We start from the raw sequence: 56972 nt of genomic DNA on the forward strand, positions 1-56972 counted from the left end.
GGTGGACGTCCCGCACCCGGTGGCCGGCGAGTGGACCGCGATCCTCTACACCCCGGCCGGCAAGGCCGGTTACAGCGGCGCGGTCCAGCTGGGCACCGCCACCCAGCGCGCGGTGCCGGCCGGCGCCGTGAGCCCGAGCACCACCGACCTGAAGCCGGGCCAGACCAAGACCCTCAAGGTCCAGCTCACCACTCCGGCCACCAGCGGCGACACCAGCGAGGCCGTCCTGGTCTCCAGCTCCAACGGCAACACCACCAGCGTCCCGGTCGTGCTGCGCAGCCTCGTCCCGGTCAACCAGGGCAAGGGCACCTTCACCGGCACCATCACCGGCGGCAACGCCCGCAGCGCCTCGCCGACGCAGAGCTTCTCGTACGCCTTCGACGTCCCGAAGGGCCAGAAGGACCTGCGGGTCGGCCTGACCGTCGGCAAGGACTCGAAGCTGCTCATGCAGGGCGCGCTGATCAGCCCGAACGGCACCCCGGTCGACATCGAGGGCAACGGGCAGTTCGACGCCCAGGGCAACCTGACCGGCGCCGGCAACGGCGTCTCGGCCACCACCGTCAACCCGGCCGCCGGCCGCTGGCGGTTCGTCCTGAACGTGCTCGGCCCGGTCAGCGGCCAGGAGCTCGCCCAGGACTTCACCGGCACCGTCGCGTTCAACCAGAACCAGGCCACCGCGGCCGGTCTGCCGAACGACGCCCGCACCGCGCTGGCGGCCGGCAAGCCGGTCACCGTCCAGGTGAACTACACCAACAACACCGTCGCGACCCAGCGGATCGCGGCCGACGGCCGGCTGGACCGCCGGGTGGACCTGCCGCTGGTGCCGCAGGGCGCCTCGGCGACCGTCAGCCTGCCGCTGAGCCTCAGCTCCACGGTGCCGTCCTTCCTGGTGCCGCCGGGCACCGACCGGCTCAAGGCCGTGGCGGCGTCCTCGACGCCGGCGCAGATCGAGCTGAGCGCCACCGCCGGCTCGCCGGACCTGTTCGGCGACCTGAAGAAGGCCCAGGACGGCTCGACCGTCTCGGTCGTGACCGACAACGGCACCGCCGAGCAGCCGGTCGTCCCCGGCACCTGGGGCACTTTCGTCCAGCAGATCGGCCCGTTCGGCAACGGCGGCGCGCCGGCCGGCACCTCCACCATCACGGCCACCGCGCACACCCAGGCCTTCGACCCGGCGCTGACCTCCAGCACCGGTGACCCGTACGCCGCCTCGGTGAACGCCTCGGCCGCGGCCGCCACCCCGGTGACCGTCGCCCCCGGCGCCACCGGTTCGCTCCAGGTGACGCTGACGCCGACCGGCCCGAAGGGCAGCACCGTCAAGGGCGTGCTGTACCTGGTGTCCGGCCCGACCGGCGTGGCCACCGCCAACAACGTCCTGAACACCACCGGTTCGGTGCTCGCGGCGATCCCGTACAGCTACACCGTGAACTGACGTCACGCCAGTTCGCCCGAGGCCGAGGCCGTCCCGGACTTCCGGGGCGGCCTCGGCTGCTTCCGGTGGCCGCAAGCCGGCGGGGTTCCGGGGACGGCCTGCTGGGCAGGGTCGGGGGTGAAGCGATGTGTCCTCCGGATGGGGAGTGGTGAGTTGAACCAGGCGATCAAGCACGGCGAGACCGAGGTGAACGGCGTACGGCTGCACTTCGCGGAGCAGGGCGAGGGGCCGCTGGTCCTGCTGCTGCACGGCTTCCCGGAGAGCTGGTACTCCTGGCGGCACCAGTTCGCGCCGCTCGCCGAGGCCGGTTACCGGGTCGTCGCGCCGGACCAGCGCGGGTACGCCCGCAGCGAGCAGCCCGAGCGGGTGGACGCCTACACCCTGCTGCACCTGGTCGGCGACGTGACCGCGCTGATCGGCGCGCTCGGCGAGGAGCGGGCGGTCGTGGTCGGGCACGACTGGGGCGCGCCGGTGGCCTGGGCCACCGCGGCGCTGCGGCCGGACCTGGTGCGCGGGGTGGCCGGGCTGAGCGTGCCACCCCTGCCGGCCGGGCCCGGCCCCTTGTCAGGCGCCCGGGAGAGCTTCGGCGAGGGCTTCTACCAGATCTACTTCCAGGAGCCGGGCCGGGCGGACGCCGAGCTGGCGGCCGACGTGAAATCCAGCCTGCGTCGCATCTTCTGCGGCATCCAGCCCGACGGCGAGCCGCGTCCGTGGGTCGTCCCGGAGGGCAAGAAGCTGCTGGACACCGTGCCGGAGCCGGAGCGCCTGCCGGACTGGCTCACCGACGCGGACCTCGACGCGTTCGCCGCCGACTACGCCCGGCACGGCGAGCGCGCCTTCACCGGGGGCCTCAACTGGTACCGCAACATCGACCGGAACAACGAGCTGATGACGGCCTTCACCGGCCGGCGGATCGACGTGCCGGCGCTGTACGTGGTCGGCGAGCAGGACCTGGTGAACGCGATGATCGCGCCGGAGGCGGTCGAGTACCTGCTGAAGAACCTGACGCCCGGACTGCACCGGCACGTCCGGCTGCCGGAGACCGGGCACTGGACGCAGCAGGAGCGCCCGGCCGAGGTCACCGCGGCGCTGCTGGACTTCCTGGAGCACCTGGACAGGTAGGCCGGCGACGTGCCGGTCGCGGCCGCCCGCCGGGGGCCGCGACCGGTGGGCCCGCCGGGCGTCAGACGGGCAGCAGGCGGGCGATCAGTTCGCCGAGGCGGCGGGTGTTGCGGCAGGAGTGCATCTCCACCACACCCGCGTAGGCGAGTGCGGCGGAGTCGCCGGTCGGCCAGAGCGAGGGCTGCTCCGGGTTGAGCCAGAACACCCGGCGGGCCCGGCCGGCGATCCGGCGCAGCGCGTCCAGGTTGGGGTCGCGCCGGTTGTTCCTGGCGTCGCCGAGGACCAGCACGCAGGTGCGCGGGCCGACGGCGTCCAGGTGGCGGTCCGCGAACTCCCCGAACGCGGAGCCGTAGTCGCTGTTGCCGTGGTAGCCCGTCACCTTGGCCCCGGTGAGGATCCGGGCGGCCAGGCGCGCCGGGTCGTCGCCGCCGCGGAGCAGGCCGGTCACCTCGGCGGTGCGGTTGACGAAGGCGAACACCCGGACCTTGCTGAACTGTTCGCTCATCGCCTGCACCAGCAGCATGGTGAAGTCGGCGAAGCCCGCCACCGAGCCGGAGACGTCGCACAGCAGCACCAGCTCGGGGCGGGCCGGGCGGCGCAGCCGGTAGGCGGGGCGCAGCGGCACCCCGCCGGTGGTCAGCGAGCGGCGCAGGGTGCGGCGCAGGTCGATCTCCCCGCGGGCGGCGCGGCGGCGCCGGGCGGCCAGCCGGGTGGCCAGTTTGCGGGCCAGCGGGTGGACGGTGCGGCGCAGTTCGGCGAGCTGGTCACGGCCGGCGTGGAGGAAGTCGACCCGGTCGGCGGTGGGAGCGACGGCGCGTTCGGCGATCCGCTCGGGGCCGCGCAGCTCGGCGACCCGGCGGCGGGCCTCGCCGGCGGCCATCGCGCGGAAGTCCCGGATGCGGCGGCGGATCTCGTCGGCGAGCACCCGGTCGGAGAGGTCCTGGGCGTCCCGGCGCTCGCGCAGCGCGGCCAGGACGCGGGCGAGCAGCGTGTCGGGGGCGAGCCGGCCGAGCGCCTGCTGGGCGGACCAGCCGTCGGAGCCGGGGGAGCCGCCGACGCCGTACCGGCCGAAGGCCTCCACCACCTCGCCGGCCAGCCGGGCCTGGGCGGCGCGGTCGTCGTCGGCCAGCGCGGCGGCCAGTCGGTCGCGCAGTTGCTCGCGCAGCGGGTCGGGGCGGCCGAAGCGCGGTGGCTCGGGGTCGTCGGGGACCGGCGGCGGGTCGGCCCGGACGGCCTCCGGGGTGCCGACGCCGAGCGGGAAGAACAGGTCGAAGGCGGCGTCGAAGACCGTCCGCTGGCTCTCCGAGCGCAGCAGGGCGGCGGCCAGGCCGGCCCGCATCTGCTCGCGGTCGGCGAAGCCGAGGACGTCCAGCACGGCGGCGGCGTCCACCGTCTCGGCGGGGCCGATCCGCAGGCCGTGCCCGCGCAGGGCGCGGACCAGGCCGGTGAGACGGGCGGCGGTGTCCGTCCGGTGGGGCGTCGTCATGCGAGGGTGAGCTTCTCGGCGGCCCTGCGGACGTCGTCCTGGTGCTTGAGGATCACCCCGAGTGTGTCCCGGACGACCGTCTCGTCCAGGGTGTCGGCGCCGAGGGCGAGCAGGGTGCGGGCCCAGTCGATGGTCTCGGCGACGGAGGGCGCCTTGCGCAGCTCCATCGCGCGCAGCGCGCCGACGACCCGGACCAGCGACTCGGCCAGCGTCTCGTCCAGGCCGGGCACCTTGAGCCGGACGATCCGGCGCTCCAGCTCGGCTTCGGGGTAGTCGAGGTGGAGGAAGAGGCAGCGGCGGCGCAGCGCCTCGGAGAGTTCGCGGGTGGCGTTCGAGGTGAGCAGGACGAAGGGGCGGCGGCTCGCGGTGATGGTGCCCAGCTCGGGGACGGTGACCTGGAAGTCGCTGAGCACCTCCAGCAGCAGCGCTTCCACCTCGACGTCGGCCTTGTCCATCTCGTCGATCAGCAGCACGGTCGGCTCCTCGCCGCGGATCGCGGTGAGCAGCGGGCGGGTGAGCAGGAACTCCTCGCCGAAGATGTCGGTGCGGGCCTCCTGCCAGCCCTCGTCGCGGCCGGCGGTGATACGCAGCAGCTGCTTGGCGTGGTTCCACTCGTAGAGCGCGCGGGCCTCGTCGATGCCCTCGTAGCACTGGAGCCGGACCAGCCGGGCGCGGCCGATCTCGGCCACCGCCTTGGCGAGTTCGGTCTTGCCGACGCCGGCGGGGCCCTCGACCAGCAGCGGCTTGCCGAGCCGGTCGGCGAGGAAGACGGTGGTGGCCACGGCGGTGGAGGCCAGGTAGCCGGTGGCGGCCAGCTGCTCGGCGGCGTCCGCCACCGAGGTGAAGAAGCCCGTGCCGTTGTCGCTCATCAACCCGCCCCGTTCCGGTTCGCCGTCTCCGTGCGGCGCCACCCTACCGGCCAGTCACTTCGCTGTCGCGGGGGCGGGGCGGGGTGGGGCGGTGGTGTCGGTGCGGTACGGCGGCACAGCGGTACGGCGGCGTACGGCCCCGGCGAAGGTGCCGTACGCCGCCGTCGTCACGACGGGCCGGACGGGCCCTGGCGTCAGTTGACGAAGAGGACCGGCTGGCCGGGGGCGGTGATGTCGACGACCTGGCCGTAGGTGGCGCTGAAGTAGCCGGTCGAGAAGCACAGGCTCGGGCCGGAGGCCAGGGCGAACGGCTGGCTGGTGAAGCCGATGGTGTTGCCGGTGTTCGAGGTGGTGCCGTTGATCCCGGTGCTGTTCTGGTAGTTGCAGCTGATGCTGCCCAGGATGGTGTTGAGCACCACCGTGGTGCCCATCGCGCCGGCCGCGCCGGGGGTGAGCTGGACCGGGTTGCCGGGGGCGTCGCTGACCGTGTTGGTGTACGGCAGGTTGGTGACGGTGATGCTCTTGACGCCCGTGACACCGATGACGTTGGAGGTGCAGGAGCCGAAGGTCTGGGTGTCGAGCCGCTCGACGGCGCTGCCCGGCGCGGCCGGGTTGGCGGTGACGGTCGCCGAGAAGGAGGAGGTGGCACACTTGATGCCGCTCGTCCCGGAGGCGCTGCTGTAGAAGGTCGCGTAGGTGCCGGAGACCAGGTTGGCGGACAGTACGTCGCCGACGGCGACGGCCGGGCCGGTCGGGCTGCCGGTGGTCAGGACTGCCGATCCGGCGGCCTGGGCGGGGGCCACGGCCGCTCCGGTGAGGGCGAGCGAGGCGAGGGCGGCGGTGGCGAGGGTGCGGCTGATGCGCATGAGGGTGCCTCTCTCCGTCCGGTGGACGGGTGGGGGGAGCCCCGGCGTGCGGGTGTGGTGGTGTGCACGACGGGGGAGGTGCATGGCGTACCGGAGGCTTCGTACCGGGGGCTTCGGCTCATGCCGAGGGGCGGGCGGGCCCGGCGCCACGGGCCCGTCCGTGCGGTACGGCGGTGCGGACGTACGCGAGGTGAACGTACGGCGGTGCGGTGGTACGGCCTTGCGTACGGGCGGCGGCGTGGAACACCGCGGCACCGCGCGTTCGGTCGGGGACGTGCGGTGCCGTGGGGGCACGTCGACGGCTGCCACCGTCACGGTCCCGCCTCCGCCGTGGTCCCGTGGCCTGGGCGTTCGCCCCGGCCTGTCGGAGCCCCGGAGGTCCCGCCGGCGGGGGCCTGCTGGCCCACCGGTTGGAAACCTGTCAGTGTTGTAAACCCGGTGTTCCGTCAATGTCAATACAGGACACAGGAGTTGGTGATGGATCGGAAGTACCTCCGCGGAGCCGACGTGGTCCTGCTGCCGGGTGCCCGGACCGGCCGCGATCCGGCCCGCTCGATCAAGCCCGGCCCGCGCCGGCTGCCCGCAGGCGTGGTCGCCGCGACCCAGCGAGAGCGGCTGCTGGACGGGCTGGTGCGGACCGTCGCCGAGCGCGGCTACCAGCACGCCACGATCAGCGACATCTGTCGCGCGGCGGGCGTGACCAGGCCGGTCTTCTACGAGCTGTTCAGCGGCAAGGAGGACGCCTTCCTGGCCGCGCACCGGTACGGAACCGGCGTGGTGATCGCACGGATGGGGGCGGCCTTCGCGGCCGAATCCGACTGGTGCCGGGGCGTCCGGAAGGCGCTCGGCGTGATGCTCCAACTGCTCGCGGGAACACCGGCGTTCGCCACGATGGCGGTGATCGAGATCGAGGCGGTCGGCCCGGCCGGCCGACGCGAGCGAGCCCAACTGCTCACCAGGTTCCGGGCGTTCTTCTCCGACGTTCCCCAACTTCCCGGCGGGGTCGAGTCGAAGGAGATGGTGGATGCCGTGGTGGGCGGCGTCTACAGCACGATCTACCGGCGGATCGACTCCGGCCGGACCGAACAACTGCTGGATCTCCTGCCGACGTTGAGCATGTTCTGCCTGTCGCCGTTCCTCGGCCCGGCGGAAGCGGCCGAGCGGCTGGGGGTGAGGGACTGGCCGAAGCGGGTCGCCGATTGGTGAAGAACCTTCGTGCACCTGTATTGACCGGGCCAATACCGGGCAGTAGCTTCCCAGTTACTTACCGCGCTCCGACCTGACCCGCCCCGCTGCCGAGGGGCGGACGGACCGGTCGGGCCGGGGAACGCTGTCCGCGCCAGGACAACGTGCCAGTGCCTGCACACCCATCCACCCACAGGGAGCACACATGGCCATGTCCGAGGACGCCGCCACGGCGGCCGAGACCCCGCAGACGCCGAGCACGACGAGAAGAGGCCGGATACGGGGCAAGCGCACCGCCCTGATGGCCGTACCGGCCGTCGCGGCCGGGGGCGTCCTGATGGCGCTCACCGCCCAGGGCGTGCTCGCCGCCCAGTTCTCCATCTCCGGTATGCCGTTCACCATCACCGCCGACAAGCTGGAGGGCGAGGGCTTCGCGCAGTTCGGCGCGCTGGACTCGATGATCCCCGACAGCCCCAACGCGGGCTCCACCGGCGGCCAGGTGCTCGTCGCGGTGTCGGCGATCAAGAAGGCCGAGATCACCAACCTGTGCCAGAGCGTCGACCTCGGCGGCATCAACCTGGTGATCCACGCGGGCGACGGCGGCACCCCCGTCTCCGCAAGCAACCTCACCACCGACTCCGACCTGCTCTCCGGCGACGCGGAGTTCACCAACATCGAGATCGGCGGCGACGCCAGCACCTACACCAAGGCCGGCCCGATCGGCAAGGGCGGCCCCGGCGTGTTCGGCCAGCAGGCCGACACCGTCAAGCTGACCCACCTGAACCAGCACAACTACGCGAGCACCGCCGTCGGGTTCAAGCTGCCCAACCTGCGGCTGAGCTTCAGCTCCACGGGCTGCTGAGCATGACGGAGTCCGTACCGGAGCAGGCCGGCACCGGCGAGGCCACTGCGGCACGGGGCGAGGGGGTGGCCTCCGAGGGGACGGCGGCCGCGCCCGCCCAGGCCGTGGCGGCCCCTGCGGCCGAGCCCGCCGCACGCCCGGTCAAGCGCGACTGGCGGGGCAAGCGACCGTTCTGGGGCGGGCTGCTGGTGACGCTCGGCGGCGCCGAGATCCTGTTCACCCTGAAGGCCCCGCTGCCCGTCATCCTGCACATCGGGATGCAGGGGCTGGCCGGGTACCTGGTGCCGGCGGTGATGGTGCTGTGCGGCCTGCTGATCCTGTTCAACCCGGCGCAGCGGCTGTTCTACTCCATCCTCGCCGTGCTGGCCTCGCTGGCCAGCTGGGTCACCTCCAACCTGGGCGGCTTCCTGGTCGGGATGCTGCTCGGGGTGGTCGGCGCCTGTCTCACCTTCGGGTGGCTGCCCGACCAGCCGCTGCGCCAGGGCCGGCAGCGGCGGCTGGAACGCCGGGAGGCGCGCCGGGCGGAAGTCTGACGGCGGTGCCCCGGGTCCCGGTGGTGGGAGAGCACCGGGGCGCGGGGCCCCTGCGCCGTCGCGCGCGGGGCACCGCCGGGGCCGCAGCCGTCCACGGTGGCCGAACACCATTCCGGTCCGCACGCACCACCGCAAGGGGTCGAAGGTCCCGGGTCCGTCCGGGGCGATCGGCCCTTCTCGCGTTCGGCGCCCCGGCAGTTGACTGGGCAGGATATGGACAACAGCAGCAGCACGCAATTTGCCAACGGCACCGCCACCGCCGAGTACGACCGTCTCATCGCCCGCCACCACGCCATGCGCCTGCGCCGCCAGCTCCTCGCCCCGTCCTCCTCGGCCGGCGGCGACTTCGGGTACGGCGCGTACGGCGAGGACGGCGGCTACGACGGCGCAGCCGACCAGCACCTGATCCGGCGCGACCTGGACCTGATCTCCCCGCTCGCGGAACTGATCGACCACCTGTACGCGGTGATGTTCGGCCGCCGCCCGTTCCTGCGACCGCTCTTCCCCGCCTCGATGGAGTTCCAGCAGCTCCACCTGGAACGGATCTTCCACCACCTGATCGACCGCCTCGACCGCCCGGACGAGCTGGCGCAGACTCTCCGCCAGCTCGGTCGCGACCACCGGAAACTGGGCGTCCGGCCGGTGCACTACGAGGCGTTCGAGGAAGCCCTGTGCGCGGCGGTCCGACACCGGGCCGGCGAACGCTGGACCGAGGAGCTGGAGGGCGCCTGGGTGCGGATGCTGCGCTTCGCCGTCGGCTCGATGGTGGCCGGCGCCGACTCCGCGCTCACCGAACCCCCGTACTGGCACGCCGTGGTGACCGGCCACGAGCGCCGCCGCCCCGACCTCGCCGTGCTGCGGGTGCGCACCGGCGAGCTGTACCCGTACCAGGCCGGGCAGTACGGCACCGTCGAGCACCCGGCGCTGCCGCACACCTGGCGGCAGTACTCGATGGGCTGCGCCCCGCGGGCCGACAACGAGCTGGAGTTCCACGTCCGCCGCACCGGCGTCGGCGGGGTCAGTGCCGCCCTGGTCGAGCACACCGCCGTCGGCGACCGGCTGCGCCTCGGACCGCCGCGCGGCAGCCTGCTGCCCGACGGCGACGCCCGCGACCTGCTGCTGGTCGCGGGAGGCACCGGCCTCGCCCCGATGAAGGCGATCGTCGAGCAGCAGGCCGCCCACCGGCCGACCGGCCGCCGGGTCCACCTGTTCGTCGGCGCCCGGGACCGAGCCGACCTCTACGACTGGCAGGCGCTGGCCGAACTCGGCCTGCACAAGCCGTGGTTGACCGTCACCCCGGTCACCGTCGGCGAGCTCGCCGACACCGTCGCGACGGCCGGAGACTGGCGCGAGCACCTGGCCTGCGTCACCGGGCCGGTCGGCATGGTCGGCTCCGTCCGCACCCGGCTGGCGGCGGCCGGGCTGCCGTCGGCGCAGGTGCGGTTCGACCAGGCGCTCTTCCGGTGATGCCGGCAGGACGGCCGCCGGTTCGGCGGTCGTCCGCTCAGCGGAAGCAGTAGGAGTCGGAGGAGGCGTCGCCGCCCGCCAGGTGGGTCTGGTGGACGCGCAGGCCCCGGAAGTCGGCGCCGTGCGGGAAGAAGCGTTCGTCGATGCTCAGCCCGCCGGCGTCCGGGTCGGCGTCCAGCTTGACCATCCAGGGCTCGATGCCGTCCGGGTAGAACTGGTCGTCCCAGGCGCCGTAGAGCGAGTTGGTGAGGTAGATCCGCCGGCCGTCCCGGCTGATCTCCACCATCTGCGGCGCCCCGCTCAGCGGACGGCCGGGCTCGGCCGGGTGCGGGGTGCGGGCGGCGATCCCGCCGAGTCGCACGGAGCCGGTCGGCCGGGGGTGGAACGGGTCCGAGACGTCGTACTGGAACAGCTCGCCGGTGCCCCAGGCGGACACGTACAGCCAGCGGTCGTCCACCGACAGGTTGATGTCGGTGACCAGCGGCGGCACCGCCCCGAACGGCTGCAGCGCGGGCGGCAGGTCCTCGGCCTTGGCCGGCTCGGCGGGGATCTCGATCACCTTGCGCGCGGTGAACGCCGGCCCCTCCCGGTACCAGAGCCAGACCGAGGAGGACAGGTCCTCGACGTTGGTGACCACCCCGGCGAACCCCCACTCCGCCTGCGGGTCGTGCGCCGGGCGCAGCTCCAGCACCATCTGGTACTGGTCGCCGAGGTCCACCCGCTGGAGGTGGCGGCCGGAGTCCAGCTCCCAGAAGTGCAGCGCGTGACCGTACTTGCGCCCGAGCAGGAGGTCCGGCACCACCCCGTCCTCCACCATCCGCGGGCTGCCCCACTCGCTGGTGATGCCCACGTTGGTGCCCAGGTGCCACCAGACGTCGTAGGCGAAGTGCTGCGGGCCGCGCTCGGTCTCCCAGGCGCGCAGCACCTCGAAGGTGGTGTGGTCGAGCAGCGCCACCCCGCCCGGGCCGTCGTCGCCCTCACCGCTGCCCAGGCAGGAGAGGAAGACGCCGTCGGGGCCGCAGTGCAGGGTGTGCGGGCGCGAGTAGCCCGCCTTGGCGGCGAGCTCCTCGGCCTCGATCGTCCTGACCAGGTGCGGGCGGACCGGGTCGGGGTGGGTGTCCAGCACGTGCAGCCGCGAGGAGCGCAGCCCGGGGAGCAGCAGGTAGCGCCGCTCCGGGTCCCGGTGGCAGGCGTGGGCGAGGGCGCTGGAGCAGGCGTTCCAGCCGAAGTGGTGCAACTCGTCGCCGAGCGTGGGCAGTTCGGCGAAGTTCAGAACCTTCCCGTAGCTCGCCGAGTCCGGATCGGTGTCGACGCTCAGCAACGCGTCCGGCCGCTGCCCCGAGCGGTCGAACCCGGCCACGTACGCCAGCTTCTCCGGCGGAGCGGCGATCGCCTCGGCGGCCGAACGGTAGAGCGACGGATCGGTGTGCCCGTGTTGCATGCAAACTCCCCAACTCGCCTTGTCTGTCCGGAAAGCGTTCCACACGACCACCGGCGCACAGCAGGCGTACGAGGGGCGGACGGCTACCCTTGCGGGGTGCACAACAGCATTCGAGGCGGGGCCTTCCACGCCCCGGTCGTCCAGACGGACACCGCACACGTGTCCGTCTCCGCCCGGCCGCCGACCATCGCGGGGCTGCCACCCCTCACCTCCGCCTTCACCGGGCGCGACCAGGATCTCGCCGAACTGCGCGCCCTGTTGACGGCGGACGGGCCGCCGACGGTGACGGTCAGCGGGCTCGGCGGCATCGGCAAGACGACGCTGGCGATCGCCGTCGGCCACGCGCTCCTGAACTCCGCGCACTTCTCCGCCGCCCTCTTCGTCGACCTCCGCGGCTACGACGACGCCCCGGTGGAGGCAGGGCAGGCCCTGGACACCCTGCTCCGCGCCCTCGGCGTCCCCGCCGAACACATCCCCCCGGACCCGGAGACCCGCGCCACCCTCTACCGCGACCGGCTGGAACGGCACGGCGGTGGCGTCCTCGTCATCGCCGACAACGCCTGCGCCGCCGACCAGGTCCGCCTCCTGCAACCCCCCTCCACCGGGCACCGACTGCTGGTCACCTCCCGGGAGACCCTCCCCAGCCTCGGCGCCCGCCTCCACCGCCTCGGCGTCCTGGACGCCGAGGCGGCCGTGGTCCTCCTCGACACGGCCGTCCGCACCGCCCGCGCGGACGACGACCGCGTCACGGCGGGCGCCGAGGGCAGCCACCGGATCGCGAAGTCGTGCGGGTACCTGCCGCTCGCCCTGAAGCTCGCCGCCGCCCAACTGGTCCTCGACCAGCACCTGCGACCGGTCGAGCTCGCCGACGACCTGGTCCACGGCACGAGCCGCCTGGACCTCCTGCGCGACGGCGACACCGGGATCCGCCGCACCATCGACCGTTCCTACCGTCGTCTCACCCCCGAGCAGGCCGAGCTCTTCCGCTTCCTCCCGATCTGCGTCGGACACGACGTCTCGACCGAAGCCGGCGCGGTGCTCGTCGACCGCGGGGTCCGGGAGACCCGAGCCCTGCTCGCCCAACTGGCAGGCGCCGCACTGATCGAGCAGAGCCCCTCGGGCGGCCGGTGGTACATGCACGATCTCGTCCGGCTCTACGCCCTGGAACAACTGGGGGAGGACCTCGAACTGGGCGCACGTGGGCTGAGCCGGCTCACGGAGTACTACGTGATGACCGCGCACGCCGCCAACCGACGGGTCACGTCGAGGCCCGACCGGCCGGACGCCGGTGTCTTCGCGGAACGGACCGCCGCCCTGGCCTGGTTGGACCGTGAACGGGCGAACATGGTGGCCATGACCCTGGGGATGGCACTCGTGGGCATCCACAGAGGGGTGCTCCGCCTCTCGCCCGTCGTGATGCCCGGGTTGATCCGCAGTGGCAGCGCCGAGATGGCGATCGCCGTCTCGGAGGCGGCACTGAGGGCTGCGGGTTCCCCCGGTTCCGGTGCCGACGAATCCGACGAGGCGAGTGCCTGGAACGACTACGGGATCTCGCTCCGCCTCGCGGGGCGCGCCGAGGAATCGGTCGAAGCCCATCGACGAGCCCTCGCCGTCGCGGTCGGCCGTTCCCGCTCGTCCGGCCGGCTGGTCGCCCTGTTCAACCTGGGCGAGGTGCTGAGGACGGTCGGCCGCCCCGAGGAAGCCCTTGAGCCCCTCGAACGCGTCCGTGCGCTCTGCCAGGACCACGAGGACCGGTACTGCGAGGCCGAGGCCTGGAAGAGCACCGGAGCGGCGCTTCGGGCCCTGGGCCGGAACGACGAGGCGGCCCGGGCACTGGACCGTGCCACCCGCATCCACCTGGCCCTGGGCGCGACCCGGGCGCACGCCCAGAGCCAGGAGGATCCCGAGCCCACCCACGGGGCCGGGGAGTGGGCCGGCCGGTGACACCCCGCCTCCGAGCGCCCCGCAGCTACCGGCCGGTATGGTCAGGGGCGGAGACAGGTGGTCGCCTGCCGGGACGGGCAGGCCGAGCAGAGGACGGGTGCGGCGGCAGATGGAGTTCCGTGAAGACATCCTGGGTGCCCCCTACGAGGCGGCGGAGCTGATGCTGCGGCCCGATGCCGAAGGGGCGGTGTGCGCGACGCTCGTGCGTCGGCTGGTGCCCGGGGCGGAGCGGGCCGTGCTGTACATCCACGGGTACAACGACTACTTCTTCCAGACCAACCTCGCCGAGCACTACACCGCGCTCGGGTTCTCCTTCTACGCGCTGGACCTGCGCAAGTACGGGCGCTCCCTGCGCCCGCACCAGTCGCCGAACTTCGTCCGCGACCTCGCCGAGTACGACGAGGAGATCGACGAGGCGGTCCGGATCATCCGCGAGCTGGACGGACACCGGCAGCTGCTGCTCAACGGGCACTCGACCGGCGGACTGGTCGGGGCGCTGTGGGCGGGGCGACGGGCCGGGCGCGGGGTGGTGGACGGGCTGTTCCTGAACAGTCCGTTCCTGTCCATGCCGGCCGGGCAGGCGGTCCGTACGGTCGGCGGGCCGGCCGTGACGGCGATCGGACGGCTGGCGCCGACCCGCATCCTGCCGTCCTCGCTCAACCCGCACTACACCCACAGCCTGCACAAGGACCACAAGGGCGAGTGGGACTTCGACCTCACCCTCAAGCCCGCCGAGGGCTTCCCGCTGTACGCGGGGTGGCTGGCGGCGATCCACCAGGGCCACCGGCGGCTGCGCCACGGGCTGGGGATCGACGTGCCGGTGCTGCTGATGGCCTCGACCCGGTCCGTCTCCACCACCAAGTGGCACGACGCGCTGCACCACGCCGACGCCGTGCTGCGCGCCGACGACATCGCCGCACAGGGGCCGCGGCTGGGCCGGCACGTCACCATCGTGCGGATCAAGGGCGGCATGCACGACCTGGTGCTGTCCGGTGAGACGGCCCGCACCGAGGCGTTCGCCGAGCTGGACCACTGGCTGGCGGCCCACCTCGACGGGCGTCCGGCGGACGTGCAGCCCGTGGCCGCGCAGCCCGCCGGGGAGAGCGCGTGACCGACGAGCCGGTGCCGGTCGGGAGGCGGACCGACCTGGGCTTCGCCAAGCTCATGCCCGACCTCGACCGGGACGGCGGCTGGCTGCTCACCCTGGACGGCACCCCGCAGTCGTACGTCGACCTCGCCGACCCGACCCACCTGGAGTTCGAGTACACCCGGCGCCTCGGCCACCTCGCCGACGCCCTCGCCCCCGCCGGGCGGCCGCTGGACGTGGTGCACCTCGGCGGCGGCGCGCTCACCCTGCCCCGCTACCTGGCCGCGACCCGGCCCGGTTCGCGGCAGCGGGTGGTGGAGGTCGACGGGCCGCTGTTGGAGCTGGTCGCCGAGCAGCTGCCCTGGCAGGGCCCCGGCGCGGACATCATCGCGACCGTCGGCGACGCCCGGGCGGCCCTCGCCGGCACCCCGCCAGGCTCGCAGGACCTGGTGATCGCCGACGTCTTCCACGGCTCGCGCACCCCCGCCCACCTGACCTCGGTGGAGTTCCTGCGGCTGGCGGCGACCGCGCTGCGCCCCGGCGGCTGCTACGCGGCGAACCTGGCGGACGGCCCGCCGCTGGCCTTCGCCAAGGCGCAGGCGGCGACGGTGCGCGCGGTGTTCCCGTACGTCTGCCTGGTGGCGGAGGCGCCGGTGCTGCGCGGCCGCCGGTACGGCAACATCCTGCTGGCGGGGTCGACGGCGCCACTGCCGGTGGCCGAGCTGACCCGGCTGCTCGCGGGCGACATCTTCCCGGCCCGGCTCACCGAGGGGGAGGACCTGGCGGCACTGGTCGGCCGGACCGCCCCGGTCACCGACGCGGAGGCCACCGACTCCCCGCCCCCTCCGGACGGCGCCTTCAGCATCGGGTGAGGCCCCGTACCGGCGGGCGGCCCGCCCGCCGGTACAGGGCCTCACCCGCATGCTTCCCGGGGTGGGCGATCAGCGCCACACCCGGACGTCAGCCGACCAGCTTCCTGTACGCGGCGGCGTCGAGGAGGCCGTTGGTGGATGCGCCCGGGGCGAGCTTGATCTTGAAGAGCCAGGCCTCGTAAGCGTCGTCGTTCACGTCCTCGGGGGCGTCCGCCGCGTCCGCGTTGATGGCGACGACCTCGCCGGTGACCGGGGTGAAGATGTCGGACGCGGCCTTGACGGACTCCACGACGCCCACCGGATCCCCGGCCCTGACCTGCGAACCGACCTTGGGCAGCTCCAGGAAGACGATGTCGCCGAGGGACGACTGGGCGTGGTCGGTGAGGCCGATCGTCAGCGTGCCGTCGGCCTCCGCCCGGATCCACTCGTGCTCATCGGTGTACTTGAGGTCCGTCGGGATATTGGACATGCCGCTCTCCATCCGGGTGTTCACGCACCGTCGACCACTCGTTGCAGTCGATCACCACGGCAGTCTGCTACATCCCCTGCCCGATCAGGACATCATCCGGAAAAATCGGTACAAGCCGTCCCAAATGGTGACCGCAGTCCGGTGAGCTTGACCGATTTTCGTCCGAGCCGCGGCCCGAGCCGGATGGCGGCGCGTCGGCGGAACGGGAGGGGCGGACGGGGTGTCAGAATCGGCGGGTTCATGCCCACGACGGGAACGCGACGGGAACGCGACGGGACCACGTCCGAAGGAGCGAGCGATGAGTGGCGGCGGGGAACGGCCGGAGCTGGGGCAGGTACCGGAGACGGCGCTGTGGACGCTGTGGCACCGGGCGCTGGAGGCACGGCGGCCGGACACCGTGCTGCCGGACCCGAAGGCGGTCGAGCTGGTGGACCGGATCGACTACCCGTTCGCGGAGCGGTTCGGCACCAGCGGCACCCAGGCCCAGCTCCAGGCGCTGCGCGCGGCCTGCTTCGACCGCGAGGTGGCCGACTTCCTTGCCCGGGAGCCGCGCGGCACCGTGGTCTGCCTGGGGGAGGGCCTGGAGACCCAGTACTGGCGGGTCGACAACGGGCGGGCCCACTGGCTGAGCGTGGACCTGCCCGACGTGGTGGCGCTGCGCGAGGAGCTGTTGCCGCCCGGCTCGCGCCAGCGCTACCTGGCCGCCGACGCCACCGAACTGGGGTGGGCCGACGAGGTGGACCGCAACCGTGAGGTGCTGGTCACTGCTCAGGGCCTGTTGATGTACCTTCCGCCGGCCCGGGTGAGATCCCTGATCGCAGGCTGCGCGGAGCGGTTCCCGGGCGGCTCGCTGGTGCTGGACGCCGTGCCGCGCTGGTTCAGCCGGCTCACCCTGAAAGGGACGGTGCGTGCCCACGGCTACCAGGCGCCGCCGATGCCCTGGGCGATGGACGCGGGCGAACGGGACAAGCTCCGCACCGCCAGTCCGGCGGTGGCGGCGGTGCGGGACGTCCGGCCGACCGGCGGACGCGGGCTCGTCGGAGCCCTGCTGCCACTTGCACTGACCATCCCGCCACTGGTCACCCGCCGTCCCTCCGTCACCGTCCTGAACTTCGCCGAGCGGCCCACGCAGTCGTAGACGGTTTCCCACGGTCTCGATGGGGAGACGCCATCCCCGAGGCGACGAGCCGCACCGCCGCCGGAGGCGGGTCCGCCGGCCGATGGTTGTCCCAGCGGCGTGAAAGAGTGCGTCTCCGGGGGTGGTTGCCGGCTTCGGTGTCCGGTGGTGCCGGTGACTGTCAGGGCCGTGGGAGCTTGGGGTTGGACGGACTGGTGAGTGTGGACGGCGAGGTGTCCGCCGCTGTGCGGGCAGCGGACGGGGAGGCGTTCGGCGGGCTTGCCGAGCGGTATCGGCCGGAGTTGCGGGTGTACTGCTACCGGATGCTGGGCTCTTACGACGAGGCCGAGGACCTGGTGCAGGAGGCCTTGCTGCGGGCGTGGCGCTACCGCGGGAGCTTCCAGGGCCGCTCCACGTTCCGGGCGTGGCTGTACCGGATCGCGACGAACGTGTGCTTGGACTTCCTCGACCGGCACCCGCGGCAGCCAAGGCCGGGAGGGACCGGTCGACCGACCGAGGTGCCGTGGCTGCAGCCGTACCCGGACCGGTTGCCGGAGCCGGTGGCCGCGCGGGAGGCGGAGCCGGAGGCGGTGGCCGTCGCCAGGGAGACCATCGAGTTGGCGTTCGTGGTGGCCATCCAGCACCTGCCGCCCCGCCAGCGGGCGGTGCTGATCCTGCGGGACGTGCTCGGCTGGTCGGCGGCGGAAACCGCCACGCTGCTGGAGACGAGCGTGGCCGCGGTGAAGAGCGCACTGCAGCGGGCACGCCCGGTGCTGCGGGAGCACCTGCCGGAACGCCGCGCCGTCCAGGCCACGGCCGCACCGCTTGCCGAACGGGAGCGCGAGCTGCTGCGACGGTTCATGGCCGCCCACGAGCGGGCCGACATGGCGGCGTTCGCCGACCTGTTGAGCGAGGACGTACGGCTGTCCATGCCGCCGTTGCCGTACTCCTTCGCCGGCCGGGCGGCCGTCGTCGCGTTCGTCGAGGACGCCCTGGGATCGGGATCGCCGCTGCACCGGGGGCAGTGGCGGGGTGTGCCGGTCGTGGCGAACCGGCAGCCGGCCATGGCCGGCTACATCCGGCTGCCGGGGGAGCCGGCCTACGAGCCGCAGGTGCTCGACGTGCTGCGCGTCGAGGGCACGAGGATCACCGAGATCGTCGCGTTCGAGCCCGGAGTCTTCGGCGCGTTCGGCCTGCCGGCGATCCTGCTCTGACGGCTCCGATTCCTTTTCCGCGCCCAGGTGGTCTCACAGTGCACGACCGCGGCCGGCGCGGTCGAGGACAAGGAGTTGACCGTGCACACACTGACCTCCGAGGAACTGGCAGTCCTGCCGCAGGGAGACGTCCGCCTCCTGGGCAGCACCGTCGCGCAGGCCTTGCTGGCTTCGACCGAGCTGGCGCGCGTGGCGTACGTGGCCGCCGACGGCACACCACGGGTGTTCCCGATGCTGTTCCACTGGACAGGACACGATGTGGTGCTGTCCACGTTCTTCCCCGCCCGGAAGATCGCGGCGCTGCGGGCCAGGCCCGACGTGGCGATCACGATCGACGCCGCGGGGACCCCGCCGCGGGCACTGCTGATCCGTGGTCGTGCCCAGGTGACCGATGTCGACGGAATCGTCCCGGAGTACTTGCTGGCCATGCGCCGCTACGCCGGTGACGAACAGGGCGCGGCCCAGGTCGCGGCCGTCGACCATCCAGGCGTGCGGATGGCGCGGATCGCGGTGCGCCCCGCCTGGGTGGGAGTCCTGGACTTCCAGACCCGGTTCCCCGGCGACACCACGGCCGCCGAGTTCAACCGCCGGGGACAGGCGTGACGGCCGAGTACGTGTTCGTCCCCGGAGCAGCATCCGGCTCCTGATCCAACCGGCCGGTGACAGGGGCTCCGTGCCCGACCCTGTCACCGGCGGGTGACAGGGTCCCCGTCGTGCTCGGTGTCGATCACGACGCCGGGTGCTCGCAGGCGGTCGGCGGCGCCGCGTGCGACGATGAAGAGGATTCGGCCCGGCCGGTAGGCGGCGGGAGGAACGGACATGGAGATCAAGCCGCAGGCGGCTGTCATCCCCAAGGACACCGACCAGCTGGAACAGGGGAAGTACGGCCCGATCTTCCCGAAGACGCCCGCGTGTTACGGCTTCACGATCGTCGCGAGGGTGAAGCCGGGCCGGGCCGAGGCCTTGCGGGAGTACGGGCACGCCCTGGCCGAGGCGCTGGAGAACGATCCACATCTTCTCGCGCCGCTGAAGCTGCACTACCTGCGCTGGGTGCTCTTCGACGACGACACGCGGTTCATGTACCAGGGGATCTTCGACACCGATTTCGACAAGTACACCGAGGACGCCATCGCCCTGTTCAGCAGGGCGGGGGTGAGCACGGCTTTCGAGAACCTCGAAGGGTTTCCCGAGGACTGGAGAACCGACCCCGAGGCGTTCGTCAGGTTCGTGCGTGCGCACCACTGCCCGAGCTTCATCGAGTACGGGGAATACCCCTACGTCACGGCCGACGAGATCAAGAAGGCGCTACGGATCAAGAACGCCCTGTCGGAGATGCTCGACCAGTTGCAGTGAGTGCCCGCGGCCCGCCCTGCGCGCGAGCTGACGCGCCGATGGCCCGCTGCCGAGGGAGGCGCCATGAGTGAGGCCACCACCGCCCGCACCTACAACCAGAACCACGTTCCGCGCGCCCCCACGCCCGGGCGACGGCGGGTGAGTGTCTACGTCTCGTGGAGCTATCCGGCCGAGGCGGGAAGGAACCCGGCCGAGCTGGACAACCGGTTCTCCACGATGACCGAGGTGCGGCGGGTGACCTGGCCTGCCTACGAGGACCCGAAGTGGTCCGACCCGCTGCGGTTCCAGCAGGGCATCGCGGGATCGCTGGAGTTGTTCTTCTGGGCCTGGGTGCCGTTCCAGCAGTTCGTCGAGGAAACCACAGGACACCCCGTCCCCGTGTACCAGCGCATCGACCAGGCCGGGTTCCACACCCCGCTCGACGAGCGGGTACTGGCCGACACCGACACCCTGTTCGTCTTCGGGCTGGACCACACGGTCACCGGCCAGGAGGCGGAGCCCGGGGAGGTCGAGGCGCTGCGGGCGTTCCTCGGCCGGGAGGACGCCTGTCTGGTCCTCGGGCCCCACCACGACGTGGGCGCATCGGACGATCTGACGGTGCGGGACATCGAGTACCACCACCACGGCGATCCCCTGGTGCCCCGCCAACAGCGTTTCGCCGGATACCTCCGGGGTGTGATGCACGGACTCGGCGTGCCGGTGGAGAACCGCTACGGGCTGCGGCCCGCCGTGCGGGAGCAGAACAAGATCGCCCCGTTCTCCGCGTCCAGGGACCTGGACCCGAAGGGATGGCTGGAAGGAGTGACCAACTTCAACTTCCACCAGCACCTGCCGCACTACGCCGTGACGACGGACCAGCCGGACATCGTTCACGTCCTGGCCAGGCAGCCGATCGACACCTCCAGGCCGCATCCGTTCACCGAAGCCGGCAACCTCACGTTCAACATGTTCCTGTGGATGCCCCCGGAAGGTGAGCGGGCCGGCGACCTCCTGCTCGCCGACTCCACGATCTTCAGTTCCCTGTTCGGCGGCGACGAGAGCCTGCGCAACTTCTGGCGGAACCTCGTCACCAGGTAGCGCCGCAGGCCGTTGCAGAGCGGTGAGGAGGTGGCTCCCGTGAGCGAACCGCGAGCCGTACTGGAGCTCGACGACATCCAGCGTGGAGTGCTCAGCCCCCGGCCGACCCCGTACGCGGCGAGCTATCTGGTGTTCCGCATCGACGACCGGACGCACGGGCGGGAGCTGATGCGGCGCGCGAGCGCGACGGTGACCTCGGCCGCCGACTCGGCCGACCCCCTGGGGGAGACGTGGGTGAGCGTCGCGGTCACCTGTCACGGGCTGGAGGCCCTCGGCGTGCCGCGCTCGTCGCTGGAGACGTTCGCGTGGGAGTTCCGGCAGGGAATGGCCGCCCGCGCCGGAGCCCTGGGCGACGACGGCGAGAGCAGCCCCGAGCACTGGGAGACGCCACTGGGAACCCCGGATGTCCATGTGGTGCTCACCGCGGTCGCACCCGACCCCGAGCGGCTGGAGGCGGCCCTCGACCGGGCCCGCCCCGCCTACGACCGGCTCGCCGGGGTGACCGCGGTCTGGCGACAGGACTGCTACGCGCTGCCGACCGAGACCGAGCACTTCGGATACCGCGACGGCGTCAGCCACCCGGCCGTCGAAGGCAGCGGCATCGCCGGGTCGAACCGGCTGGAGGCGCCGCTGAGGGCCGGTGAGTTCGTACTCGGCTACCAGGACGAGATCGGCGGCACCCGGACCCCGCAGCCGGAGGCGCTGGGACGCAACGGCAGCTACGCGGTCTTCCGCAAGCTCCACCAGGACGTCGCCGCGTTCCGCCGCTACCTGCGCCGGGCCGCCGGCAGTCCCGAGGACGAGGAACTGCTGGCAGCCAAGATCATGGGCCGCTGGCGCAGCGGGGCTCCGCTGGCACTCAGCCCGCAGCACGACGACCCCGCCCTCGGCGCGGACCCCGGCCGGCGCAACACCTTCCTGTACGCACGGGAGGACCCGGCGGGGTTCATCACCCCTGGCGGTTGCCACATCCGCCGGGCCAACCCCCGCGACGCCCCGGTGGCGGGCGAGGTGCGCCTGCACCGCATGATCAGGCGCGGCGCCGTCTACGGCCCTCCGCTGCCCGCGGACGCGCTGGAGGACGACGGGACGGACCGGGGCCTGATGTTCGCGTTCATCGGAGCCCACCTGGGGCGGCAGTTCGAGTTCGTCCAGTCCCAGTGGATGAACGACGGCGTGTTCTTCGGCGCCGGCGGTGCCAAGGACCCCGTCGTCGGATCCCACGACGGCAGCGACGGCTTCACCGTTCCCCGGCGGCCGGTGCGCCGGCGCCTGCCCCCGCTGCCGCGGTTCGTCGTCACCCGTGGCGGCGAGTACTGCTTCCTGCCGGGTCTGCGCGCCCTGCGCTGGCTCGGTGATCTTCGGGACTGACCGTGTGACGAGGCACACCCCGGCGCTGCCCACCGAAGAGCGCTGCGCCTGCGGTCACGCCTCCTCCGGGACGCCGGCCCGGGATCCCGGCGTCCTGATCGGAGCGGTCAAGGCGGTGGCCGTACTGCCTTTTGCCGAATCTTGGAGAAACGCTGGTCAACCTGGAACCATGGTGCGGGGGCGTACGTCGTAACCACGGGTGATCGGCCGGGGGGACAGGCCACCCGGCACGTTAGGCTCGTTCCGGGGGAGCGGCCTGGGTGCCGCCATCGGACGAACTGCCGGGACCGGCACGCGGCTCCAGGGGGAGCGCGGCCGGTCCCGTCCTGCCACGGAGGGACTGGCCTTGCACATCGACGCCTGGATCGAGGGGATTCCACCCACGGCGGTGTATGCCGTGATCGGTCTGATCATCGGGCTGGAATCGCTGGGCATTCCCTTGCCCGGCGAGATCGCCCTGGTCACGGCGTCCCTGATGGCGGTCAAGGGCGTGGTGAGCCCGTGGGGCGTCGCGGCCTGCGCGATCGCCGGCGCGATCATCGGTGACTCGGTCGGGTACTCGATCGGGCGCAAGGGGGGCAAGCCGCTCTTCGAGAAGCTGGGACGCAAGTTCCCCAAGCACTTCGGGCCCGCGCACCTGGCCACCGCCGAGCGCTCGTTCCACAAGTGGGGCATGTGGGCGGTCTTCTTCGGCCGGTTCATCGCCCTGCTGCGCATCTTCGCCGGTCCGCTGGCCGGCGCGCTGAAGATGCCGTACTGGAAGTTCCTGATCGCCAACGTGCTGGGCGGCATCGTCTGGGCCGGCGGTACGACGATGCTGGTCTACAAGGTCGGCAAGAGCATCGAGCCCTGGCTGGCCCGGTTCTCCTGGGCGGGCCTGGGTGCGGCCCTGGTGATCGGCCTGCTCTCGGCCTGGATCATGAAGCGCCGTGCCGCCAGGACGCACGCCAAGATCGAGGCGGAGGAGGCGGCCAAGGCGGCCGCCGCCGCCAAGGAGCCGGTCACCGACTGACCGCTCGACAGACCGGTCCCCGATCGGTCGTCCGATCGGCCCCCGGCCGGTCGTCCACGGTGACCGTCGTGGTGCCCTCGGGCCCTCGGAGTAGCATCGGCCGGGTACCTGCCGATCTTGCACTCTGGAGGGCCCGATGTCTTTGCAACCGACCTGGGATGCCGTGGACGCGTACTTCTCCGAGCAGCTGGTCGGGCCCGACCCGGTGCTGGAGGCCGCCACGGCCGCCGCCGACGCGGCCGGGCTGCCGAAGATCGCGGTGGCCCCCAACCAGGGCAAGCTGCTGCACCTGCTGGCGCTGACCCAGGGCGCGAAGCGGATCCTGGAGGTCGGCACGCTCGGCGGCTACAGCGCGATATGGCTGGCCCGGGCGCTGCCCGCCGACGGCACCCTGCTCACCCTGGAGCTGGACCCCCGGCACGCCGAGGTCGCCCGGGGCAACCTGGCGGCCGCCGGGCTGGCCGGGGTCGCCGAGGTACGGGTCGGCAGGGCCGCCGACTCGCTGGCCGAGCTGGTGGAGCAGGGCGTGGAGCCCTTCGACCTGGTCTTCATCGACGCCGACAAGCCGAGCAACCCGGAGTACTTCCGCCGGGCGCTCCAGCTGACCCGGCCCGGCTCATTGATCATCGTCGACAACGTGGTGCGCGGCGGCGCGGTCGCGGACGCGGTCAGCACCGACCCGGCGGTGGTCGCCACCCGGGCGCTGCACGAGCTGATCGCGGCCGAGCCGAGGGTCACCGCGACGTCGGTGCAGACGGTCGGCAGCAAGGGCTACGACGGCTTCACCCTGGCCCGCGTCCAGGGCTGAACCACGGGACACGCCGGAACATCGCGACAGAACACCGCGAGGGCGACGGAACACACGGAAAGCGAAGGAACGGAGACATCGTGCGGATCGGACTGCTGGGAACCGGCCCCTGGGCGGAGCGGGTGCACGCACCCGTCCTGGCCGAGCACCCCGGGCTGGAGTTCACCGGCGTCTGGGGCCGCCGTCCGGAGGCGGCCGAGGCGCTGGGCGCCGCGCACGGCGTGCCCGGGTACGCGGGCCTCGACCGGCTGCTGGCCGAGGTGGATGCGGTCTCCATCGCGCTGCCCCCGACCGTGCAGGCGGGTCTCGCGGTGCGGGCCGCCGAGGCCGGCTGCCACCTGCTGCTGGACAAGCCGGTCGCGCTGACCGTGCCGGACGCCGAGGCGGTGGCCGAGGCGGTGCGCGAGCACAAGGTCGCCTCGGTGGTCTTCTTCACCGTGCGCTTCGGCGGTGCGCAGATCCCGTGGATCGAGCGGCAGGCGCAGCTCGGCGGCTGGTTCACCGGGCGCTCGGACTGGCTCGGTTCGGTGTACGCGCCCGGCAGCACCAGCCCGTACGCGGCCTCGCCGTGGCGCCTGGAGAAGGGCGCGCTGTGGGACGTCGGCCCGCACGCGCTGTCCGTGCTGCTGCCGGTGCTGGGCGATGCGACGCAGGTGACGGCGGTGGCCGGCCCGCGGGACACCGTGCACCTGGTGGTGCGGCACGCGGGCGGCGCCTCCAGCACGCTCGCCCTCAGCCTGACCGCGCCGCTCGCGGCGGGCGGGACGGGCATGGAGCTGCGCGGCGAGCACGGCGTGGTGCAGCTGCCCGAGCGCGGCGAGGGCCCGGTCGCGGCGCTGCACCGGGCGCTGGACGCCCTCCAGGCCTCGGCGGCCTCCGGCGAGCCGCATCCCTGCGGGGCGGACTTCGGGCTGCGGGTGGTCGAGATCCTGGTCGGCGCCGAGCGCTCGCTGGCGAGCGGCGGACCGGTGGAGGTCTGAGCGGATGACCCGGCGGGGCCCGGGGACCGTCCGATCGTGCGGCACCCGCTGCCGGCGGCGGAAGCCGTCCGTCAGGGCGTGCCCGGCGGCAGCGGCGGCAGGGTCGAGGACGGGCGGCGGTCGGTGGGGCGGGCCGGCGGGATGACCGGGGCGCGGAAGTCGCGCGGGCCGGTCCACAGTGCCGGGACGGCGTCGCTGCGGCGGGCCAGTTCGTACGCCAGCGCCTCGTAGTTGACCCGCCAGCCGTGGAAGTGCGCCCAGGCCTCCTCGGCCGGGCGCTCGCGCGGGAAGCCGGCCGCGGTGATCATCGCGACGGCGCCCAGGTACTCGGCGTAGGTCAGCCGGATCGGGAGGTCCGGGTCCGGGTCCGGGTCGAAGTGGATCCGCAGCGAGCGGGCGATGTCACGCATCGCGGTGAAGCCGGCCCGGATCACCAGCCGGGCCTCGGGCGGGGCAGAGCGCGGGCAGAGCGCCAGGTGCAGGGCGGCGGCGTCCATCACGGCGATCAGCCCGACCACCCAGCTGCGGTTGGGCTGGGGGGAGCGGAAGGAGAGCAGCACCGGGTAGTTGGAGTGGCTCTCGCCGATGTCGGCGGCCAGTCGCTCCCAGTCCCGGTAGAGCTGGGGGAGCGCCGTCTCGGTGTCCACCAGGGACTGGCGGGCCAACAGCTCGGGGCCCCAGGCGGGCTCGCCGGCCCGGGACTGGAGCAGCGTCACCTCGGTCTCGCGGCGCTGGTAGGCGGCGTAGAGGGTCGGCAGGTAGGAGATCTGGAGGGCGATGATCAGCGGGCCGCTGGCGGCGGCCATGAAGTCGATCGCGGAGAGCTGGAGCCGCTCGCCGCTGGCGAAGCCGAGGGTGAACAGGCTGGACCCGGCCTCGCGCACGGACACCGACCAGCTGAGGTCGGAGGTGCCGTGCAGCAGCAGGGTGTAGGCGGTCAGCATCCCGCTGAGCCACACCCCGAGCATGCCCAGCAGCACCAGCGGTGCCAGCCAGGTGAGCGCCCGGTCCTGCGCGTGGTAGCCGCCGGCCGGCATGGCGGACAGCCGCAGCAGCCCGCGCAGCACCCGCCAGAGCCGCATCACCAACGCCGAGTAGAGCCCGCGCGGAACGACCAGCGTGCGCAGGATGCTGCCGACGACCTGTAGGAGCAGCAGCGCGCCGAGCGCGGTCTGGATCATCCTCATGGCGCCATTCTGACGGGCCGCCGGGGCTGCCGCGGGCCGGATCCCGCTGCCGCGGGCCGGTCGGCGGCTCTCCGTCGTCCGTCCGCAAGCCGTCCGTGAGCCGTTCGTCGCCCGTCGGTCGTCCGGAGTATGACCATGATCACACGATGGCCAGGCGTACGTACTGGTGTTCCCGAGGCGTCTATGTGCACGGAGGACCAGTTCCACGAGCGAATCGGAGACCGGGTGGTGCGTGCGCAGCAAGACGGCGGGGCCGGGCAGGAGAAGCCGGGGCGTCGACGGTGGCGGTTCCCACCGCGCGGCAGGCCGTTACGAGGGCGGCGCCCGTCCCTGCGGGTCGACTACCCGCGCCGCGGGCGGCACGGGGTCCGCCGCTGGCTCCCGTCCTGGCGGCAGCTGCTGCTGGTGGCCGGGACCGGAGCGGCGGCGCTGACGGGCTGGCTGGCCTGGTTCTACGTGACCACCGCGGTCCCGGAGGACCTGAACTCCTTCGCCACCCAGCAGAACAACGTCTACTACTGGGCGGACGGCACCGAGATGGCGCGGATCGGTCCGACCAACCGGCAGGAGGTGCCGCTCGGCCGGGTGCCGGAGCCCGTGCAGTGGGCGGTGCTGGCCGCCGAGAACGAGACCTTCTACACCGACCCGGGCATCTCGGTGACCGGCATCGGCCGCGCCGTCACCCAGATGGTCACGGGCGGTGACACCCAGGGCGGTTCCACCATCACCCAGCAGTACGTCAAGAACATCTACCTGAACCAGCGCCAGGACATGTCCCGCAAACTCAGCGAGATCGTCATCGCGATCAAGCTGGACGACCGGATGAGCAAACAGGAGATCCTGGCCGGCTACCTGAACACCAGCTGGTTCGGGCGCGGCAGCTACGGCATCCAACGCGCCGCGGCGGCGTACTACGGCAAGGACGTCTCCCAGATCGACCCGAGCGAAGGCGCCTTCCTGGCCGCCCTGTTGAAGGGCGCCGGGCAGTACGACCCGGCGGTCGGCGCGGCGAACCGGGAACGGGCCGAGGAACGCTGGTCCTGGATCCTGGACCGGATGGTGGAGACCGGCAAGCTGTCCGCCGCCGAGCGCGCCCGGTACACGGTGTTCCCCGAGCCCAGGGCGCAGCCGAAGTCGGCGGGGCTGAGCGGCCAGGTCGGGTACCTGGTGGACATGGCCCGCGCCTACGTGGAGAGCCACAGCGACATCACCCCGGCCCAGTTCGACCTCGGCGGCCACCAGATCCGCACCACCTTCGAGAAACCGAGGGTCGACGCCCTGTCCGCCGCCGTGAAGGAGGGCACCGCGGGGATCGACCCGGACAACCGGGAGGCCGACAGGCTCCTGAAGGTCGGCGCCGCCTCGGTGGCCCCGGACGGCCGGGTCGTCGCGCTCTACGGCGGCCCCGACTACCTGAAGCAGGGCTTCAACAACGCCAACACCTCGACCGTGCCGATCGGTTCGGCCTTCACGCCGGTGGTGTACGCCGCCGGGCTCGGCCAGGGAGCGCAGCGCCAGCGGGGCGGCACCCGTACCCCGGTGACCCCCACCACCACCTACAACGGTGACGACGGGGTGAACGTGATGACCCCGGAAGGGCCGTACTGGGGACGGGACGGAAAGATCGCCAAGACCGCCAACGACGGCAAGCGGAACTGGGGCACGATCACCCTGCGGAACGCGGTCGAGCAGTCCGTCAACGGGCCGCTGATGCAGCTCGGCATGGACGTGGGCCTGGACCGGGTGCAGAAGACCGCCACCGACCTCGGCCTGCTCCCCGACAGCCTGGGCGAACTCGTCCCGGCCCTCGGCGTCGGAAACTCCACCCCCAGCGCCCTGCGCACCGCCGACGCGTACGCCGCCTTCGCGGCGGGCGGCAGCCACACCGACCCGTACTCGGTGCTCACGGTCTCCCGCAACGGCGTCCAGCTCCCGCTGAGCCTGCCGACCGCCGTCCAGGCACTGACCCCGGCGGTCGCGGGCGAGGTGGACGCGGCGCTCAAGGGCTCGGCCCGCGACGGAGCCGCCAAGTCCGTCGCGGAGGCGGGCCCGGGCCTGGCCGCCAAACCCGGCACCACCGCGGACCGCACGGCAGGGTGGTGCGTCGGCTACAACGGGCAGCTGTCGACGGCGGTCACCGTCTTCCGTGCGGACCTGAAGGACATGAAGTTGCTCTCCCTCGAAGGCCTGGGCGGCGCCGCCCCTGACACCTCGGACGCCGCCCTGCCGACCCGGATCTGGACCGCGTACATGAAGTCCACGGGCGCGCGGTAGGCCGACCGGCCGCGGGGACCGTGGACTCCACGGTCCCCGCGGCGGCGCTCTGCGTACCAGTCGCTACCGGCGACGGCCGGCTGCGTCCCCTGCCGTCACCTGCGCGTTCAACCCGACGGGGTGCCGGGGTGGACCTGGGGCCCGGCGGGGAGGCCGCAGGCTTGTGTCAGGAGCAGGTGTAGTGCGCGGGTCGGGAGCTGTCGTTCCCGATGAGAGTCTTCTCGTCGGTGCTGATCGCCTCGATCGAGAAGGTGTCCGAGACCGCGGACAACGAGTCCGCGACCACGCCGTTGCTCCACAGGACGGGCCGTGCGGTCGACCCGACGTACGCCTTGCCGCCCACGGTTCCGTTACCGCCGATGGCCGTTGACTCGATGGCACCGTTGCTGATGGTCCGGACCAGCGAGCCCTGGGCGTTCCACTCGGCCGCGGCGTAGCTCGTGCTGCTGTTCACGCTGCCGACGATGCGCCCGTTCCGGATCGCCGACGGAGTGCCCTTGGCGCCGGAGCCCTGCGCGGCGAGCGTGTGCCACTGACCGTTGAGGTCCGTGACGAAGCCACCCGCGTCGGTGTACCCGACGATCCGGCCCTGCTCGTCGATGTCGGTGGGGATGAGGGTGCCGGCCGCGGGGAGAGGCAGTTCGCGGTACGTGCCCGGCGCGCTCGCCGGCCACACCACCAGGATGTTCTTCGTTCCCACCGAGGCGGTACCGGCGATGTCACCGGCGTTGTTGATCACCTTGGCCGACGAGCCGCCCCAGGTCGGGTTGGACGGCAGCGCCGTCGTCGTCCCGGTGGGGCTCACCGTCACGGCCGTGAACTTGTTGTTGACGAAGTCGTCGCCCACGATCAGGCCGGCCGAGTTGACGTCCGACACGTCGGGCCCGTCCGCAGGGAGTTGCAGCACGACCTTTCCGTTGTCCCACAGCGTCCCGCGCTTGTCCTTGTAGCCGTAGGGCCAGCTGGTGGAGCGCGTTCCGGTGATGCCGACTCCGTACCGGCCGCCGTCGCTTGCGTACAGCGTGCCGCTGGTCGTGGTGGACGGCAGCTCCCACGCCGTCTTCTGCCATTGGCAGGACGCCGCCTGAGCGGCGCCGACCGGCACGAGACCGAGTGCCGCCGTGATCGCCGCCACGGCGAGCGCGCTTCCTTTACGTCGGTTGAACAAGGGATCTGCCCTTCCTCACAAGGAATGAACTTTCCGGCAACCGACCCTGACAGGGCCCCCGTGTCACGTGAAGCAGTTTGAGTGAAGGGGAAACAACGGTGGAGCGGCCGAGGATCCGGCGCTCGAGCACCCTGGTTCTCCGGTGGAACCGGCGATGTCGGGCCGTGTGTCCGTGCATCCGGCCCGGCCTCGTGCACCCCGGTGGCACGCCCCGATCCGGACGTGCCACCGGGGCCGCAGAGGGCCGCGGTCACGGCGGTCGCGCCCGGTCACTTGACCAGGCGGGACCAGTCGGCCGGCTGGGCGGGGTCGAGTTGGCGGAGCTGGTCGAGGACCTTCGGGTCCTGGGCATCGAGCCAGTCGGCGACCTGGCGGAAGGAGACGCAGCGGACACCCTCCCGCTTGCAGACGTTCTTCATCACGTCCTCGATGGCCTGCATGTAGATGCCGCCGTTCCAGGACTCGAAGTGGTTGCCGATGAAGAGCGGGGCGCGGTTGCCGTTGTAGACGCGTTCGAAGCCGGCCAGGTAGGTGTCGCGGGTCTCCTTCTCCCAGGTGTCGTACTTCTTGGGGTCGCCGTTGGTGGAGTTCCCGGACTGGTTGGCCAGGAAGTTGAAGTCCATCGAGAGGCTCTGGGTCGACCTGCCGGAGTAGGGGAGCATCTGGAGCGGGAAGTTCCAGATGCCCTCCTTCTTGACCGGCCAGACCTGGAACTCGCCCGGGGAGCTGGCGTCGTAGCGGAAACCCGTCGCCTTCTCGGCCGCCAGCAGGTTCTTCTGGCCCTCCAGACAGGGGGCGCGGCCGCCGGCCAGCTCCTTGGTGTAGTCGAAGGGGAGCGGCGGGAGGTCCTTGAAGCCGGTGTTGGTCTTCCAGTTGGTGACGAAGGAGACGGACTGGTCGAGCTCGCTCTTCCACTCCTCGGTGCTCCAGTCACCGCCGCCCTTGGCGCCGCAGAAGTGTCCGTTGAAGTGGGTGCCGATCTCGTTGCCGTCCAGCCAGGCGAGGCGCAGCTGTTCCAGGGTGTCCTTGATGTGGGGGTCGGTGGCGTAGTCGATGGAGGCGTCGCCGGGCTTGTGCTGCGGCGGCTTGTAGAGCGTGCTCTTGGACTTGGGGAGGACGTAGAGGCCGGAGAGGAAGAAGGTCATCTGGGCGTTGTTCTCCACGCCGAGCTTGCGGAAGCGGGAGAACAGGCGCTCGTCGCCCTCCAGTGCCCCGTCCCAGGAGAAGACGACGAACTGCGGAGGCTTCTCGCCGGGCTTGAGCTTCTCGGGCGTGGGCTGCTTGGGCTGCGGGCCGGTGTAGGAGGTGGACCCGTCGCCGAGCACCTTGACCTGGCCGTCCCAGGCGGGGGTGGGGATGGGAACGGGCGGCGGTGGGGCGGGGGCCTCGGTGGTGGTGCTCGGGGCGGGGCCGGCCGGGGTGGTGCCGGTGGTGGCCGTGGGTCTGCTCTGCGTGCCGGAACATCCCGTCGCCAGGGCGGAGGCCCCGAGGACCCCCATGGCCAGCAGGATGGCCGAGCCGCGAGCAGTCCGCACCGGACCCCCATTTCTCTGATGTTCGATCAGGCGGTGTTCAGAAGATGATCGGTGAGTGTGATCATCAGAACACTTTTGATCGACCTCTGTCGAGGCGGAGCCGGCGCGGCTGCGGCAGGGGAGGGGGTACGGAGCAACTCCCTTGTGTCATACGGTGGATGGCGTGGGGTGCAGGCTCCGGTGGAAGGCCTCGGCGGCCGCGAGGGCGGAGGACCGCGACATGCCCCGAACGAACCCCCGAGCCGTACGGCGCGGGGGTTCGCGGCATTGACAGGCGACCTCCTGCCGTTGATGCTAAGCAAGCGCTTAGTCAATGACCCGCTTCCCCGAGGAGCCGCCCGATGGCCGAGACCCCCGTCGACCCGCCCGGACTGGATCTGGCCCGTCTCCGGGCCCACCTGGACCGCGAGCTGCCCGGCGTCCTCCAGGGGCCGCTGCGCGCCGACCTCATCGAGGGGGGCCGCTCGAACCTCACGTACGTCCTGAGCGACGGGGCCTCCCGCGCGGTCCTCCGGCGCCCGCCGCTCGGGCACGTCCTCGCCACCGCGCACGACATGGGCCGCGAGTACCGCGTGATGACCGCGCTGCGCGACACCGGCGTCCCTGTTCCCCGCACCCTGCTGCTCGACCCGGACACCGACACCCTCGGCGCCCCCTGGTACCTCATGGAGTACGTCCAGGGCGCCGCCCACCGGGACTCCGCCCCGCTGGCCGCCCTGGGCGAGCGGCGGGTGCACGCGCTCGGCCGGCGCCTGGTCGACACCCTCGCCACCCTGCACCGGATCGACCCCGCTGCCGTCGGCCTCGCCGACTTCGGCCACCCCGAGGGCTACCTGGAGCGCCAGCTGCGCCGCTGGTCCCAGCAGCTCGCCGCCTCCCGCAGCCGCGACCTGCCGGACCTGGACCGGCTGCACGACCTGCTCGGCCGGCGGCTTCCCGTGTCCCCGGCACCCGCGCTCGTGCACGGCGACTACCGGCTCGACAACGTCCTGGTCGACGAGGGCGACACCGTCACCGCCGTCCTGGACTGGGAGATGTCCACCCTCGGCGACCCGCTCACCGACGTCGGCCTGCTGGTGATGTACACCGAACTCGCCGGCGTCGGCGGAGGAATCATCCCCTCCGCCATGACCGCCCCCGGCTTCCCGAAGCCCGATGAGATCGTCTCCTGCTACGCCGAAGCGACCGGCCGCCGGGCGGAGGACCTCGACTGGTACGTCGCCTTCGCCTCCTTCAAGCTCGCCGCCGTCGCCGAGGGCATCCACTTCCGCTTCCAGCAGGGCCGCACCCTGGGCGCCGGCTTCGAGCGCGCCGGCGAGATGGCGCCGATCCTCGCCCGGCACGGCCTGAGCACCCTCAAGGAGAACTGAACACCGATGGACTTCGCCTACGACGCCCGGACGAACGAGCTCCGCGAGCAGCTGCTCGCCTTCATGGCCGAGCACGTGTACCCCGCCGAGCCCGTCCTCGCCGCCCAACTCGCCGACCGGGACCGCGATCCCTGGGCCATCCCCCCGGTCGTCGCCGCCCTCCAGGCCGAGGCCCGCAAGCAGAACCTGTGGAACCTGTTCTTCGTGGACAAGCACAGCCTGCCCGGTGGGCTCGGCGCCGGCCTGACCAACCTCCAGTACGCCCCGCTCGCCGAAATCACCGGCCGCAGCATCCAGTTGGCCCCGCCCGCGCTCAACTGCGCCGCACCCGACACCGGCAACATGGAGCTGCTCGCCCAGTTCGGCAGCGCCGAGCAGCGCGAGCGCTGGCTGCGCCCGCTCCTGGACGGCGAGATCCGCTCGGCCTTCGCGATGACCGAGCCCGAGGTGGCCTCCTCGGACGCCACCAACATCGCCACCCGGATCGAGCGGGACGGCGACGAGTACGTGATCAACGGCCGCAAGTGGTACATCACCGGGGCGATGAACCCCGACTGCAGGATCCTCATCGTGATGGGCAAGACCGATCCGGCCGCCGAGCCGCACCGCCAGCAGAGCATGGTGCTCGTCCCGCGCGACACCCCGGGCGTGACCGTCCGGCGCGGCATGACCGTCTTCGGGTACGACGACGCCGACCACGGCGGCCACGCCGAGGTGCTGTTCGAGGACGTCCGCGTCCCGGTGGAGAACCTGATCGGGGAGCAGGGCGCGGGCTTCGCCATCGCCCAGGCCCGGCTCGGCCCCGGCCGCATCCACCACTGCATGCGCGCCATCGGCATCGCCGAACGCGCGCTGGAGCTGATGTGCCGCCGGGCCAACGAGCGGGTGGCGTTCGGGAAGCCGCTGGCCGAGCAGGGCGTGGTGCAGGACTGGATCGCCGAATCCCGCGTCCGCATCGAGCAGTTGCGGCTGCTGGTGCTGAAGACGGCCTGGCTGATGGACACCGTCGGCAACCGCGGTGCGCACACCGAGATCCAGGCGATCAAGATCGCCACTCCGCGCACCGTCGAGTGGATCCTGGACAAGGCCGTCCAGGCGCACGGCGCGGCCGGCGTCAGCCAGGACACCCCGCTCGCCCAGCTCTGGGCCGGCAACCGCACCCTTCGGCTGGCCGACGGCCCGGACGAGGTGCACAAGCGCTCGCTGGCCCGGAGGGAACTGCGGCAGTACCGGCGCTGACCCGTAGGGGTGTGACACCCGGGTATTCAGGGGCTGGTTGGCCCCCTGGTATGACGGCCGCGGCCCGTCTCCGACCGTAGTGTCCTGCGTGTTCGATCGATCGGAACACGGAGGGACACCATGGGAATTCCGGGACGGGCCGTGGCGGCGGTCCTGCTGGCGGCGACAGCGGCAGTGGGCACGATCGGTGCGGCCGGAGCGGTTGCGGCGGCGCCGGGGGGCGGAAGCCCCGGGCAGCAGGCGCGGGCCTGGCTGCCGGAGCCCAGCGGGCCGTACCCGATCGGGACCACCGCGCTGCACCTCACCGACGCGGGCCGGGAGGACCCGTGGCACCCCGGGCAGCGGCGCGAGCTGATGATCAGCCTCTGGTACCCGACCTCCCACCCGGCCGCCGGCGACGACCGCGCCCCGTACATGGAGCCCGCCGCCGCCAAGCACTTCGACGGCCCGGACGGCGTCGGCCTGCTCAACTACGGCGCCGATCCCGGCCGCACCGACTGGTCGGCCATCCGCACCCACGCCCGCAAGGACGCCCCGGCGCTGCCAGGCGGCCCGCGCCCGGTGGTGCTGTACTCGCCCGGCCTCGGCGACCCGCGCACCTGGGGAACGGCGCTGGTCGAGGACCTCGCCTCGCGCGGCTACGTGGTGGTCACCGTCGACCACACCTACGAGGCCTCCGAGGTCGCGTTCCCCGGCGGCGACCTGGCCCCCTCGGTGTTCCCCGGCATGCTCGGGCAGCCCGGCCTGGACATCGGCGCGGTGCTGCGCAAGGCGTTGGACACCCGGGTGGCCGACACCCGCTTCGTGCTGGACCGGCTCGCCGAGCTGGGCGGGCGGCCCGGCCTGCCCGCCGGGGTGGCCGGGGCCCTCGACCTCGGCCGGATCGGCATGGTCGGTCAGTCGGCGGGCGGCTTCACCGCACTCCAGACCATGCACGACGACCCGCGGATCGCGGCCGGGATCAACATGGACGGACAGCTGCACTTCCCCGGCCCCGACGGCCACGCCGGCGTCTTCCTGCCCAGCCTCGCCGAGGACGGCCTGGACCGCCCGTTCCTGCTGATGGGCAGTGGAAGCGACGACTCCGGCAGCTACCGCAACCAGCCCGGCTGGAACGCCCTGTGGCAGCACAGCACCGGCTGGCACGCCGACGTCACGCTCACCGGCTCCCGCCACGGCTCGTACACCGATGCCCAGCCGCTGCTGCCGCAGCTCGCCCGGCAGGGCGTGCTCGGCGCCGAGCAGCTGCGCAAGGACGTCGGCGACATCCGCCCCGGCCGCGCCGAACTCGCCACCCGCACCTACGTGGCGTCCTTCTTCGACCGCTGGTTGCGCGGCCAGGACGACCACCTGCTCGACGGGCCGTCGGCGCGCTTCCCGGAGATGGCGTACGAGCGGTAGCGGGCCGGGGCGGCGGCGGGCGGAGTCCCGGCACCGCCCCCTTCCGGATGAGCCGAGGACGGACGGTCCCACGGGCCGGTGAATTGTCGTCAAGGGGCCTTGCCGAACGGCCGGTCGCGGATTCCGAAGCAGCATTCCCCGTCGTATTCAGTGAATGACTACACGCGTTGATCCTATTTCATCAACACTGCTTGACCTGCTTGGACGCGCTTCTTAATCGTTCCTTACCCTGCGCCGTTGACCGGTGTTCATCAGCTCTGCTTTCCTTCTTGCCACGCAGGCGGCAAGAGCCGACGGACAGTCAATTCCGGGTGTGCGAATGAATTCAACCGGAACCGGCCCCGACGGAATCCGCCGCCGGCCCTTCCCCACAAAGGGATCGTTCCCGGCCCCCGAGGCCGCGGGGCGATCGGCAGAAGAGAGGCACCCTCACCCATGGGTCACTCCCCCAGGACCGGACGCGCGAGGTACGCGGCGCTCACCGGAATAGCGTCGCTCGCGCTCGCCGCCGCCGGCTTGGCCGGCGCGGCCGGTCCGGCCTCCGCGCAGGACATCTCCAGCTCGCAGGGCAGCACCACCAACGAGTTCAACCCCTGGAGCCCGCAGAACGGCCACCCCTACCGGCACGGCGCGGTCCCCGGCATGTCCCAGCACGAGAACTACAAGAAGTGGCTCGCCGCCCACAACCAGGCCGCGGCGACCGGTCAGCAGACGCTGTCGTACGGCGGCGGCGTCGACGGCATCGGCGTGCAGAGCGGGCACTCCAAGGTCTACCTGGTGTTCTACGGCAACCAGTGGGGCACCCAGACCACCGACGCCAACGGCAACGCGAAGTTCTCCAACGACTCCGCCGGTGCCGCCGGTGCCACCCAGCAGATGTTCAAGGGCATCGGCACCAACGGCGAGACCTGGTCGGCCGACCTGACCCAGTGGTGCGACGGCCCCAACGTCGCCACCGGTGCCGTCAGCTGCCCGTCCAACGCCAACTTCATTCCGTACCAGAGCGGCGGCGTCCTGTCCGGCGTCTGGTACGACAACGCGGCCGCCTCGCCGAGCCAGGCCAGCGGCAACCAGCTCGCCCAGGAGGCCGTCAAGGCCGCCGGCCACTTCGGCAACACCACTGCCGCCGCCAACCGGGACGCGTACTACATCGTCCTGTCGCCGCACGGCACCAACCCGGACGACTACCAGAACCCCACCACCGGGTACTGCGCCTGGCACGACTGGAACGGTGACACCACCCTCACCGGCGGTGCGGCGAGCTCGCCCTACGGCGACATCGCCTTCTCCAACCAGCCGTACAACATCGACGCGGGCTCCAACTGCGGCGTCGGCTTCGTCAACTCGCCCGGCACGCTGGACGGCTGGACGATGACCCTCGGCCACGAGTGGCACGAGATGATGTCCGACCAGAACCCGGCCGGAGGCTGGACCAACCACGTCTCCGGCAGCAGCTACAACGGCCAGGAGAACTCCGACGAGTGCGCCTGGATCCAGCCCGGCAGCACCGGCGGCGCCGCCAACGTCTCCTTCGGGTCCTTCGGCAACTACGCCGAGCAGGCCAGCTGGTCCAACGACACCAACTCCTGCGCGATCTCGCACGCCATCCTGACCCACGGCAACACGGTCACCGTCACCAACCCGGGCAACCAGAGCGGCACCGTCGGCACGGCGGCCGGCCTGCAGATCAACGCCACCGACTCGGCCACCGGCCAGACGCTGAGCTACTCGGCCACCGGCCTGCCGGCCGGCCTGTCGATCAACTCCTCGACCGGCCTGATCTCCGGCACCCCGACCGCCGCCGGCACCTCCAGCGTCACGGTCACCGCCACCGACACCACCGGCGCTGCCGGCAACACCACCTTCACCTGGACCGAGTCCACCAGCGGGGGCGGCGGCAACGCCGTCACCAACGGCGGACTGGAGACCGGCAACCTGACCGGCTGGACCACCGCCGGCAGCACCTCCGCCGCCACCTCCGCCGCCCACAGCGGCAGCTACGGCGCCATGGTCGGCTCCACCGGCCCGACCGGGGACTCCTCGATCGCCCAGACCTTCACCGCGCCGACCGGCTCCAGCAAGCTGTCCTTCTGGTACAGCAACACCTGTGACGACACCGTCACCTACGACTGGGCCACCGCCACCCTGAAGGACAACACCACCGGCACGACCACCACGGTCCTGGCCAAGACCTGCACCACCACCGGTACCTGGACCAACAAGACGGCGACCGTCACCCCGGGCCACTCCTACACCCTCACCCTGAGCAACCACGACGACAACTACCCGGGTGACCCGACCTACACCTACTACGACGACGTGACCGTCTCCTGACCACCGCCTCGCCGAACGCACCGGGGTGGGCCCAGCGCCCACCCCGGTGCCGTTTCCGGTCCGAGTGCCGTCCGGCGGGATCCGAACCGGCCGCCGGTGCGTCGAACCGGTACCCCTGGAACAACGGCAAGAGGAACCACCGTGAGCCCGAGAAGACCCGCCGTCCCGGCAATCGCCGCCGCCCTGCTCACCCTGGCCGGCTGCGCCTCCACCGGAACGGTCCCGTCGACGCCCGCCGCCACGCCGGCCGCCCTGAGCCCGGCGACGGTCACGGTGGACGAGCACGCCGACCACACCACCCTGAAGGCTGCCGTCGGTACGACCGTCACGCTCACCCTCCACAGCATCTACTGGTCCGCCGCGACCAGTTCCGCCCCCGACGTCGTCACCCCGGACGGCGCCCCGACCACCGCCCCGTCCCCGTCCTGCCGCCCAGGCGGCGGCTGCGGCACCGTCACCGCCTCCTTCACCGCCCGCGCCCCCGGCACCGCCCGCCTCACCGCGACCCGCACCAGCTGCGGCGAGGCCCTCAACTGCCCGCCCGAGCAGCGCGGTTACGAAGTCACTGTCGAGGTCACCAGGTGAGACCCGGCCCCTAGCGGATCTCCGAGCCGGGGTCGGCCTCGTCCCACCGCCGCCGGGAGGCGACGATCGCGTCGTGGTGGTCGTACGACCAGTCCGCCACCGAGTTCCTGGGCGCGATCGCCGCGCCCGGTCCGGACGGGGTGATCGGCGCGCCGCTCGGGGACGGGAAGCTCGCGGCGGTGGCCCGGGCGGACCTCGCGGAGGCGGCGGTGAACGTCGCCCTGGCGCCCGCCGGGCACGCGGGCCGCACCTACGAGCTGGTGGGGGAGCAGGCGTTGGGCGGCGCGGAGGTGGCCGAGGCGCTCGGCGCCGAGTACCGGCCGGGACGGCTTGCGGCGGCCCGGACGGCGGTGGCGGCCTCGGACGCGCTGGACTTCCAGGTGCCGATGGTGGTCGGCACCTACTCGGCGATCGCCCGCGGCTTCCTCGCAGGGCCGGGCGGGCCGGGCGACCTCGCGGCCCTGCTCGGCCGCGAGCCGCGCCCGGCCCTGGAGGTCATCGCCGAGGGGCGGTGACCACTGCGCGGGCCGGACCCGGTGGCCGCGGCGGCGCGGCGGTATGCGGGGTGTGCACCCGGTTCCCACCGTCATGTCCGAGCAGCCGGTGGCCTTCGCCCGGCGCCGGTACGTCCACCGGGAACAACGTCCGCGGCAGTCGCACGCCGGTGGATGTCGGCGGCTTCACGACCGGCCGGTCGAAGGAGCGTTTCGACGCGCGGAAGGCCGCTCCCCGTCACGCGAAATTCACAGACCGGGGTCTACCCGCATAGACAGCGGTAGGCCATCCTGGTGCGATGCCGGTCCCCAGCCCGCTCCTCGTTTCCCTGGAACCGCGGGCGGTGGTGCCGGACGGATCGGTCGGCCCTCGCGCCGGAGCACTGCCGCGTCACAGCACTTCGTACGACCCCTTCGTCCGGGCCGGTTCCGTCGGCCCGGCGCCGGACTTCCCGCCCTCCCGCCGAGGCGCGGCAGGATCCGGGGGTCGAGTCGGATGAACGTCATCCTCACCGGGAGATGCAGATGAAGCCACGCACCGCAGCCACCGTCGTCGCCCTGGCCCTGGCCGGCCTCGCCGTCTCGGCGCCCACGGCCAGCGCCAGCGGTACCAAGCTGTCGCAGTCGACGGCCGCCAGTCAGTTCAGCAACGCCGGCATCACGTGGAGTTCCAGTGGGGGCTGTACCACCAGGTCCAACTCCACCTGCACCTCGTTCGAGCAGATCAACTCGGGCACGGTGAGTGCCATCATCACCCTCAAGCAGGCCAGCGGCTGCGCCATCAACATCACGGGCGGGACCGAGGTGGGCCACGCCTCCGGCACCTACAGCCACTACAACGGCTACAAGGTCGACATCGCCCGCAGTTCCTGCATCGATGGCTACATTCAGAACAGCTTCACCTACATCGGCTACCGGGGCGACGGCTACCCGCAGTGGCAGGCCGCATCGGGCAACCTGTACTGCAACGAGGGCAGCCACTGGGACATCCTCGTCTACTGACGCCGACCTCGGGCGCCGGCCCCCGAGGGGCGCCGGCGTCGCGGTGGAACCGACGCTCATCGATGCAGTTCCAGGGTCGGAGCCCGCCCCCCCCTCGCCGGGGACATGGCCTACGGCGTCACCGTTGTACTCCGGTGAAGGCGGGCTCCCGGTCGGCCCGCCCCTTCCCGCACAGCCGGGCGGGCCGACCGGTTGCCGCTGCGGCTCCGGGGCCGGTGCACTCGCATGTTCAGGTGTCGCGGCCCTGCTCGGCCGCGAGCCGCGCCCGGCCCTGGAGGTCCTCGCCGCGGGGCGGTGACCTCGGCACCGTGCGAGGGCCCCCGCGTGTCGAGGCCCCCTGTGAGGCCCCCTGCGAGGGCCCCTGCGCGTCGGCGCCTATGCCTCGGCCTCGGCGACCCACGCGGGCAGGGCTTCGCGGCAGGCCAGCCACTCGGGCGGGACGCCTGCGAGGCCGGTGCGGGCGGCGACCACGCCGCCGGTGATGGCGCAGGTGGTGTCCACGTCGCCGAGTCCCTCGGCGGTGGTCCAGAGGGCATCGGTCAGGCTGCCGAGGTGGTGCGCGGCGGACCACAGGGCGAAGGGGACGGTGTCGCTCGCCCGGATCCGCTGCCCGTTGCCCAGCAGGTCGGCCGCGCGCCAGGGCTCGGTGTCGGCGGGCAGGTCGGCGGCCCGGCTCACGCCGTCGCGGACCGCGCCTCGCGGCGTGCGGTCGGCGACCTCGGTCAGCAGCCCGGCGCCGACGGGTGCGGGCCCGGAGCGGCCGCGGGCGGCGAGGCCCGCCGCGAGGGCGACGGCCACGGCCCCGGCGACGCCTTCGGGGTGGGCGTGGGTGACCTCGGCGGACAGCGCCGCCTGCTCCGCCGCCTCGTCCAGGTCCGCGGAGAACCAGGCGCCCAGCGGGGCCACCCGCATCGCCGCCCCGTTGCCGAGGCTGCCCTGCCCGTCGAACAGCTCCCGCGCGGCGGTGCGCCAACTCCCGGGATCCTCGGCCAGTCCGGGCAGCAGCAGGTGCATCCCGTGTCCGTACCCGCGGCCCGGATCCGCCTGATAGTTGGCCGCGAAGGCCTGGGCGAGCCGCTCCTGGTGCACCGCGTCGAAGGCGGTCAGGATCCCGAACACCGACAGCGCCATGGCGGTGTCGTCGGTCCAGTGCCAGGGGCCTTCCTCCGGTGTCCGCCGGGCCCGGATCTGCTCGAAGGCCTCCTTCGGCGAGCGGAACAGGGGGAACCAGCGCTCCCCGAATCCGTCCCCGAGGGCCAGGCCCTCCAACGAGTCGCGAGCGGTGGAAAACGATGTCATCCCGGCATCCTGGCAGGGGCCGTGCTGCCCGCGCAGCCGGTTTCCCGGCTGCGCGGGCAGTGGGTCAGTCGCCCAGGACGGCGATCCGGCCGGTGCTGAGCCCGGCGGCCACGCGCCGGACGGCCTCCGAGGCGGCGGCCAGTGGCACCCGGGCGCTCACCAGGGGGCGGACGACGCCCTGCTCGGCGAGCCTGGTGAGCTCGTCGTGGGCGGTGCGGACGGCGCGCGGGTCGTGGGTGTTGTAGAGGCCCCAGTGCAGGCCCAGGACCGTGTAGTTCTTGACCAGCGCGTGGTTGAGCGCCGGGGCGGGGACCTGCCCGGCGGCGAAGCCGACCACCACGATCCGGCCCTCGAAGGCGATGCACCTGGTGGAACCGGTGTACGCCTCGCCCCCGACCGGGTCGAAGACCACGTCCGCGCCGTGCCCGTCGGTGGCCTCCTTGACGGCGGCGACGAAGTCCCGTTCCCGGCGGTCCACCACCAGGTCGGCGCCGAGCGCCTTCGCCGTCCGCGCCTTCGCCGGCCCGCCGACCACGGCGATCACCCGCGCCCCGGCCGCCCGGCCGAGCTGGACCGCCGCGCTGCCGACGCCGCCGGCCGCCGCGTGCACCAGCAGGGTCTCGCCGGCCCGCAGCCGGGCCCGGCGGTGCAGCGCGAACCAGGCGGTCTGGTAGCCGATGTGCAGGGCGGCGGCCTCGGCGTCGTCCAGCGCCTCGGGCGCCGGGAACGCGGCGGCGGCATCCAACAGGGCGTACTCGGCGAAGGCGCCGTGCGGCAGCACCGGGTTGCCGATCAGCCGCTCGCCCCGCCGGGCGCCGTCCACCACCTCGCCGCAGAGCTCCACGCCGGGCGTGAACGGCAGCGGCGGGCGGACCTGGTACTGCCCGCGCACCATCAGCGCGTCCGGGAAGTTGACGGCCGCCGCCCGCATCCGGACCAGCAGCTGCCCCGGCCCGGGCACCGGCCGCGCGACGTCCTCGGCCAGTCGCATCACCTCGGCCGGCTCGCCGAGTCGACCCACCTGCCAGGCCCTCACAGGACCTCGCTCCTCTCCAGTCCCTGCTGGAGCCGGTTCATCCCGGCGATCCAGCGGTCCGGCTCGGTGGCCCGGACGCGGTAGTAGTCGGCGACCTCGGGGTGCGGCAGGAGCAGGAAGCGCTTCGCCCGCATCCCGTCCAGCGCCGCCTCGGCGACGTCCGCCGGGTCGAGCGCGGTGGGGGCCAGCAGCGCCTCGCCGACCGCGCCGGTGGAGGCGAGCATGTCGGTGCGCACGCCCTGCGGGCAGAGCGCGTGCACCCGCAGGCCCCGGTGGCGGTAGGTCGCGGAGAGCCACTCGGCGAAGGCCAGCGCGCCGTGCTTGCTGACGGCGTACGGGGCGGAGCCCAGCATGGTGAGCAGCCCGGCGGCGGAGACGGTGGCCAGGAAGCGGCCCTCGCCGCGCTCCAGCCAACGGGGGAGCAGCAGTTCGGCGGCCCGGACGTGGGCCATGACGTTGACCTCCCAGGCGCTCGCCCAGGCCACGGCGGGCGCGTCGGCCCCGCCCGCCGGGGCGACGCCCGCGTTGGCGCACCACACGTCGATCTCGCCGAGTTCGGCGCGGGCCCGCCCGACCAGGCCGGCCAGCCCCTCGGCGGAGGCGGCGTCCCCGGGCAGCGCGGTGCCCCCGCACTCCTTCGCCACGGCGTGGGCCGCCCCGGCGTCCAGGTCGTTGACCACCACCCGGGCGCCGGCCGCGGCGAAGGCCTTGGCCAGCGCGGCCCCGATGCCGCGGCCGCCGCCGGTCACCACCACGCCCCGGCCGTCGAACGCCCCGGTGGTCACATGCCACCGCCGAGGGTGACCCCGCCGTCCACGACGAGGGTCTGGCCGGTGATCCAGCCGGCGTCCGGGGAGAGCAGGAAGGCGACGGCGCCGGCGACGTCCTCGGGGACGCCGAGGCGGCCGAGCGGGTAGGCCTCGGCGACCTTCTCCTCGCGGCCCTCGTACAGCGCCTCGGCGAACCTGGTCTTCACCAGGGCGGGGGCGACGGCGTTGACCCGGACGCCCTGGGGGCCCAGCTCGGCGGCGAGTTCGGTGGTGAGCCGGATCAGTGCGGCCTTGCTGACGCCGTACATGCCGATCCCGAGTGAGGCGCGGATGCCGGTGATGGAGGCGACGTTGACGATCGAGCCGCCGTGCTCGCCCATCCAGGCGGCGTGTGCGCGGCGGGTCCAGGCCAGCGGGGCCAGCACGTTGACGGCGAGGATCTTGGCTGCGGCGGCCTCGTCGGTGTCGAGGACCGGTCCGTAGACGGGGTTGATGCCGGTGTTGTTGACCAGGTGGTCGAGCCGGCCGAAGGCTTCCAGGGTGCGGGCGACGGCCTCCTCCTGGTGCGCCGGGTCGTCGGCCTTGCCCGCGACGGCGATCGCGTTGTCCGGACCGCCCAGGTCGCGGACGGCCTCGGCCAGCGGCTCCGGGTTGCGGGCGGTGAGGCAGACCCTGGCCCCGCGGTCGACCAGCTCGCGCGCGATGCCGAGGCCGATGCCCCGGCTCGATCCGGTGACGACGGCCACCCGGCCCTTGAAGGAGTGCACCACGGAGCGTCCTGCCTTTCCCACGGGGATGCTGAGTCCTGAGGACTGTCGCTGACTAAGCGCTTGCTCAGCATGCTGTCGGTGCGGGAACCTGTCAACAGCCTGCCGAACGCCCGCTCGGTCCGCGGGGTGGTCGGCGGGAATGCCTGTACGAGTTCTCTGGGAGGATGGCGCCATGACCAGCACCCCGCTCGCCGACCTCTGGCCGACCCTGCCCGGCGCCGACGCCCGCCCCGAAGCGGCGTACCGGCTGCTCCAGGCCGCCGTCGAGTCGTTCGCGGAGCGCGGCTTCCACGCCACCACGACCCGGGACATCGCCACCGCGGCGGGGATGAGCCCGGCCGCGCTGTACATCCACTACCAGTCGAAGGCCGCGCTGCTGGCCGAGATCAGCCAGGCCGGTCACGCCGCCACGCTGACCCTGGTCCGGGACGCGGTGGCCGGCCCGGGCGGCCCGGCCGAGCGGATGCGCCGGCTGGTCGAGCAGTTCACCGTCTGGCACGCCCGGGCCAGGAAGGTCGGCCGGGTGGTCAACTACGAACTGCACGCGCTGCCCGAGGACGCCTACGCGGTGGTCGCGGCGCTGCGGCTGGACATCGAGCGCGAGGTCAGCGCGCTGATCGAGGCGGGCGTGGCGGCCGGGGACTTCCAGGTGACGGAGGTGCGGACGGCGGCCCGCGCGGTCACTTCGCTGGGCATCGACGTCTCCCGCTGGTACACGGCCAACTCCACCGAGGCGCCGGAGGAACTCGGGCGCCGTTACGGCGAGTTGGTGCTGCGGATGCTCGGCGCCCGGGTCTGAGCCGAGGCCCGTCGGGCGGGTCCCGCCGGACGGACAGCGGGACGTCCCGGTCCGCCCTTGACCTGGTCGCGGGGGTGCGAGCAGACTCGTATACGAAGTACGTGTGCCTCGCATCTTCCACCGGGCCGCCTGGCCCGGCACGACGGGGCGCCCGCCGCGACCGATCGTGGCGGGCGCCCTGCTGTCGGGCACTATGGCTCAGGGGTTGTTCAGGCGGTGGCCAGGCAGAACTGCACCAGCCCGGCGTCCACATCACGGACGATCTGTTCCATCTCCGCCCACCGCGGGTGGAATTCGGTGCCCCACTCGACGGTGAAGCCGAGCACCTTGCCCTGGTCGGGGTCGGCGAAGCTGCGGGAGTAGACGTAGTCGTCGCTGGTCCCGCTGGTCGGGTACAGGTGGAAGCCGCTCATCGGTTTGTACGTCAGGCCACGAACGCCGTTGACGCCCTGGCAGAACGCCTCGGCGAGCAGCGCGGCGGCGTCCTGGTCGCCCTTGGGGATGTACTCGGAGTAGGTGAGGTCGCCGGGCAGGCCGCGCTTGCCGTCGTACTCGGAGTTGCGGAAGTTCATGTCGGGGTCGATCGACTGGTTGTCGTCGTCGCCCCAGTTGTAGAGCACGTCCTGCGAGTAGCTGTGCACGTCGACGAACCACTGGGTCAGCGGGAACTGCTCCAGCAGCCACCGGACGTTGCGGGTCTCCGGCTCGGAGAACGCGCTCGGGCCGGCGTACACCTGCGGGTCGCACGGGTCGTTCGACACCTGGGGGTTGGCGTTCGGGTCGAAGGCGGTGACGAAGTCGAAGAGGAAGTCGTAGTTGCGGTTGATGTCGACGCCGACGCAGTCCGGGTTCGGGCTGCCGCCGGCGTTGGCCGGGTTGCGGTTCTTGCGCCACATCGGCCTGACGGTCTGGCTGTAGTTCCGGCCGTCGGGGTTGACCAGCGGGTAGAGCACCAGGTCGAGCCGGTGGAGCAGGCCGCTGACCTGGCCGGCGGTGAAGGTGGTGCCGCCGTAGCCGAGGCCGGTGTTGTCCCGGTGGGATTCCAGCAGGTCGGCGGCGAGGTGGACGAGGATCTCGCAGCTGCCCCACTCGCGGGCGTGGACGCCGCCGATCATCATGACGCACGGCTTGGGGGCCGTCGCGGGTTCGCTGATCAACAGGGCGTGGGCGGTGCGGCCCTCGTGCGAGGCCTCGGGCAGCGTGAGGAGTCGGGTGATGTCGGGGTGGGCGGTGGCCAGGCTGGTCACGGCGGACTCGACCTCGGTGACGTTCAGGTACGGCATGGCGGGCCTCCCGGGTCAGCCGGAGAGCTTGGTGGCCAGGCCGTGCGGGACGGCGTCGGCGGGGGCGAAGCGGTCGCCGACGCCGACGTCGGCCTGGGCGGCGCGCCCGGCCTCGCTGGCGTTGCCGATCCGGGTGACCGTGATGCCCTCGCGTTCGAGGGCCGGGACCTGGTCGGCCGGGGCATAGACGTCGATGCCGATGCGGCCGTCCTCCTCGACGTGCGGGCGTCCGCCGACGTCGGGGCGGGTGTCGCGCAGCAGCGCGCGCAGGGTCTCCGGGTCCTTGGCGGTGACGCGGAGGCGCAGGATGTCGTCGTGGGGTGACGCGTTCGGGGTGGAGGACATGGGGACTTCTTCCGGGCGCCGTCAGCGGGCTGCCGCGATGGTGCCGGGCGGCCCGGCGGCGCCGATCAGGGCGGATATGTCCGACGTGTACCTCGTATCCTCAGGATGCGTCGCTGCCGTAGAAGCCGTCAAGGGGCGGCCCGGGCATCCGGTCGAGCAGGCTGTCCAGGCCGCTCAGCAGTTCGGCCTCGTCGTCGAAGTCGGCGAACCGGGGCACCAGGGCGCGCAGCCGGGGGTACTCGGCGGCGGGCAGCCGGTGCAGGCCGAGCCGCAGGACCGGGTCCGGCTCGTTCGGGTTGTCGACCACCTGGCGCTTGTCCACCAGCAGGCAGCCGAGGTTCCAGGCGACGAAGGTGCGGTAGACGGTCAGCGCGCCCGCGTCGTCGAAGCCGGCCCGGCCGAGCACGGCCAGGATGTGCTCGGTGAGTTCCAGCACCGAGGCCGGGCGGCGGGCCACCGGGACGGACAGCGGGCGGGTCGCGATCAGTGGCAGGATCTCCGGGTGGGCGTGCGCGGTGGCGGCGAACGCCTGGGCGATCCGGCGCAGTTCGGCGCGCCAGCCGCCCTCGTGGGCGCCGCGGCCGGCGCCGGCCCGCAACCGGGCGTTGATCTCGTCGAAGTAGGCCTCGACCAGGCCGTCGAGCAGGGCTTCCTTGCCCGGCGTGTAGCGGTACAGGGCCATCGACTCCACGCCGAGCTCGGCCGCCAGCCTGCGCATGGTCAGCGCGGCCAGGCCCTCGCGGTCGACCAGGGCCACGGCGGCGCCCAGCACCAGCGGGCGGCTCAGCCGGCCCCGCTTCTCGGGGGCGTCCTGCTCGGCCATTCCGCACTCCTCCGGGTCCGTGGCAGCGTCGTCGGCCGTGCCCGGCCGGTCGGGCCGTTCGGCGGGGCGGCTGCGGTGCAGGGCCCGCTGTCGGGCCGGGTCTCCGGGCCGGGTCTTCGGCGGATGTCACTCAACGGATACAGAACCAGGATACAAGGTATGAATCAGACGTAAACGGGTGAGCGGCTCCTGGTGACCGGCCCGTCGATCCCGCTGGTCAGCCGACCGGCGGCGGAGCCGCGTGGAGAGGGCGGGTGCGGCGACGGGGGCGGCGGGTCGGTTGCGCTGCGTGGCCGGACGTGCCGGGGGTGGTGGGTCGGGGGTGTGGCGTGGACCGTCGGGCGGCCGGCCGGCCGGTTTTCAAGCCGAGCAGCAGCCGAGCAGCAGCCGGACGGCGAGGACGGCGACCAGGGCGGCGGAGCCGAGGGCGGTGAGCAGCCGGCCGCGCGGGCCGGTCAGCGCCCGGCCGAGCAGCGCGCCGCCGGAGGCCAGCAGCAGCTGCCAGCAGGCGGATGCGGCGAAGGCGCCGAGGGTGAAGGCCGCCCGGGCCGGGACGCCGTCCTGGCTGCCGCCGCCGAGCACCAGGGCGGCGAAGTAGACGACGGTGAGCGGGTTCAGCAGGGTGATGCCCAGCAGGGTGAGGAAGGCCCGGGCGGGGGTGGGCGGCGCGGCCTGCGGTCCGGCGGCGGTGCCGGGACGGCTGCGCAGCGCGCTGACAGCCGTTCGGGCGGCCAGGGCCGGCAGCACCAGGGCGGAGACGATCCGCAGCGGCCGGGCGACCGGATCGAGCAGCGGCGCGAGGCCGGTGCCGCCGGCCGCCGCGAGCAGCGCGTACAGCCCGTCCGCGGTGGCCACGCCGAGGGCGGCGCAGGCGCCGGTGCGCAGTGAGGTGCGCGCGGTGAGCGACACCAGGTAGGCCCCGACGGCCCCCACCGGGACGGCAACGCCGAGCCCGGCGAGCAGCCCCGCGGCCAGTGCGGCCCTCACGAGTGGACGGCGTCGGGCCTCCGGGGGCGGCCGGGCTGCTGCTGGACCGGGGCCGGGCGGGCGGCGGCGGGAGCAGGCAGCGGGCGGGCGGCGGAGTCGGTCATGGGCCGATGGTGACGGCCCGGGGAGGGGGTGGCAAACGGTTTTCCGGGAGCCCGGGGTAGCGTGGGAAACCCCGTGATCACCATCCCGAGGAGCATTGATGAACAGTCAGAACGACACGGTGCGAGCGCTGTTGGCGGAGGCCTGGGCCTCCTGGGCGGAGCGGGGTTCGGCCCTGGCCGCCGAGGACTGGGACCGGTCCACCCGGCTGCCGGGGTGGACCGTACGGGAGCTGTACGCGCACGTGGCGCCGGTGCCGGAGATGTTCACCGGGCTGCGCGCGGCCGTCCTGGACGGGCGGGCCGAGGTGGTCGACGGGGCCGGCGTCCTGCGCGCCTACAACCGGCCCGGCGGCATCGCCCACACCGCCGCCGGCCAGGTCGCCGAGGCGGCGAAGCAGGCTGCCGAGGTGGCCGAACCCGCCGTGCTGATCGCCCGGTTCGGGGTGGAGGGGCCGGCCGCGCTGGACGGCCTCGCGGACCTGCCGCCGGGCACCACGGTGGCGCACCCGCTGCTCGGCAGCGTGACGGTCGGCGCGCTCGGCGAGGTGGCGCTGATGGAGGCGACCGTCCACCTGCTCGACCTGGTCGCGGCCGTCGGCGGTCCGCCGCCCGCCGAGGGGGCGCTGCACTTCACCCGCGCGCTGCTGGCGGAGGTCGCCGACCCGGCGGCCTTCATCGAGGCGGCGACCGGCCGCAGCGCGGCGGCGGTGCTGCCGGTGATCCGGTAGGGCGGTCGTCCGGTGAGCCGGTGATCCGCTGGGCCGGTCATGAGGTGGTCATCCGGCGAGCCGGTCATCAGGTGAGGCGTATGCGTCTCATGTCATGAGCCTTTCAAAGGTGCGGGTTTGCTGTCACGCTGCTGCTCCCGGCCCGCTCCCCCACGAGAGGCACCGATGAGAAGACTCCTGCCTGCCCTGACCGGTGCCGCCCTGTTCGCGGCGACCGGCCTCGCGGCGCTCGCCACCCCCAGTGTGGCGAGCGCCGCGGACTGCACACCCGCCCAGGTGGTGGCCAACAACGGTTTCGAGTCAGGAAGTTCGCCCTGGACGGCGCCGAGCGGAGCGATCACCGCCGACAGTCGCCAGAGCGCACACTCCGGCAGCTCCTACGCCTGGCTCGACGGCTACGGCTCCAGCCACACCGACACGCTCTCGCAGTCCGTCACCCTCCCCGCCGGGTGCGGCACCGCGACGCTCGGGTTCTGGCTGCACGTCGACACCGCCGAGACGACCGGCAGCACCGCCTACGACAAGCTGACCGTCAAACTCGGCTCCACCACTCTGGCCACCTACTCCAACCTGGACGCCCAGGCCGGGTACGTGCACAAGACCGTCGACGTCTCCGCCTTCGCGGGCCAGGCCGTGACGCTCGCCTTCACCGGCGTCGAGGACTCCAGCCTGCAGACCAGCTTCGTGCTGGACGACGTCACCCTGGACGTCTCCGGCGGTGGCACCACTCCGCCCCAGCCCGGCGACCCGACCCGCACCCCGGCCGCGCCGGCGTACACCGTCGACCTCACCAGCGATGCCTCCGGCGGCAGTTGGACCGGGCGCGAGAGCGTGACCTTCAGCAACGCCTCGCCCACCGCGCTGAACGAGGTGTACCTGCGACTGTGGGACAACGCCCACGGCAGCTGCCCCAGCACCCCGATCACGGTGACCAACGTGACCGGCGGCACGCCGTCCCCGCTCACGGTGAACTGCACCGCGCTCAAGATCACCCTGCCGGCTCCGCTCGCGCAGGGCCAGAGCGGCACCGTCGGCTTCGACCTCGGCATCACCGTGCCGAGCGGCGCGGACCGCTTCGGCCACGACGGCGCGTACAACTTCCTCGGCAACGCCCTGCCGGTCCTGGCGATACGGGACGCGGCCGGCTGGCACCTCGACCCGTACACCAACAACGGCGAGTCCTTCTACTCGGTGGCCTCGGACTTCGCCGTCACCCTGGACCACCCGACCGGCCTGCTGGTGCCCGCGACCGGTACCTCGGTGGACACCCCCGGCGCGGCCGGCCGGACCGTCACCAAGGCGACCGCCGGCAAGGTGCGCGACTTCGCCTGGGGCGCCGGGCCGTTCACCAGGATCTCCGGCACCTCCGCGGCCGGGGTGAAGGTCAACGTCTATTCGGTGGCGGGGATCAGCGCGGCCGACTCCAAGTCGATGCTCTCCACCGCGACCTCGGCGGTCGACGCCCACGCCCAGCGCTTCGGCGCCTACCCGTACGGCGAGCTGGACGCGGTGATCGACAACAACTTCTGGTTCGGCGGCATGGAGTACCCGGGTTTCGTCCTCGACCTGGTCAGCACCACGGCGCTCACCCACGAGATCGGTCACCAGTGGTGGTACGGCATCGTGGGTGACGACGAGTACAACGGCCCCTGGCTGGACGAGGCCTTCACCGACTACGCCACCGACCTCGCCCTCGGCAAGACCGGCAACGGCTGCTGGAACAGCGTCTCCTGGGCCTCCTCGGCAGAAAAGATCACCAACTCGATGGCGTACTGGGACGCCAACTCCTCCCGCTACTCCACGGTCGTCTACGGCTACGGCAAGTGCGCCCTGCACGACCTGCGCCGGACGATCGGCGACACCGCGATGACCGCGCTGCTGCGGAACTACGCGCAGGCGCACTGGTACGGCGTCTCCACCACCGCGGAGTTCAAGGCCGCGGCCCAGGCCGTCACCACCGTGGACCTGACCTCCTTCTGGAGCCAGCACCGCATCGACGGCTGAGCCCGCGCACCCCGGGCGCCGCCCCCGGTCACGGCCGGGGGCGCCGCCCCGTGAAGCCCCTTGACGCCCTTGACGCCACGGAGGGCCGGGAGGGACGCTGTACGTGTACGACATAAGCGTGTGCCGTACGCGGACAGTCGAAAGCACACGACCCATAGTCGCGAGGCTCCCGGCGCCGACCCGACCGCTGGAGCGATCATGTCGACCAACCACTACGTGGCGCTGCCGGACAGCTCCCGCGCTCCGCTCAGCGGAGCGCGGGTCATCGGACCGGCCGACCCACGGGCACCCCTGACCGTCACCGTCTACCTGCGGCGCGACCCCGACGCGCCCCCGCGCCCCGACGTCTACGAGCTGGCGATGCAGCCGCCGGCCCGCCGCACCGCCCCCGGCGACGACGAGTACGCCGCCGTCCACCGGTGGCGCGACACCGACCTCAAGGCGGTCGAGGCGTTCGCCGACGAGCACCACCTGACCGTCTCCCACGAGAACCCGCTGGCCCGCAGCGTCCAGCTGACCGGCACCACCGAGGACGTCTCGAACGCCTTCCGGGTCACCCTGGCCCGCTACCGTTACCGGGACGCCAACGACAACCCCCGGATCTACCGGGGCCGCGAAGGCGCGGTCAACGTTCCCGCGGGGCTGAGCGGCATCGTCACCGGCGTCTTCGGCCTGGACAACCGGCCGATCGGCGCCAACCTGCTGTTCCGCCCGGCCTTCACGGACCTCTCGCTGCCGATCGCCGAGGGCGTGCCGGGGCTGCCGGTCGGCGTCTTCCTCCCGACCGACCTCGAAACCCCGTACGCCTACCCCGCCGGAACCGACGGCGACGGACAGTGCGTCGCCGTCCTCGCGTTCAACGGCGAGACGGATCCCGGCGTCCCCTCCGGCGGCTACTCGCCCGACGCGCTGCGCACGTACTTCTCCGCCCTGGGGCGGCCCATGCCGGCCATCTCCAACGTGGTGGTCCCCAACGTCGGATCCACCGGCAACGACCCGGGCCGGGACGACGGAGGCCCGCTACGGCTCGACAGCACCGGTGAGATCATGCTCGACCTCGCGGTGGTCGGCTCCCTCGCGCCCAAGGCGAAGGTCGTCGTCTACTTCAGCAGGTTCACCGAGCAGGGCTGGGTGGACGTGATCCACCGGATCGTGACCGACACGGTCAACCGGCCCTCGGTGATCTCCTGCAGCTACGGCAACGCCGAGGACGGCCGCACGATGTGGACCGCCGGGGCGATCGACAGTGCCGACCGGGCCTTCAGCGGTGCGGCCGAGAAGTTCATCAGCATCTGCTGCGCCTCGGGCGACGACGGCTCCAGGGACCAGGCACTCGACGAGCGCGCCCACGCCGACTTCCCCGCCTCCAGCCCGCACGTGCTCGGCGTCGGCGGCACCCGCCTGGTGGTGGAGCAGGGGCAGGTCGTCAGCGAGACCGTCTGGGACGACGGCGCGGGCAACCGGACCGGTGGCGGCATCAGCAGGCTGTTCCCGGTGCCGCCCTTCCAGGAGGGTACCGACGTGCCCCCGTCGGCCAACCCGCCGCACGCGCCCGGCCGGGGTGTGCCGGACGTGGCCGCGCTCGCGGCCGGCAGTACCGGTGTGGTCGTCCCGAGCATCGACGGCGAGCACGTCCTCGTGGTCGGCGGCACCAGTGCCGCCGCCCCCATGTGGTCCGCCCTGCTCGCCAGGGTCAACCAGGCCCTGCCCGGCTCGGCCCAGGTCGGCTTCCTCAACCCGCTGCTGTACGCGCATTTCGGGACGGGCGTCCTGCGGGACATCACCCAGGGCAGCAACGGCGCCTACTTCGCCGCGAAGGGCTGGGATCCGTGCACCGGCCTCGGCAGCCCGGGCGGCCGGCAGCTGCTGGACGGCCTCAAGGCCCTGTGAACCCTCTTCGGTCCGACACCTGCCGGTGCGGGGCGCGCTGCGGCGCCCCGCACCGGCGCGGGTGCGTCAGCCCAGGGCGAGGGCGCGGAGGCGGTCGGCCGCGCCGTTGAAGTAGTTCTGGTCACCGGGGAAGGTGCCGGAGTCGGCGAACTGCCAGAAGGTCTGGTAGCTCCAGCCGTTCGGCAGGGTGCCGACGGACGTGGAGTAGCGGGCTATCCAGAGCGGGTTGGTGGTGCCGAAGCCGCCGTTGTTGCCGGTGCACTGGGTCCACCAGTTGGTGGTGGTGTAGATGGTGGGGTACCGGCCGGTGCGGGAGTGCACGGTGTCGCTGAAGTCGCGGATCCAGCTGACCATGGCGCTCTGGCTGAGGCCGTAGCAGGTGGCGCCGTAGGGGTTGTACTCGATGTCGAGCGCGGGCGGCAGGGTCTTGCCGTCGGCGGACCAGCCGCCGCCGTGGCTGACGAAGTAGTTGGCCTGGGTGGCGCCGGAGGAGGCGTTCGGCAGCGCGAAGTGGTAGGCGCCGCGGATCAGGCCGGCGTTGTACGAGCCGTTGTACTGCTGGGCGAAGTACGGGTTGGTGTAGCTGGTGCCCTCGGTGGCCTTGACGTAGGCGAACTTGGCGCCGTTCGCGGACGCCGAGGACCAGTTGACGTTGCCCTGGTAGCCGGAGACGTCCAGCCCCGGGGTCTGGGTGGCGGCGAGGGAGGCGAACGGGGCGGCGGTGCCGCGGCCCTCGCGGGCGGCGACGGTGGAGCCGGCGAAGTCCTGGTCGGGGTGGAAGCCGGGGCGGCCTTCGACGACGGGGGCGACAGGGGCGGGCTCGGCCGCGTAGGCGGGGGCGGCGACGCCGGCGACCAGGGCGGTCGCGGCGGCGAGGGCGGCCGGCGCGGGCAGGCGGCGGGCCGATCTGTCGGTGCCGGCGGTGCGGGCGGAGCGGGAAGAGCGGGGCATGAACACTCCTCTGGTTCCGAGCGAGGGAAGGGTCGAAATGACCTGGTAAGGCCGGGGTCTGACCGGCCGTACCGCAGAGTAGTCATGTACCTGAACCGCCGCCAGGCATCTTTTTTCACATGCTGAACGCACGTCACACGTGCCGGAACGCCATGACCGGCAGCCGGCGTTGCCGGTTTTGCCGGGTCGGCCGGCCGCGGAAGCGGACCGGGGAACCGGCGGGCGACGCCGGGGCGGGCTCGGGGCGGTTCCGGGAGCGCCCGGCCCGCTGTGGCACGATGCCCGCGGGCCGGCCACCACGGGCGGCCCCGCACGTGAGGAGAGGACCAGCCATGACCGAGACCGCCACCGACTCCGCCCGGCCTGCCGGGGAGCCCGTGTTCCGTCCCGCCACGCCCGCCGACGTCCCGGCGCTGGTCGACCTGGTCGAGTCGGCCTACCGGGGTGACTCCAGCCGGGCCGGGTGGACCACCGAGGCGGACCTGCTGGGCGGCCGGCGCACCAACCCGGAGGCCGTCACGGCGGCCGTGAGCCACGCCGAGGGCCTGGTACTGCTCGCCGAGCGGGACGGCGGACTGCTCGCCTGCTGCCAGCTGGAGCGGCGCGGTGAACGGGCCTACTTCGGCATGTTCTCGGTGCGGCCCGGGCTCCAGGGCGGGGGCATCGGGCGGGCGGTGCTGGCCGAGGCGGAGCGCCTGGCCGCCGAGCGGTGGGGCGTCGATGCGATGGAGATGAAGGTGATCGAGCAGCGCGCCGAACTGATCGCCTGGTACGAGCGGCGGGGCTACCGGCGCACCGGCGAGTTCAGCCCGTTCCTGTACGGCGACGAGCGGTTCGGCATCCCGCTCCGGCCGGACCTCCGGTTCGAGCACCTCGTCAAGGAGTTGAAGGCGGCGTAGGGGCGATCAATGCAGAAGTTGACGGCTGTGACAGGGAGTTGACGGCCTGCTGAAACGGCCCGCCCTCGGGGTTCGGTTCAGTCCGGCTCGACCGGTTTCCGCAGGTGGCGCGCTGTCAAGTCGCTGAGCTGGGGCGATGCGGAGATGTCATACCTCGTTCATTATTGGTCTAGGCCAATATGAGAAGGTGGGTGCGAACGGCCACGTTCCGTCCGCTGCCCAGGGGGGCCATTTCCGCATGCCCGTTCTCCATGGCACCGCCATGCCCGCACCCGACACCGGTCCGCGCCGGACACCCGCGGACCCCGACGGTCATCGACTGCCCGGTCCGCCCGGCGACGAGGAGCTCTACTGGTACTTCGGCCCGCAGCGCCGCTGGGTGCTGCTCTGCGCCACCCTCTCCTACGCGGGAGCCACCGCCACACTCGGCCTGTTCGCCCTCAGCCGGCCGCTGCTCTGGCCGTTCCTGGTGCTCACCGTGCTCAACGCGGCCACCTGGCTGCTCTCGCTCACCGACGGCCAGCGCGCCCGGCGCTTCACCCGCGACTCGCACGACCTGCTGCTGCGCGCCTGGAGCCCCGCCCGCGCCCCGAGCGTGGACCTGCTGCTGCCGACCGCCGGCGAACCGCTGGCCGTCCTCGACAACGCCTACCGGCACACCGCGGCCGTCCGGTGGCCCGGCGGGCTCACCGTCCTGGTCCTCGACGACGCCGGCCGCCCCGAGGTGCGCGAACTCGCCGAGTCCTACGGCTTCCTGTACCGCGCCCGCCCCGACCGGGGCCGCTTCAAGAAGGCCGGCAACCTCAACCACGGCCTGGCCGAGGGCACCGGCGAGATCGTCGCCGTCCTGGACGCCGACTTCTGCCCCCGCCCCGACTTCCTGCACCACCTGGTGCCCTACCTCGACAACCCCGAGGTCGGCATCGTGCAGAGCCCGCAGTGCTTCGACACGGACGCAGACATGTCCTGGCTCGAACGCGCCGCGGGAGCCACCCAGGAGATCTTCTACCGCTGGATCCAGCCCTCCCGGGACGCACAGGACGGCACCGTCTGCTGCGGAACCAACGCCCTCTACCGCCGCGCCGCACTGAAGCGGATCGGCGGCTTCGCCGAGATCGACCACAGCGAGGACCTCTACACCGGCCTCGCCCTCGCCCGCGCCGGATGGGCCACCCGCTACGTCCCCGCACTGGTCGCCAAGGGCATGTCGCCCACCGGCCTGCCGGCCTTCATCAGCCAGCAGTACCGCTGGTGCCTCGGCTCCCTGGCCCTGGTCCGCGACCCGGACTTCCGCCGGGGGCCGCTCTCCCGGTCCGCCCGGCTCTGCTTCTGGAACGGCATCCTCGGCTACGTCACCAGCGCGGTGAACGTCTTCGCCGTGCCGCTGCCCGCCCTCATCCTGCTGTTCTTCCGGCCCGAGGAGATCCAGCCCTGGCAGGTGCTGCCGTTCCTGCCGCCGATCTGGGTCGCCCTGGTGCTGCTGCCCGCGATGTCCCGCACCCGCTGGCGCTTCGAGGTCACCCGGGTCCAACTCCTCGGCGGGCTCTGCCACGTGGTCGCCATCGCGCACGCGCTGCGCCGCCGCTCCGCCGACTGGGTGCCCACCGGCGCCGTGTCCGGTGGCAGTTCGCTCGCCCGCGCCGTCGCCCGGATCGGGGTCGGCTGGCTCGGGTTCGTCGTCCTCGCGGGCGCCGCCGGACTGGTCCGGGCCGCGCTGCTGTACGGCTGGCGGCCGTACTGGGCGCTCGCCGGGCTGCTCGCGCTCACCGCGTACACCATGATCCCGCTGATCCGGGAGCTGTGGCCGCTGCTGAACGGGGCCAAGGGCGGCAAGGGTGCCGTCGGCGAGGTCGCCGCGCCCGCACGGGGCCGCTCCGACCTCGGGTTCGGCCGGGCCGAGGCCGTCGCCGTCACCACCGTGCTGCTGCTGTGCGGGCTGCTGGCCTCCGGCTGGGCCGATCCGCTGATCTTCTGATGCCCCGTCAGTATCGCTCCACCGATTGATCGTTGCGTTTCCTTGCGCGTCGCCCCACCGGCGCGGAGACCGCCCGGCCGCCCCATCGGCCCGGCGGGCCCGACCACCGCTGCCACCCTGCAAGGAGCACCGCCGTGTCAACGGCCGTACCACCACCGTCGTCCTCCGCCGCCGCATCGGGTACACCGGAACCCGCTCCGGCCTCCGGTTTCGCCTCTGCCTCCGGGCCCGCCTCCGGGGCCGCCTCCGGGGCCGTCGAACTGCTGCCCGGCGTCGTCCGGGTGGACCGGGAACCCGCCGCCCCGCAGCGCGCCGCCGTCGCCGAGAGCGGGCAGGCCCGCCGCCGCACCGCCTTCCGCCCCGACATCGAGGGGCTGCGCGGCGTCGCCGTGCTCTCCGTCCTCGCTTTCCACTCCGCCGTCCCGGGCCTGACCGGAGGCTTCGTCGGCGTCGACGTCTTCTTCGTCATCTCCGGCTTCCTGATTACCGGCCTGCTCGTCGGCCGCCCGCTCGGCCTGTGGGACTTCGCGGCCCGCCGCGCCCGACGCATCCTGCCCGCCGCCGCCACCGTGCTCGTCGCCACCGCCGTTGCAGGCGGCGCCCTGCTCGACCCGCTGCGCGGCACCGACCTCGCCCGCGACCTGATCGCCTCCGCCGGCCAGTTCGCCAACTGGCGCTTCGTCGGCCGGCAGACCGACTACCTGGCCGCCGAACACGACCCCAGCCCGCTGCAGCACTTCTGGTCGCTGGGCGTGGAGAACCAGTTCTACCTGCTCTGGGGCGTGCTGCTGTTCGGCCTCGCCCGCTACCTGTACGGGCGCCGCCGCACCGTGGCGATCACCCTCGCCACGGTGGCCGTCGGCGGCGTCTCGCTGGCGCTCTGCCTGCGCTGGACGGCCACCTCCGCGCCGCTCGCCTACTTCTCCACCGGCAGCCGGCTCTGGGAGTTCGCGGCCGGCGCCTGCGCGGCGCTGGCCGGCTCGGCCCTGGCCGCCCGCGCCGAGCGGCGTCCGGTGGCGTGGTCGCTGCGGGTGCTCGGCTGGCTGGGCCTCGCGGCAGTGCTCGCGCCGGTGTTCCTGTACGACCGCAACACCCCCTTCCCCGGCACCGCCGCACTGCTGCCCGTCCTCGGCACCGCCGCCGTCCTGCTCGC

51 protein-coding genes (2 of these 51 only partly in view) are annotated in these 56972 nt (G+C 72.8%); 33 read left to right on the forward strand and 18 right to left on the reverse strand.

All coding sequences use genetic code 11. The features are described 5' to 3' along the window. Nucleotides 1-1432, forward strand: partial view of a S8 family serine peptidase gene (locus tag AB0O11_RS21555; RefSeq protein ID WP_363389263.1) — the 3' end only. Its footprint begins 2126 nt before the window's first position; 1432 of the gene's 3558 nt are visible here — the last part of the coding sequence; the start codon falls outside the window, past its left edge; the stop codon is at nt 1430-1432. Nucleotides 1433-1585: 153 nt separating this feature from the next. Beyond that, the gene (locus tag AB0O11_RS21560) at nt 1586-2554 is read left to right on the forward strand and encodes an alpha/beta hydrolase (RefSeq protein ID WP_363389266.1); all 969 of its coding nucleotides are present in this window, start codon (nt 1586-1588) and stop codon (nt 2552-2554) included. 61 nt (nt 2555-2615) lie between these two features. Here the strand turns inward: AB0O11_RS21560 and AB0O11_RS21565 are convergent, their stop codons facing one another. The 3 genes from AB0O11_RS21565 to AB0O11_RS21575 all read right to left on the reverse strand — a co-directional run bounded on the left by AB0O11_RS21565 (nt 2616) and on the right by AB0O11_RS21575 (nt 5775). After that, entirely contained in the window at nt 2616-4040 is a 1425-nt protein-coding gene (locus AB0O11_RS21565) for a VWA domain-containing protein (RefSeq protein WP_363389269.1), read from the reverse strand. Further along, on the reverse strand, nt 4037-4909 hold the full coding sequence (locus AB0O11_RS21570) for a MoxR family ATPase (RefSeq protein ID WP_224284605.1): 873 nt from the start codon (nt 4907-4909) through the stop codon (nt 4037-4039). Before AB0O11_RS21570 ends, AB0O11_RS21565 begins: the two co-directional genes overlap by 4 nt. 194 nt (nt 4910-5103) lie before the next feature. Beyond that, nucleotides 5104-5775: a Tat pathway signal sequence domain protein gene (locus AB0O11_RS21575; protein WP_363389272.1), complete on the reverse strand. Its 672-nt coding sequence runs from the start codon at nt 5773-5775 to the stop codon at nt 5104-5106. 477 nt (nt 5776-6252) lie between these two features. Between AB0O11_RS21575 and AB0O11_RS21580 the strand changes: the two genes are divergently transcribed. The 4 genes from AB0O11_RS21580 to AB0O11_RS21595 all read left to right on the forward strand — a co-directional run bounded on the left by AB0O11_RS21580 (nt 6253) and on the right by AB0O11_RS21595 (nt 9822). Then, nucleotides 6253-6981, forward strand: a complete 729-nt coding sequence (locus AB0O11_RS21580) for a TetR/AcrR family transcriptional regulator (RefSeq protein WP_363389275.1) — start codon at nt 6253-6255, stop codon at nt 6979-6981. 184 nt (nt 6982-7165) lie between these two features. Continuing rightward, nucleotides 7166-7822 carry a DUF6230 family protein gene (locus AB0O11_RS21585; protein ID WP_363389278.1) on the forward strand — a complete coding sequence of 219 codons (657 nt, stop codon included), beginning with the start codon at nt 7166-7168 and terminating at the stop codon, nt 7820-7822. A 2-nt stretch (nt 7823-7824) separates the two neighbouring features. Continuing rightward, nucleotides 7825-8355: a DUF6114 domain-containing protein gene (locus AB0O11_RS21590; RefSeq protein ID WP_363389280.1), complete on the forward strand. Its 531-nt coding sequence runs from the start codon at nt 7825-7827 to the stop codon at nt 8353-8355. Between the two features lie 213 nt (nt 8356-8568). Then, nucleotides 8569-9822, forward strand: a complete 1254-nt coding sequence (locus AB0O11_RS21595) for a globin domain-containing protein (protein ID WP_363389283.1) — start codon at nt 8569-8571, stop codon at nt 9820-9822. 37 nt (nt 9823-9859) lie between these two features. On the opposite strand, the gene AB0O11_RS21600 is transcribed toward AB0O11_RS21595, so the two are convergent. Continuing rightward, nucleotides 9860-11263, reverse strand: a complete 1404-nt coding sequence (locus tag AB0O11_RS21600; RefSeq protein ID WP_363389286.1) for a selenium-binding protein SBP56-related protein — start codon at nt 11261-11263, stop codon at nt 9860-9862. A gap of 96 nt (nt 11264-11359) precedes the next feature. Here AB0O11_RS21600 and AB0O11_RS21605 point away from each other — a divergent pair, with 96 nt between their 5' ends. From AB0O11_RS21605 to AB0O11_RS21615, 3 genes are all read left to right on the forward strand, one after another. Continuing rightward, entirely contained in the window at nt 11360-13207 is a 1848-nt protein-coding gene (locus AB0O11_RS21605) for a tetratricopeptide repeat protein (RefSeq protein WP_363389289.1), read from the forward strand. A 109-nt stretch (nt 13208-13316) separates the two neighbouring features. Next, on the forward strand, nt 13317-14318 hold the full coding sequence (locus AB0O11_RS21610; protein ID WP_363389292.1) for an alpha/beta hydrolase: 1002 nt from the start codon (nt 13317-13319) through the stop codon (nt 14316-14318). A gap of 53 nt (nt 14319-14371) precedes the next feature. Then, on the forward strand, nt 14372-15166 hold the full coding sequence (locus AB0O11_RS21615) for a fused MFS/spermidine synthase (protein ID WP_363389447.1): 795 nt from the start codon (nt 14372-14374) through the stop codon (nt 15164-15166). Nucleotides 15167-15254: 88 nt separating this feature from the next. Here the strand turns inward: AB0O11_RS21615 and gcvH are convergent, their stop codons facing one another. Further along, nucleotides 15255-15635 carry a glycine cleavage system protein GcvH gene (gene gcvH / locus AB0O11_RS21620; RefSeq protein WP_363389295.1) on the reverse strand — a complete coding sequence of 127 codons (381 nt, stop codon included), beginning with the start codon at nt 15633-15635 and terminating at the stop codon, nt 15255-15257. Nucleotides 15636-15933: 298 nt separating this feature from the next. Between gcvH and AB0O11_RS21625 the strand changes: the two genes are divergently transcribed. The 3 genes from AB0O11_RS21625 to AB0O11_RS21635 all read left to right on the forward strand — a co-directional run bounded on the left by AB0O11_RS21625 (nt 15934) and on the right by AB0O11_RS21635 (nt 18569). Next, nucleotides 15934-16773 (forward strand): class I SAM-dependent methyltransferase, encoded by an 840-nt coding sequence (locus tag AB0O11_RS21625; protein WP_363389298.1) that lies wholly within the window; start codon nt 15934-15936, stop codon nt 16771-16773. A gap of 182 nt (nt 16774-16955) precedes the next feature. Then, nucleotides 16956-17966 (forward strand): sigma-70 family RNA polymerase sigma factor, encoded by a 1011-nt coding sequence (locus AB0O11_RS21630; protein ID WP_363389300.1) that lies wholly within the window; start codon nt 16956-16958, stop codon nt 17964-17966. 81 nt (nt 17967-18047) lie between these two features. Then, on the forward strand, nt 18048-18569 hold the full coding sequence (locus AB0O11_RS21635; protein WP_363389302.1) for a pyridoxamine 5'-phosphate oxidase family protein: 522 nt from the start codon (nt 18048-18050) through the stop codon (nt 18567-18569). A gap of 83 nt (nt 18570-18652) precedes the next feature. On the opposite strand, the gene AB0O11_RS21640 is transcribed toward AB0O11_RS21635, so the two are convergent. Beyond that, nucleotides 18653-18787, reverse strand: a complete 135-nt coding sequence (locus AB0O11_RS21640) for a hypothetical protein (protein WP_363389305.1) — start codon at nt 18785-18787, stop codon at nt 18653-18655. Between AB0O11_RS21640 and AB0O11_RS21645 the strand changes: the two genes are divergently transcribed. The 6 genes from AB0O11_RS21645 to AB0O11_RS21670 all read left to right on the forward strand — a co-directional run bounded on the left by AB0O11_RS21645 (nt 18786) and on the right by AB0O11_RS21670 (nt 24567). Further along, nucleotides 18786-19319: a hypothetical protein gene (locus AB0O11_RS21645; RefSeq protein ID WP_363389308.1), complete on the forward strand. Its 534-nt coding sequence runs from the start codon at nt 18786-18788 to the stop codon at nt 19317-19319. The genes AB0O11_RS21640 and AB0O11_RS21645 overlap by 2 nt on opposite strands. 63 nt (nt 19320-19382) lie before the next feature. After that, nucleotides 19383-20396 (forward strand): hypothetical protein, encoded by a 1014-nt coding sequence (locus AB0O11_RS21650; protein ID WP_363389311.1) that lies wholly within the window; start codon nt 19383-19385, stop codon nt 20394-20396. Between the two features lie 39 nt (nt 20397-20435). Then, on the forward strand, nt 20436-21767 hold the full coding sequence (locus AB0O11_RS21655; protein ID WP_363389313.1) for a Dyp-type peroxidase: 1332 nt from the start codon (nt 20436-20438) through the stop codon (nt 21765-21767). 346 nt (nt 21768-22113) lie between these two features. Then, nucleotides 22114-22779: a DedA family protein gene (locus tag AB0O11_RS21660; RefSeq protein WP_363389316.1), complete on the forward strand. Its 666-nt coding sequence runs from the start codon at nt 22114-22116 to the stop codon at nt 22777-22779. A 136-nt stretch (nt 22780-22915) separates the two neighbouring features. Then, nucleotides 22916-23587 carry an O-methyltransferase gene (locus AB0O11_RS21665; RefSeq protein WP_224276369.1) on the forward strand — a complete coding sequence of 224 codons (672 nt, stop codon included), beginning with the start codon at nt 22916-22918 and terminating at the stop codon, nt 23585-23587. 80 nt (nt 23588-23667) lie between these two features. Beyond that, on the forward strand, nt 23668-24567 hold the full coding sequence (locus AB0O11_RS21670; RefSeq protein ID WP_363389319.1) for a Gfo/Idh/MocA family oxidoreductase: 900 nt from the start codon (nt 23668-23670) through the stop codon (nt 24565-24567). Between the two features lie 71 nt (nt 24568-24638). On the opposite strand, the gene AB0O11_RS21675 is transcribed toward AB0O11_RS21670, so the two are convergent. Beyond that, nucleotides 24639-25754 (reverse strand): hypothetical protein, encoded by a 1116-nt coding sequence (locus AB0O11_RS21675; protein ID WP_363389322.1) that lies wholly within the window; start codon nt 25752-25754, stop codon nt 24639-24641. Nucleotides 25755-25982: 228 nt separating this feature from the next. On the opposite strand from AB0O11_RS21675, the gene AB0O11_RS21680 reads away from it, so the two are divergent. Further along, the gene (locus AB0O11_RS21680; RefSeq protein WP_363389325.1) at nt 25983-28028 is read left to right on the forward strand and encodes a transglycosylase domain-containing protein; all 2046 of its coding nucleotides are present in this window, start codon (nt 25983-25985) and stop codon (nt 28026-28028) included. 166 nt (nt 28029-28194) lie between these two features. On the opposite strand, the gene AB0O11_RS21685 is transcribed toward AB0O11_RS21680, so the two are convergent. Both AB0O11_RS21685 and AB0O11_RS21690 read right to left on the reverse strand, forming a co-directional pair. Next, on the reverse strand, nt 28195-29163 hold the full coding sequence (locus AB0O11_RS21685; RefSeq protein ID WP_363389328.1) for a hypothetical protein: 969 nt from the start codon (nt 29161-29163) through the stop codon (nt 28195-28197). A gap of 302 nt (nt 29164-29465) precedes the next feature. After that, entirely contained in the window at nt 29466-30731 is a 1266-nt protein-coding gene (locus tag AB0O11_RS21690) for a hypothetical protein (protein WP_363389331.1), read from the reverse strand. A 341-nt stretch (nt 30732-31072) separates the two neighbouring features. Between AB0O11_RS21690 and AB0O11_RS21695 the strand changes: the two genes are divergently transcribed. The 7 genes from AB0O11_RS21695 to AB0O11_RS21725 all read left to right on the forward strand — a co-directional run bounded on the left by AB0O11_RS21695 (nt 31073) and on the right by AB0O11_RS21725 (nt 39156). Next, a complete protein-coding gene (locus tag AB0O11_RS21695) occupies nt 31073-32101 on the forward strand; it encodes a phosphotransferase family protein (protein ID WP_363389334.1) in 1029 nt (342 codons plus the stop codon). A gap of 6 nt (nt 32102-32107) precedes the next feature. Continuing rightward, nucleotides 32108-33340 carry an acyl-CoA dehydrogenase family protein gene (locus tag AB0O11_RS21700; protein ID WP_363389337.1) on the forward strand — a complete coding sequence of 411 codons (1233 nt, stop codon included), beginning with the start codon at nt 32108-32110 and terminating at the stop codon, nt 33338-33340. Nucleotides 33341-33460: 120 nt separating this feature from the next. Next, nucleotides 33461-34741, forward strand: coding sequence for an esterase (locus tag AB0O11_RS21705; protein ID WP_363389340.1), 1281 nt, complete (start codon nt 33461-33463; stop codon nt 34739-34741). Nucleotides 34742-35176: 435 nt separating this feature from the next. Continuing rightward, on the forward strand, nt 35177-37075 hold the full coding sequence (locus AB0O11_RS21710; protein ID WP_363389342.1) for a putative Ig domain-containing protein: 1899 nt from the start codon (nt 35177-35179) through the stop codon (nt 37073-37075). Nucleotides 37076-37216: 141 nt separating this feature from the next. Then, the gene (locus AB0O11_RS21715; RefSeq protein ID WP_363389345.1) at nt 37217-37660 is read left to right on the forward strand and encodes a hypothetical protein; all 444 of its coding nucleotides are present in this window, start codon (nt 37217-37219) and stop codon (nt 37658-37660) included. A gap of 140 nt (nt 37661-37800) precedes the next feature. Then, nucleotides 37801-38175 (forward strand): hypothetical protein, encoded by a 375-nt coding sequence (locus tag AB0O11_RS21720; protein ID WP_363389347.1) that lies wholly within the window; start codon nt 37801-37803, stop codon nt 38173-38175. A 504-nt stretch (nt 38176-38679) separates the two neighbouring features. After that, nucleotides 38680-39156 carry a hypothetical protein gene (locus tag AB0O11_RS21725; RefSeq protein ID WP_363389350.1) on the forward strand — a complete coding sequence of 159 codons (477 nt, stop codon included), beginning with the start codon at nt 38680-38682 and terminating at the stop codon, nt 39154-39156. 375 nt (nt 39157-39531) lie between these two features. Here AB0O11_RS21725 and AB0O11_RS21730 read toward each other — a convergent pair whose 3' ends face one another. From AB0O11_RS21730 to AB0O11_RS21745, 4 genes are all read right to left on the reverse strand, one after another. Then, the gene (locus AB0O11_RS21730) at nt 39532-40455 is read right to left on the reverse strand and encodes an ADP-ribosylglycohydrolase family protein (protein WP_363389352.1); all 924 of its coding nucleotides are present in this window, start codon (nt 40453-40455) and stop codon (nt 39532-39534) included. A gap of 64 nt (nt 40456-40519) precedes the next feature. Then, entirely contained in the window at nt 40520-41491 is a 972-nt protein-coding gene (locus AB0O11_RS21735; RefSeq protein ID WP_363389355.1) for an NADPH:quinone oxidoreductase family protein, read from the reverse strand. Beyond that, a complete protein-coding gene (locus AB0O11_RS21740; protein ID WP_363389357.1) occupies nt 41488-42276 on the reverse strand; it encodes an SDR family oxidoreductase in 789 nt (262 codons plus the stop codon). Before AB0O11_RS21740 ends, AB0O11_RS21735 begins: the two co-directional genes overlap by 4 nt. After that, nucleotides 42273-43031, reverse strand: a complete 759-nt coding sequence (locus AB0O11_RS21745; protein WP_363389449.1) for an SDR family oxidoreductase — start codon at nt 43029-43031, stop codon at nt 42273-42275. The genes AB0O11_RS21740 and AB0O11_RS21745 overlap by 4 nt, the downstream gene beginning before the upstream one ends. 172 nt (nt 43032-43203) lie before the next feature. On the opposite strand from AB0O11_RS21745, the gene AB0O11_RS21750 reads away from it, so the two are divergent. Beyond that, complete coding sequence (locus tag AB0O11_RS21750; RefSeq protein WP_363389360.1) at nt 43204-43830, forward strand: TetR/AcrR family transcriptional regulator; 627 nt, start codon at nt 43204-43206, stop codon at nt 43828-43830. Between the two features lie 209 nt (nt 43831-44039). Here AB0O11_RS21750 and AB0O11_RS21755 read toward each other — a convergent pair whose 3' ends face one another. The 4 genes from AB0O11_RS21755 to AB0O11_RS21770 form a co-directional block, all read right to left on the reverse strand. Continuing rightward, nucleotides 44040-45113 carry a M14 family metallopeptidase gene (locus AB0O11_RS21755; RefSeq protein ID WP_363389362.1) on the reverse strand — a complete coding sequence of 358 codons (1074 nt, stop codon included), beginning with the start codon at nt 45111-45113 and terminating at the stop codon, nt 44040-44042. 15 nt (nt 45114-45128) lie between these two features. After that, nucleotides 45129-45458 carry a hypothetical protein gene (locus AB0O11_RS21760; protein ID WP_363389365.1) on the reverse strand — a complete coding sequence of 110 codons (330 nt, stop codon included), beginning with the start codon at nt 45456-45458 and terminating at the stop codon, nt 45129-45131. Between the two features lie 100 nt (nt 45459-45558). After that, nucleotides 45559-46281 (reverse strand): TetR/AcrR family transcriptional regulator, encoded by a 723-nt coding sequence (locus tag AB0O11_RS21765; protein ID WP_363389368.1) that lies wholly within the window; start codon nt 46279-46281, stop codon nt 45559-45561. A 360-nt stretch (nt 46282-46641) separates the two neighbouring features. Continuing rightward, a complete protein-coding gene (locus AB0O11_RS21770; protein WP_363389371.1) occupies nt 46642-47268 on the reverse strand; it encodes a LysE family transporter in 627 nt (208 codons plus the stop codon). 202 nt (nt 47269-47470) lie between these two features. Here AB0O11_RS21770 and AB0O11_RS21775 point away from each other — a divergent pair, with 202 nt between their 5' ends. From AB0O11_RS21775 to AB0O11_RS21785, 3 genes are all read left to right on the forward strand, one after another. Further along, a complete protein-coding gene (locus AB0O11_RS21775; RefSeq protein ID WP_363389374.1) occupies nt 47471-48100 on the forward strand; it encodes a maleylpyruvate isomerase N-terminal domain-containing protein in 630 nt (209 codons plus the stop codon). A gap of 165 nt (nt 48101-48265) precedes the next feature. Further along, nucleotides 48266-50104 (forward strand): M1 family aminopeptidase, encoded by a 1839-nt coding sequence (locus AB0O11_RS21780; RefSeq protein WP_363389377.1) that lies wholly within the window; start codon nt 48266-48268, stop codon nt 50102-50104. A gap of 198 nt (nt 50105-50302) precedes the next feature. Then, nucleotides 50303-51994: a S53 family peptidase gene (locus tag AB0O11_RS21785; RefSeq protein WP_363389380.1), complete on the forward strand. Its 1692-nt coding sequence runs from the start codon at nt 50303-50305 to the stop codon at nt 51992-51994. Between the two features lie 66 nt (nt 51995-52060). Here AB0O11_RS21785 and AB0O11_RS21790 read toward each other — a convergent pair whose 3' ends face one another. Then, on the reverse strand, nt 52061-52945 hold the full coding sequence (locus tag AB0O11_RS21790) for a lysozyme (RefSeq protein WP_363389383.1): 885 nt from the start codon (nt 52943-52945) through the stop codon (nt 52061-52063). 332 nt (nt 52946-53277) lie between these two features. On the opposite strand from AB0O11_RS21790, the gene AB0O11_RS21795 reads away from it, so the two are divergent. The 3 genes from AB0O11_RS21795 to AB0O11_RS21805 all read left to right on the forward strand — a co-directional run. Beyond that, a complete protein-coding gene (locus AB0O11_RS21795; RefSeq protein ID WP_363389386.1) occupies nt 53278-53844 on the forward strand; it encodes a GNAT family N-acetyltransferase in 567 nt (188 codons plus the stop codon). Between the two features lie 238 nt (nt 53845-54082). Next, nucleotides 54083-55819 (forward strand): cellulose synthase catalytic subunit, encoded by a 1737-nt coding sequence (locus AB0O11_RS21800; RefSeq protein WP_363389388.1) that lies wholly within the window; start codon nt 54083-54085, stop codon nt 55817-55819. A 134-nt stretch (nt 55820-55953) separates the two neighbouring features. Continuing rightward, nucleotides 55954-56972 carry the 5' portion of an acyltransferase family protein gene (locus AB0O11_RS21805; RefSeq protein ID WP_363389391.1) on the forward strand. 1222 nt of this gene lie beyond the right edge of the window, so the window shows 1019 of its 2241 coding nt (coding positions 1-1019); the start codon lies at nt 55954-55956; its stop codon lies beyond the right edge, outside the window.

The sequence above is a fragment of the Kitasatospora sp. NPDC093102 genome, assembly GCF_040683915.1.
In the GTDB taxonomy this organism is placed as follows: Bacteria; Actinomycetota; Actinomycetes; order Streptomycetales; family Streptomycetaceae; genus Kitasatospora.

Bases quoted from the DNA above. Each gene is read 5' to 3' on its own strand.
- AB0O11_RS21565 (WP_363389269.1), bottom strand. From the start codon at position 4,040: ATGACGACGCCCCACCGGACGGACACCGCCGCCCGTCTCACCGGCCTG.
- AB0O11_RS21570 (WP_224284605.1), bottom strand. From the start codon at position 4,909: ATGAGCGACAACGGCACGGGCTTCTTCACCTCGGTGGCGGACGCCGCC.
- AB0O11_RS21575 (WP_363389272.1), bottom strand. From the start codon at position 5,775: ATGCGCATCAGCCGCACCCTCGCCACCGCCGCCCTCGCCTCGCTCGCC.
- AB0O11_RS21580 (WP_363389275.1), top strand. From the start codon at position 6,253: ATGGATCGGAAGTACCTCCGCGGAGCCGACGTGGTCCTGCTGCCGGGT.
- AB0O11_RS21585 (WP_363389278.1), top strand. From the start codon at position 7,166: ATGGCCATGTCCGAGGACGCCGCCACGGCGGCCGAGACCCCGCAGACG.
- AB0O11_RS21590 (WP_363389280.1), top strand. From the start codon at position 7,825: ATGACGGAGTCCGTACCGGAGCAGGCCGGCACCGGCGAGGCCACTGCG.
- AB0O11_RS21595 (WP_363389283.1), top strand. From the start codon at position 8,569: ATGGACAACAGCAGCAGCACGCAATTTGCCAACGGCACCGCCACCGCC.
- AB0O11_RS21600 (WP_363389286.1), bottom strand. From the start codon at position 11,263: ATGCAACACGGGCACACCGATCCGTCGCTCTACCGTTCGGCCGCCGAG.
- AB0O11_RS21610 (WP_363389292.1), top strand. From the start codon at position 13,317: ATGGAGTTCCGTGAAGACATCCTGGGTGCCCCCTACGAGGCGGCGGAG.
- AB0O11_RS21615 (WP_363389447.1), top strand. From the start codon at position 14,372: ATGCCCGACCTCGACCGGGACGGCGGCTGGCTGCTCACCCTGGACGGC.
- gcvH (WP_363389295.1), bottom strand. From the start codon at position 15,635: ATGTCCAATATCCCGACGGACCTCAAGTACACCGATGAGCACGAGTGG.
- AB0O11_RS21625 (WP_363389298.1), top strand. From the start codon at position 15,934: ATGAGTGGCGGCGGGGAACGGCCGGAGCTGGGGCAGGTACCGGAGACG.
- AB0O11_RS21645 (WP_363389308.1), top strand. From the start codon at position 18,786: ATGGAGATCAAGCCGCAGGCGGCTGTCATCCCCAAGGACACCGACCAG.
- AB0O11_RS21640 (WP_363389305.1), bottom strand. From the start codon at position 18,787: ATGTCCGTTCCTCCCGCCGCCTACCGGCCGGGCCGAATCCTCTTCATC.
- AB0O11_RS21650 (WP_363389311.1), top strand. From the start codon at position 19,383: ATGAGTGAGGCCACCACCGCCCGCACCTACAACCAGAACCACGTTCCG.
- AB0O11_RS21665 (WP_224276369.1), top strand. From the start codon at position 22,916: ATGTCTTTGCAACCGACCTGGGATGCCGTGGACGCGTACTTCTCCGAG.
- AB0O11_RS21675 (WP_363389322.1), bottom strand. From the start codon at position 25,754: ATGAGGATGATCCAGACCGCGCTCGGCGCGCTGCTGCTCCTACAGGTC.
- AB0O11_RS21695 (WP_363389334.1), top strand. From the start codon at position 31,073: ATGGCCGAGACCCCCGTCGACCCGCCCGGACTGGATCTGGCCCGTCTC.
- AB0O11_RS21700 (WP_363389337.1), top strand. From the start codon at position 32,108: ATGGACTTCGCCTACGACGCCCGGACGAACGAGCTCCGCGAGCAGCTG.
- AB0O11_RS21705 (WP_363389340.1), top strand. From the start codon at position 33,461: ATGGGAATTCCGGGACGGGCCGTGGCGGCGGTCCTGCTGGCGGCGACA.
- AB0O11_RS21710 (WP_363389342.1), top strand. From the start codon at position 35,177: ATGGGTCACTCCCCCAGGACCGGACGCGCGAGGTACGCGGCGCTCACC.
- AB0O11_RS21725 (WP_363389350.1), top strand. From the start codon at position 38,680: ATGAAGCCACGCACCGCAGCCACCGTCGTCGCCCTGGCCCTGGCCGGC.
- AB0O11_RS21730 (WP_363389352.1), bottom strand. From the start codon at position 40,455: ATGACATCGTTTTCCACCGCTCGCGACTCGTTGGAGGGCCTGGCCCTC.
- AB0O11_RS21750 (WP_363389360.1), top strand. From the start codon at position 43,204: ATGACCAGCACCCCGCTCGCCGACCTCTGGCCGACCCTGCCCGGCGCC.
- AB0O11_RS21755 (WP_363389362.1), bottom strand. From the start codon at position 45,113: ATGCCGTACCTGAACGTCACCGAGGTCGAGTCCGCCGTGACCAGCCTG.
- AB0O11_RS21760 (WP_363389365.1), bottom strand. From the start codon at position 45,458: ATGTCCTCCACCCCGAACGCGTCACCCCACGACGACATCCTGCGCCTC.
- AB0O11_RS21765 (WP_363389368.1), bottom strand. From the start codon at position 46,281: ATGGCCGAGCAGGACGCCCCCGAGAAGCGGGGCCGGCTGAGCCGCCCG.
- AB0O11_RS21775 (WP_363389374.1), top strand. From the start codon at position 47,471: ATGAACAGTCAGAACGACACGGTGCGAGCGCTGTTGGCGGAGGCCTGG.
- AB0O11_RS21780 (WP_363389377.1), top strand. From the start codon at position 48,266: ATGAGAAGACTCCTGCCTGCCCTGACCGGTGCCGCCCTGTTCGCGGCG.
- AB0O11_RS21785 (WP_363389380.1), top strand. From the start codon at position 50,303: ATGTCGACCAACCACTACGTGGCGCTGCCGGACAGCTCCCGCGCTCCG.
- AB0O11_RS21790 (WP_363389383.1), bottom strand. From the start codon at position 52,945: ATGCCCCGCTCTTCCCGCTCCGCCCGCACCGCCGGCACCGACAGATCG.
- AB0O11_RS21795 (WP_363389386.1), top strand. From the start codon at position 53,278: ATGACCGAGACCGCCACCGACTCCGCCCGGCCTGCCGGGGAGCCCGTG.
- AB0O11_RS21800 (WP_363389388.1), top strand. From the start codon at position 54,083: ATGCCCGTTCTCCATGGCACCGCCATGCCCGCACCCGACACCGGTCCG.